Source organism: Lysinibacillus sp. NPDC048646 (assembly GCF_050272295.1).
Classification (GTDB): domain Bacteria; phylum Bacillota; class Bacilli; order Bacillales_A; family Planococcaceae; genus Lysinibacillus.
The window spans coordinates 374,097-431,767 of record NZ_JBNNLZ010000002.1 but is presented as its reverse complement, the minus strand read 5'-3'; the positions used below and the strand labels follow the sequence as shown (position 1 = coordinate 431,767).

Below are 57,671 nucleotides of genomic sequence, written 5' to 3'. Positions count from 1 at the left end.
CCTTTTTTGTTTAGTTCAGTTGCTACCTTCTTCATGTCTCTAGTATGGCTAGTAAACGAATGCAAAAGTAATACAGCATGATTATCACCTTTTAAGTAAATCTCTGTAGCAGGAAGTATCTTTATCACAAAACCAAAACCTTTCTTCATTAATACTGATTCTTAGTATAAAGATACTTTACCAAAGTAGCCAATTATCTACATTACTTAGTCTATTATTAAAAGATTCCTGCATACTATTACACACATTCTTCTTTATTTTTTTGAAAAGATACTTGAAATAATGTGCAGTACTGCAGCAATCAGTATAGCAATAACGTGAATTGTCATGAACATATTAAAAAAAGGAAAGGAATAAGGGGTAATCCATTCAGTAAAGAGCTTCGAGTCCAAAATCCACCTTCCCATCCGGGCAAATAATTTATCACTATCGTTCATGTTTGGCTCCAGGAAAGTGCCATCAATGGCGATAAAGATCAATTGAACAATTAAAAATATACCAAGAGTGATTATCCAGCGTTTTGCTAGATTAATATTATGCGTTTTTTCCTTGCCAATCATTTGCACACTTCTCCTCTCATGCTTCATCATTTTGGGTAATGACTAAATTCAATCCTTCTATAGCGTATAAGTGTAGTGGTGTTACCCTATCATTAGTTGTCATGAAGACCGATTTATATATAATTACCACAAACCTTATATAATGTATATATACTATAATTACATCATATACATTACTCAAAATATCGTGCAACCATTTTTATGTAAAATTCTCAATCTGTTGATGAAAACGAAATAAAAGAATATGCAAGAAATATCACCAGCGGAACATTTGTTAAAAATATCGTTTGTAAATCCTACTGGCTACGATGAACAAAAGATAAAAGATTTCATGACAAAGTTCGGTAAAATAGATAAAGTCACTCAGAATTTAACTTCAACTGAGTGACTTTTTCATTCAAATGCTTTGAAATGGCATTATTTACTTCTCACAAACAACAGTTTATACCACTGATTCACTAAAAACGGCATACAGGACAAGCTATAAATTAAGCCTAATTGCATGCCACTTAATGTTGCGACTTCGAACATACCCGTAAGCGCTGGAACAAATAACACGAAATGTATACATAAAAAACCTATTAAAAATGCGAGCCAAGTATATTTATTCGAAAATACGCCAATTGTGAAGAGCGATTCTTTAGATCGGGAGTTAAAGCCATGTACTAATCTTGATAAACATAAAGTTGTAAATGCCATTGTAGTTGCTGTTAACGTATCTCCGGTTGATAAGCCTATTCGAAAAGCAATAATCGTAGCGATAGCAATTAATAAACCTTCAAGTATCACTTGAGTAGTGAATGTTTTATTTAGTAATGGTGTGTGAATATTTCTAGGCTTGTCCTTCATTGTCTTTTTGTTATGCGGCTCTAAACCTATGGCAATCGCTGGCAAACTATCGGTCAGTAAGTTAATAAATAATAAATGTACGGGTGCAAATGGAACTGGTAAACCTAATACGGTTGCATATAAGACAACAAAAATTGCACCTGCATTGCCTGATAATAAGAATAGAATGGCATTTTTAATGTTCGTATAGAGGCTTCTGCCATTCGAAATAGCTTTGACAATTGTTGAAAAATTATCATCCGTTAAAATCATAGAGGATGCATCTTTCGCTACCTCGGTACCTGTAATCCCCATCGCCACACCGATATCAGCTTGTTTTAAGGCAGGGCCATCATTGACACCATCTCCGGTCATGGCAACCACATTTCCTTTTTCCTGCCAAGCCTTAACGATACGTATTTTCTGCTCTGGTGTTACGCGTGCGTAAACAGACAGATCTTGCACAACTTCTTGTAGTTGCTGATCCGTTAATCCTTCAATTTCATAACCTTCAATCGCTTCTGAAGGATCTTTTAAAATACCAATTTGTTTAGCGATAGCAGTTGCGGTTATTTTATGGTCGCCTGTAATCATAACTGGCTTAATACCAGCTTTTATACAGCTTTCGACCGCTGCTTTTGACTCTTTTCTCGGTGGATCCATCATCGCCATTAATCCGACGAAGATTAAATTTCTTTCAGCTTCTACATTGATTGTTTGATACGGCTTTACCTCTTTGTAAGCAATTGCTAGTACTCTTAAACCATTCATAGAAAAATCACGATTCACTTCTTCGATTTTTTTACGGTGCTCTTCCGTGATATCAAGTATCCCTTTAGCAGTTTCGATTTTTACAATTTTAGCTAGAAGAACATCTAATGCTCCCTTTGTAATCATGATATTTTTCTGATTAATATGATTTACTGTACTCATTAGCTTTCTGTTTGAATCAAAAGGAAGTTCTGTTACTCTTGGATAGTGCTCTCTTACCATTAATTCATCAAGACCGTACTGCTTCCCTAATTTTACGAGTGCAATTTCAGTCGCGTCACCTATTTCCTTTTGATCACTTTCCAAGGCATTATTACATAACAGCGCTTTTAACATCAGACTTTTTTCAATTGCATTTTCTGTATGTAGTTGATCATGCGGAATGACTTTTTGATCAACATATACTTGTTGAACAATCATTTTATTCTCAGTTAACGTTCCTGTTTTATCTGAACAAATCACAGATACACTGCCCAGACTTTCAACAGCATAAAGCTTGCGTATTATGGCATTTTCCTTCGCCATTTTTTGAGTTCCAAAAGCCAGCACAATGGTAACAATTGAACTTAATGCTTCTGGAATTGCTGCAACTGCAAGCGAAACCGCAAACATAAACGATTCTACTAACTCACGTCCTCGAATAAGGTCAATTGTAAAAATGACTACACAAATCATCGTAATACCTAACGCTAATTTTTCGCCAAATTGATCTAGACTTACTTGTAGAGGTGTTTTTTTGTCTTTCGCCGTATCCAGTAATTTTGCAATTTTCCCTATTTCTGTTTCCATACCAATAGCTGTAACAATGACAGTGCCACGTCCATTGGTCACAAAACATCCTGTGAATACCATATTTTTTTTATCTGCAATAGTTATGTCATGTTCTTCAATAGGCGCTGTGCTTTTTGCTACAGCCAATGATTCACCTGTCAATGAACTTTCATTTATATGCAAATTATGGCTATCTAATAATCTGCCATCCGCATTGATATAATCTCCAGCTTCCAAAAAGAGAATATCGCCAACCACTATGTCCTCAGAAGGAATCTCTACTATCTGATTATTACGCATTACTTTTGCAACCGAAGAGGTCAAAGCTTTTAGATTATCCAAAGATTGTTCTGCCTTGACATGCTGTACTGTGCCCAGGATTGCATTTAAAAAAACGACAATCATGATGACAATCGTACTTTCTACTTCACCTAATAATAATGAAATGGCAGCAGCAACTATTAAAATAATGACTAATAAATCTTTAAATTGTCCAAAGAAAACGGTGAATGTACTTGTTTTTTTCCCTTCCACCAATCGATTGTAACCATATACCTCTTGTCTTTTTTGAACGTCATCATCGCTCAATCCTTGATTTGTTACGTTCAACAGATCCATGACTTCATCTGATAATTGTTGATGATATTGTGCCATTCGATTCCCCTTCCAAAGTGTAATTACTACTTTTCATGCTAATTTAAAAGCAACTGTCACAATACAATCTACTTGCTTTCGAGACTCGCAATACTTCTATAAAAGAGTCTAATAAAGTGAAACTTCAATCAGTGGGGGTTTTTCTTGATCGCCCACCTAGTTGACTCGTTCTCTTCTCCACTTGAGGTGGGCGTCTTACTGACCGTTCATGCGGGATCAAAATAAAAGGAAGAAATCAGAAAGGGATCAATCATGTTCTAGTAGTTAACGGCTCTTTACCCTACATGTCCAATTTGATAGCTATAATTTCTATCGTCCTAGCCCTCAATATTGTTCTCTCTCTACTCCACCTCCGTAATACTTTAACTACCACAATAATATTCCTTGTTCTTATCCAGTATGATAATAATCGATATAGAAATTAAATAATTTGTTATATCGGTGAAAGGATAATATAGATTCGCTATAACAAAAGGTAGTATCAAGTTTTTTAAGTGTCCTTCGAGTGGGATTTTATCGATTAACAGTCTTTTTAAAGGTATGGTTTAACAACTAAAACGTCCAAATAAATATGCCTTTATGAAGTCGATAGATTCTTGTACAATCGTTGGGAGCTATTTTTGCTAAAAATTACAAATAGATAGCGAAGCAGATTCTTCCGTATAGAAAGAAAGCGTTAGTGTTTGAAGCTCTATTTAGACAGTCCTTTGTGAAATAGGCATTCGTTTATCGCTAAAACAGGGCTATACATATCCTGTACTAGTGATAAACATCTAAATTCATTCAGAAAGGATGTAATTATTAGTTCAAATATTGATTACACTTCCCCATCGACGCAGTTCACATTTGATGTCAATAAAAGTCTTCTTTTTAAAAAGGATAATCAAAACTTTATCAACATTCTAGGCGTTGCTCAGTTAAATACACTTGAAAACGTATCATTGCTAGATATTTTTCTTAGTACAAACAATGTAGTGGAGCCCCATTATCATCAAAATGCTGGGGAACTTGTCTATTGTGTTTCTGGGGCCGCAACAGTCTCCATACTTAACCCAATCACTAAACAAATTCAAAACTATCCCATTACACCTGGTCAAGTTGCGAATGTCCCACAAGGTTGGTGGCATTATGAAATTGCTACAGCCGATCACACACATTTACTTGCCATTTTTGATGCGCCAACACCTGAAGTAATTTTAGGTTCAGATATTTTGAAATTTACGCCAGCTAATATTATGGCGCATACGTATTGTTTAGATGAAAATCAATGGAAGAAAACAATAGCCCCAGTTATACCTTCAACCTATATTGGTCCTGCTAATAATTGTAAGCGCGGCGATCAAAATCAGACTTCTACTAGCCAAACCAATTCTTATGTAAATGCCTATCAACATCCGATAAATCCTTATCATTATCAATATCCAACTAGTTATCCATATGGATCGTATGAATGAATTTTGCTGTGGCACCTACCATTGCTACAGCTTTTTTGCTAGCCACTACATATCAACTGATAATATGTGGAAACCGCACAGATTGATTGTCATTTATAAAGGCAAGTCTAGCTATTTCACACATACTTATTAACAAAAATAATCCTTTTTTACAAAAAAATGAATAAAATATATTTTTATAGCACATCCTATTCTCATATTAAAAAACTATAATACGAATTAGGAAGTGTAACTATGTCAAATTTCAATAAAAATTTTCAAACTCAATCATTACGTTTTAACGAACTATTTACGATTTGGACACATCTCGGTTTAAATAATGGCTATATTGCTGCAAATCACTCATTTTTCAAGCATGCTTCGGATAAAGATTTGAGAGCGATCATTGTGGAATTTATTGAAGTCTTGAAAGATGAAAACAAGCAACTAGAAGAGCTATTAAAAGAAAATAACAGTACTATTCCTCCTATGCCTCGTGAAAATCTATCGATGCAACTCGGTGACATTCGGGGCGTTAAAAAAATTAACGATACAGAAATTAGTGCAGTTTTATCTATGAGTATCGCTTCTGCATTAATTTCATCTACCCAAGCGATGGAACGATCTATCAAGGGAAATCTAACGACAATGTTCGGTCAATTTCATATGAAGAATGCCATACTGGGTGCAAAATTATTACAACTTAGTAAAGATAAAGGTTGGTTACTTGTCCCTTCTACTACTTCTTAATCGTAAGTATTTGTATTAGCACACGGTCAAAGAATTTACAGTCGTCTTACGATTTCGAGACGACTTTTTAATATTCCGCCAAAAAAAAGACTACCTTAAGGCAGCCCAATTACATTTACTGGTTATATTGTTTTTCATTATTTATCTCTGTTTGTTACTAATAAATAATCGAGCGCGCTCATTCTAGTAAGCTTGTGCGTAAATTTGACGGCATCTGCTTGTGAGTTAAATGTAAAGTTTTGGAGTTCGTCAGTTGGTATATATTGATCAGCGATTTTTCGTTTCAGTTTTCGTACAGATAAAATGTGTGAGTCCTCCTCGTATAAGATAATAGCACCAACATTTCGATAAAGCGTTTGGTCAATCGTCGCAACAATTTTCACATTTAATCCTTCAAATTCTGTTAAATCTACCTGCATTTATTTACCAGCCTCCCTCTAAACTTACATTCGATCCCCATCTAAGATAATCCTTCTTTTCTATTTGAAAACGTCAATAATTCACATCCGTAACTATCGAATGTTGAGATAAAGATACTTTAACTCTATTCGAGTTAATGGCTTTCTTGGTTCATCTCCAAGAGTCTTTGAACTACAGTTAGTCCATATTGATGAACCGAAAATTTATCTTTAATTAGAGAGGGTACTGAAAAAGTCCACAAAATGAATTTTAGCCATGGCGGAAACGATTAATCATTTCTGCCATGGCTTTTTCTTCGATGCCGTTGATTTTCGTTTCGGCGGACGCTTTCCTGGGGGCGAACCTTGAGCCTCCTCGTCGCTAACGCTCCTGCGGGGTCTCAAGCTGTTCGCTAGTCCCCCAAGGAGTCACCGCCTGCACGCCAATCAACTAAGTTTCTCGTTTTTCTGAGTTTTTCATTCTTTCCGATTCACAGCGAACCTTTTATAGCTCGTTATAATCAAAAGTCACCAAAAGAATTTTTACAAGAAAAATCAAAGAATGTCCGAAAAGCCGTCTATCTATTCGATGAAATGATGAAAGAAAAATTTCCATTAAAACCAACTTCAAATGAAGCCACAGTGAAAAACAAGGGGGATATCAAAAGAAAACCGGCACTTTCTATTCAAAATCGAACAAAAAGTGCCTGTTTTTACGATTGAAGAACATTACATTTTAAAAACGTAAGTTTTTCAGTGCTCTTTTAATTAGAAGATGGATCTTCTTGTGACAGTGGCGCCCTTTTCAAAGAAAAAGCAGCACTTCCTAATGCACATAAAACTAATACAGCACCGAAACTGGCTAAATCCATGACAGAACCAGTCATCGCAAACAACGCTCCACCTACTGCTGATCCTATGGATATACCGATTTGTAAAGCCGCAGTATTTAAGCTTTGTTGAATATCAGATGTTTTAGGGTCAGTTTGTATGAGATAGTTTTGTAAAGGCGGCGTTAGGGCCCAACTAAGTGCTCCCCATAATACTGTGACAATTAGAAAGAGCGGGAAAGCTACGATTGTATAAGGAATTGAAAAAAGTACGATTGAGAATGTCGAAATGACAATTAAAATAGCTTTACCAGAACCTAATTTGTCACTTAACCAACCACCAAGGGCATTCCCACTTACAGATGCTATTCCAAATATAAGGTAACAAATACTAATCCATGATGAATTCAAATCAAATGCTTCTACTAAAAATGGCGTGAAGTAGGCATAGAGCATGTAATGACCCGCCAGCATAAATAGTGTAGTTAAATGGGCACTAGATATTTTTAAGTTTGCTAATGATTTTATTTGAACTTTTAATGGCGTAACCTCTACCACTGGCATTTTCTCTAGCAGTAAATAAATCAGTACCATCGAAACAGTTGAAAGTAATCCTATCCCTAAGAAAACAGCACGCCAACCAAAGGCTTCTGTTACAAATATCCCCATGGGAACACCTATGACAAGTGAAGAACTTACACCAATAAAGATAAGCCCTAATGCTTTGGCGCGATGTCTTGGTTCTACAATTTTTGCTGTAATTGTGAGTGATAGAACAATCACCAATGCTGTACTCATCGCTGTTATTATTCTAGCAATCATTACTGTTAAGAATGTAGCACTGAAAAAAGTCATAATGTTACCTAAAGTAAATATGAATAAGGCAATCAAATACAAGCGTTTCCTTTCCACTTTTGCAGTTAAAGACAAAAGCACAGGCGCAGAAATGGCATACACTAACGCAAAAATAGTAATCAGTTGCCCTGCTGTTGCTAGTGATACGTTTAAATCATCTGCAATATAAGGTAGTATCCCACCTACAATTAACTCCACTAATCCGACTGCAAAAGTTGTAGCAGCCAGAATAAAAACTCTCCAATTCATGAAATCAACCCTTCTATTGCTTCCATTTTGTACGGGTTAATTTATAAAAAAATCCTGACTACAAAAATGAAAGCCTAATTTTTGTAGTCAGGATTTTTATGGTTCCTGGTAGAGACCCTCAATCCATATTATTGAGGTTATACATATCAAATTATTTTACTTTAGCTATATTAGCATATTGTATTTTTTCTTACAACATTTTTATAACGATATTCCCACTTTGATTTTATCTCTTCTTTGTCCCTGATTTTTCTTTACACCGAGTTCTTTTTTCGAATATCACTTATAATTCTGTGCATTTGACCATAAATAGTAATATAAAAGTTTTAATATGGAGGTGATTGTTTGCGTATAGTAGGTTTAGTATGCTATTTTTTAGGACTATTTTACGGCGTAGAACCAGTAATAGAGGAATTTACGGCAGATGAACCATCTATTGACATTCCCATTGTGGACAAACAGCAAACCCCGATAAAAGAAACTGTTGAAAATTCCGAAGTCTGCGTTCATTATCCTTCTTATAAAGTTTGTACAGCTTTACCTGAAAAATAAAGTGAAACTTCAAACAGTGGAGGTTTTTACGGTCAGTCGTTCGCCCACCTCGTGCACTCGTTCTATCTCTCATCTTGAGGCGGCCATCCTATGACCGTTAATGCGAGGTAAATAGGCTAGCTAAAAAGAGGTCTACTCAAGATAAAATCTGAATAGACCTCTTTTTTAGTAAATGTGTGGCTATTATAAAATAGCGTATATTGATAGAATGGCTATTTAAAAGTAATGGGGTTACCTTTAGAACTGTTACTCCCCAAATTATTCACGACCAATATGAAAATGCTTGAATGGGTAAACCGTTAATTTTGATTCGCCATATACTGCATCATTAGCAATTAAACCATAATGACGGCTATCATAACTTTTTAAGCGATTGTCACCGAGCACAAAGTACATACCTTCTGGCACTTTTTTTTCACTGACAAGTTCCTCTAATGTGAAATTTTCCGTAATACGTAATTGATTCGGATCATCTGTTTGACGATTGACATAATCTTCTTTATAAGCTTTACCATTTACATACAAAATGTCGTCTTTCATTTCAACGGTATCCCCAGGTAATCCAATTACACGTTTAATGTATAATTCATCCTCTGTTGGTGATTGGAAGACAATTTGGTCAAAACGTTCAATTTTACTTATTTTACTGACAATAATAATATCCTTATCCTCGTATGTCGGGTACATTGAAGCACCTTGTACTTTAATGGGTGCAAATAAAAACTGTTTACAACCCAGTACGACAAGAACTGTAATGACAATAATTTTAATGTAGGATAGTATTTCTTTTTTAAAATTCGTTTTTTCTTCTTGCATACTCATTCCCCGATACTGTTTTCTTATAGTATAGCATTTTCTATAGAATAATGACGCTTATTAGCCCAAAATGTTTCTCTTTCATGAAAAATAGACAAAGCCTTTACATGCTTTGTCTTCTTAGAATTCCATTATATTATTCTGGCTATTATAAATGTTTACTTTGCGTAGCAGAGTGATGCTGTTCATTAAACAAATCTACTGCTAATACAATACCGATAGGCAATGCGATTGCCAATAAAATAGTACCTATCATCACTACTATCACTCCCTCAACCACCTGATAAAAATAGTATACACTAAATTTTCTGATATTTCAAACGAAACAAAAAAATCATTCAACTAGGCATGCATCCTACCTGAATGATTTTTTATTTTACATGAAAATTTTTAAACAAAGTAGATGTAAGTTTCGCATAGCTGATGTGATCGGACTTTTTCGTACCTTGCGTTTAGGTGTATAGCTTTGCATGCAATTATTTAGAGCTGTATACCTAAGCACCTGGGTCCTCCCATTCATGAATCTCCCTCCCTCCATTGACAAAAATTTTTACATCTAGAATATCCTGAGTATCTAATAATATTTTTACAATATTTACTAAATATTATTTTAAATGTGTTTTTAATTCCGTTTGGATTTGTTGCAATTCCGTTTCATTTGGAATATAATACCATATATGATCAATTTTCGTACCTTCTCCCTCTTCGAATGATAATTGATCAATATCACTATTCATTTTTTTATAAATACTTTGCAGTTGAATAAGGTCCTTTACGCTAAAATTCATGCGGACATTCTCTCCTACAACATCAAGCATATCTGTTGCCTTTAAAAGCACAGAGGGAGTCGACGCTTTTCTCATAACGGCTTCGATAATTTGTCGTTGACGAATTTGACGTCCAAAATCACCACGTGGGTCCTCGTAACGTATACGTGAAAAAATAAGTGCCTCATCACCATTCAAATTTACTTCACCTTTTGGATAATGATAGGAGTCATAGGTCAAATCCATATCATTTTGGATGGTTACCCCCCCCAATGTATCGATAATTTGTAGGAAGCCCTCCATATTGATGAATACATAATAATCGAGTGGTATATCTAAAAAATTCTCAACTGTATCCATGGCCATTGGTACACCACCAAATGCATAGGCATGATTAATCTTATCGACTGAGTCATGACCGATAATCTCTGTACGTGTATCACGTGGAATACTTAGCATTTTCATTGTTTGCTTTTCTGGGTTTACTGTGATAACAATCATCGTATCTGAACGGCCACTATCATTTTCTCGTTCATCCACGCCAAGCATAAGCACAGAAAATGGTTCTTTCTTCGTAATTGTTTTTTCTACAGTATTTGTTTCAAGAAGTGGTGTATTAATTTTATTCATTGTTTTCTGGACAGTATAATAAGCAGTACCTAGAAAAACTAAAAAAATTACCAGTAAACTACCTAAAATCCATAATAAGATTTTTTTCTTGCCTTTCTTTACTTTTGAACGTTGCATTTTTTTTTCCATACTTAAGTCCTCTCTTGCTTTTTACAAATTCCCTCTTCTTTTTGACGTATTAGGTTGGAAAAAAGTTCATTTAGTCTATTTATATGCATATTAGACGAAAAAAAGACGTACACTAGTATTTACTAAATATACGACAATATATTCATTAATATTCGAAATTCCCAATACTGTTTATCAGTTCCAACGTTTTTTTATGAAAGGTTTCATAGATGAGATAACTTTTGTTTTTAAGAGCTTAACAATTTATTTTACGATTTACTGTACTATTTCCTCAGTACCCATATTACGAACAAAGTCACACAACTTTCCATACGTTTAAAGCATTCACTTTACTATTACACAGTAAAAAGCCATCTCAAAAAAAATTTGAAACGGCATCCTTATACATACTATCTTTGTTTGTCTTGAATTCCTTGCACTAACTTTTCTTGAATCAGCAAATATTGTGCAATCTCTTCCTCATTCAATACTTCAAAAAGCTGAATAAAGACTTCCTTGCCAATCGATTGAGCTGTTACTAAAGCCTTTTCCCCTTCATTGGTAATCATTAAACGTATCGTCCGACGATCGGCTTGATCATACAGTCTTTCAGCTAAACCAAGTTTTACTAATTTCTCAGCAATGCTCGTCATAGCGCCTTTCGTATAACCGATTGTTTCCGCTAATTCTGCTTGCTTTTGCGGTCCATTTGAATGTAGTTCGTTTAGTACTAAAATCGGCGAAATACCTAACGGATACGGAAAAGCTTTCGTAAATCGTATAATATTTGCATTATTCATCTGTTCAATCATATGAATGAGTTTAAAAATACTTGTCTGTTCCAAAAAAATCCTCCTCGAACATCCGAGAATATTAATGAAGCATAATAGAACCACCATCGACCATAATTGTTTGGCCAGTGATATATTGAGCGTCTTCTGATGCTAAAAATACGGCTACACGTCCGATATCTTGTTCAACATCGCCAAAGCGTCCCATTGGTATTTTATTTTTTACAGCTTCATAGTATTCCGGTTGTGCTTCTGCCCATGCTTGTACTCCTGGTGAGTTTGCAATAGGACTGATTAAGTTAACATTAATACACGAAGCGTCCCATTCATTTGCCGCTACACGTGAAAGACCGCGGATAGCTTCTTTAGCAGCAGCGTATGCGCCTTGTGCTTCATGACCAGCAAGGCCAGCACCAGATGCAAAATTAAATATTCCCTTTCGATTCTTTCAAATGAGGTAATGCAGCTTGCATCAAATAAAATGTTGGATAAAAACCTGTATTATAATAATAAATCTCAATCAGCCTGTGTTGTTTCTTCGATTGTTACTTGTTTCGATGCATGTGCATTATTAACCAATACATCTAGTTTACCGTATTTTGCTACAACTGCATCAATAATTTTTGGTAAATACTCACGATCCATTAAATTTGCTTGAAAAAAAACATTGATTTAGGAGAAAACTGTAGTAATTCTTTTTCCACCTTGAATACCTTTACATTTCGTTTGCTATTTGTTTCACAATTTCGTCGATGGTTGCAATAGCTGATGTTTTATTGGCTTGTGTCAAAATACTAAATATATACCATTTGCCACTCTTCCCCTGAACATATCCACTTAAAGCATAGGTACCTGATATATAACCCGTTTTGGCTGATACACTATAGCCTTTTAAACGGTTTTCTAATGTAGCGCCAACAAGCTGACCTTTTCTACCTGCGTGAGGCAATCCATCTAAATATGAAAAGTACCATGATTTACTACGCACTTTATATAATAATAAGCTTTCTTGCATACTACTTACACGGTTTTGACTATTTAAACCCGAGCCATCCTCGAAATACCATTGATCCATATTGAGACCGCTGTCAAAACCATATGCTCTAATGGCCTGTATTCCAGCTGCCCAGCTTCCTTCACTCAGTACTTCTCTTCCGATTTGCTTCGTTAACATTTCACCCATACCGTTAATACTAAGTTTTAAAAACCGAAAGTTAATGTCTTTTAATGGCGTTGAATAGGAAACACCAACACGTTGCGCATTTTCTGGCACCTGGCCAACTTCGAGTGGCATCTTTTGTATATCCTTTGCCATTAACTTTTCCCGAAATATATCGAGTGTATATAAAGTAGGATTATAAACCGTTACATATGTACTTTTCTCTGTCCCCGCTGGTAAATTCCCCGTTACCACTATGCGATCTGTTCCATATTCTCGTGTGATATTCACGGTGTTTTTAGAGCCAATCTTAACAATTTTTGTTTGGTTAACAATTGGAATCGTACTTGCATACGGAGCAAGCTGAACACTTGCCGCCACACCAACCTTTGAACCAGTGACTTTTACTTGCACAGTTGCAATATCATATTGATTATTTGGCGAAATTGTTAATGCTGAAATACGTGATGCGTAGGACAAAGGTTCATCTTGTGGCACGATTCCTTTAGATAAACGATCATCATCAAACCAAGTATCATCCGCAATTAACGATCCCGTTATCTTCCTGATACCCATTTTTTTTAGCCCGTTGGCAAAGGAGTCTAGGTGGACAGGCAATAGTGTAGGGTCCCCTCCGCCCTGCAAATAAACATTCCCATGCAATACGTCACCTTCAATGGGACCATCTATATAGGCCTTTGTTACAAAGCGGTAGTCTGGGCCAAGTAAATCTAATGCCGCCGCACTCACTAATAATTTATGAGTAGATGCTGGACGAATCATTTTCTCACCATTTTTATTGTATAGTACATTCCCACTACCCATTTCTCGTACCGTAATACTGTATTCATTCGTTTTCCAATTATTCGCGATGATATGATTAACCTTTGTTGCCATCGTTTGCTCACTTGCCCATGCTTTTTCTACAACCGTCATCTGCAAGCAACAGAGCATAAAAAGAATCATAAAAACTATTTTTTTCTTTTTCATAGAACCTCCTAAATTAAGATTTCAAACCATATTGTCCTATGCTATTTTACCTACCTCTTTACTACCGTCTTTATAAACTAACTCAAGATAATCGACCCTTTCTACTTTTTACGCTTTTATTCTACGGAAAAAATTAGTATTTTACAATGTTTTTCCAAATAACTTTTTGCATTGCTCCTTAGAATCGAAGGTCATTTTTTCATTCGACAAGAATAGACTATATTAGCAAGCTAAAATTCTTTCGGTAAAGGAGTTGGTTTCATTGGGTGCAAGATGGATAAAAATTTCGGTCCTGTATTTCGCGATTGCTTTGGCTTTTGGACTGTTTATGCATTATACAGTTCAACTTCAATGGAAGGCGACACATGCCCATATCGGTGTCCTAGGTTGGCTGTCAACGGGATTCATTGGCTTAATCTATTCATTTTATAAAGAAGCAGCTGAGACAGCACTCGCTAAAGCACAGTTTTGGTTTTATAATATTGGTTTGCCTTTCCTATTAGTTGGCATGATGATGGTTTATTTAGATGTACCTCACTGGTTATTTGAATTTTGCGTATCTGGCGGTGGTATTGCCGTTGCATTTTCCGCAGTGTTATTTGTGGTGAACATCTTTAAACATGTAAAATGCTCTACTAATTAATAATGAAGAAGCCCCACATTTCAACAATGTGGGGCCTTTTTCTATGAATTCAATGAGTTTGCTTGCATTTGATACATTTTTTCATAAATACCACCATGGGCTAACAGCTCATCATGCGTGCCTCGCTCCACAATTTCTCCGCGCTTTAACACAAGAATGCGGTCTGCATTTTTAATCGTTGAAAGACGATGTGCAATAATGAACGTTGTACGCCCTTTTTTTAATACTTCCATGGCATGCTGAATGATCTCTTCTGTTTCCGTATCAATATTAGAAGTAGCTTCATCTAATATTAATATGGCTGGATCAAAGGCTAATGCACGTGCAAAGGAAATTAACTGACGCTGCCCCGAAGATAAGGTACTTCCCTTTTCAATCACTGGTTCTTCATAGCCTTTTGGCAAGTTCGCTAATACGCGTTCCCCACCAACAGCATTTAAGGAAGCTTCAATTTTTTCATGGGAGATCTTTGGATTATTTAGGCTCACGTTGGAGGCAATTGTTCCAGTGAATAAATAAGGATCCTGTAACACGATACCCATATGCTCACGCATCGATTGACGAGGTACTGATGTTATATCAACACCATCAATCGTTATCTTACCTATAGATGGATCGTAGAATCGGAATAATAAGTTCATGATTGAACTTTTACCAGATCCCGTATGACCAACTAAAGCGATTGTTTCCCCTTGATGTGCCTCAAACGTTAAATTTTTCAAAACATACTCATCATTTTTATAAGCAAAGGAAACATCTTCAAAAACAACATTCCCTTTATATCTTGGTAAACTTTCTTCAGAAACTGGCTCACCGTTTATATCCAACACCTCAAACACGCGCTTCCCTGCAACAAGCGAGCGTTCAAGCTGTGAAAATTGATTGACGATATTCGTAATCGGATTAAATAATTTTGTTAAATAATCTACAAAGGCATACAATGTACCCGCAGAAATGACTTCCATTGTCGTAATGGATTGTGTCCCAAAGTAGAAGATGAAAATAGTGAACATGATAAGTCGTAAAGTATTAACAAGATTAAAGGACGTAGCCGAATCGAGGAATAAGAGTTTACGCTCATTGGCGTAATGCTCATTATTCATGTCATCAAATTCCTTTGTCATTTGCTGTTCACGACGGAATGCCTGAATAATAGTCATCCCTTGAATCGATTCATTTATCATTGCATTAATGTCGGCAATTTTCGTTCGAATAACATCATTATACTTGGAAGCAAATTTTCGATATAAAATCATCCATACATAAATAATTGGCACCATAATTAATGCGATTAATGCCATTTTCCAATTTAAAATAATCAGTGCGATATACACGCCAATAATTGATATGAAGCTTGTCACAAAATTTGAAAGCACCTGTACATATAAATTACGCACAGCCTCCGTATCATTCGTCACACGAGCAACAATTTTCCCTGCCGGCAAATTATCAAAATATTGAATCGGTAATGTTTGAATATGTTCAAATACGTCTTTACGTAATTTTTGCACGACACGGTTGGCACCCATCTGCAAATAGATATACATAAAATAGCGCAAAATAGCTGTTGCTACTGCCAATATAAAATAAAGTGTTAACAGCCAAGTAATGGGTTTGATGTCAAGTTGGCCGATTGTCATATAATTATCAATGATATGTTTTGCAATAAATGGCCCAACAAGCTCAGTAAAAACGGCAATCGTTAAGAAAAACAGCCCAAGAAATATTGGCTTTTTAAAATACATGGCATAGTTTATTAAACGTTTACTTGTACTCATGAGGCACCTCCTTCAAGCTGCTGACGGTCGAATTGCTCTTTATACCAGCCTTGTTGAGAAAGGAGTTGATCGTGTGTACCTTGCTCTACAACTTGCCCTTCATCGAGCACAATAATAAGATCCGCGTGCTGGATTCCTGACAAACGATGTGTTGTAATAATTGTCGTTTTATTTTGTCGTTCACGTTGAATGTTTTCAATAATTTTCGCCTCTGTTTTGGCGTCTACAGCTGAAAGCGAATCATCCAACATTAAAATTTCAGGGTCTTTGATAAGTGCACGAGCAATTGACACCCGTTGCTTTTGACCACCAGAAAGCGACACACCCTTTTCACCAACAAGCGTCTCAAGACCCATCGATAAGTTTGCTAAATCCTTTTCAAAATAAGCCGCATGTATTGCTTTTTGTATTTCTGCCTCTGTTGCATCTTCTTTACCAAACAAAATATTTTCACGAATCGTTCGTGAGAATAAAACATGATCCTGTGGTACATAGCCGATCCAACCGAGTAATTGTTCCTTTGTTTGAGCAGTAATATCTATACCGTCAATGGACAATTGTCCCGCACCAATTGGATACTCTCTCAACAATTGACGTAAGAAGGTCGTCTTCCCCGCCCCTGTTTTACCAACAATTCCAAGAGTTTCGCCCTTTTTCAGTGATAGCGAAATTTGTTGAAGATTTTTCACCTGACTCATCGGATATTGGAATGATAAATCAGCAAAACCAATTGAATGGGGTGTCCTAACAGCTTGTGGATGCATTGTATTTTGAACATCCGCTTCATAGCTTAATGTTTCCTGCACTCGGTCAAGTGAAGCATTTCCTTGTTGCATTACGTTAATAAGTTCGCCAATAGCAAAAATTGGCCAAACTGCTAGCCCAAGATAAACATTAAACGTCACTAGCTGCCCAACTGTCATAGCCTCAGTCGCCACTAAGTGCGCACCATAGCCAAGTGCTACAACATAACTAATCCCGGTTCCAACCTTTGTAATTGGACCAAATAAAGCGTTTATTTTTGCGGTATGCATATTTTTTTCATAAACGGTTTCACTCATGGCATCAAAATCCGCTTCGTCCTTTTTTTCTTGCACATATGCACGTACCACTCGAACGCCTGCCACCGATTCCAATACACTATCGTTTAACTCTCCAAAAGCATCCTGGGCCTTCATATAACGTTCATGGACAATTTTCCCTAAATATTGAATAAGAATCGCCATAATTGGTACAGGCAACATGGCAAAAAACGTTAATTTCCACGAAATTATATAGCCCATTGCAAAAATAATACAGCCCATATAAATCGTTGAGTCAATCAGCGTCATAATACCAAAGCCCGCCGTAAGCGATACTGCATTTAAATCATTCGTTGCACGTGCCATTAAATCACCCGTGCGATTTTTTTCATAAAAGGTTGGCGTCATCCGCAAAAAATGCTGCATCAGATTGCGGCGCAAAATTTTCTCTAAGTTAATGGCACCTTCAAATAGTCGGAATTGCCACACAAAATTCAACACATAGCCCCCGACAATGATACCGCAGAAAATCAATATATACTTCGTTAAAATAGCTGTCGTCATTTCACCAGCTGTTAAAATATCAATAATGGATCCCAATAAATATGGAGGAATAACTTCTAACCCACTGGCAACTATCAATAGCACAATAGCTACAGAGTATTGTTTCCAGTATTGCTTAAAAAACCAACTTAATTTACTTAAAACATCGAACATACGTTACAACCTTCTTTCTTCCGTTGCTGTTGAGCCTTGCTACCCACTATCTAGCAATTCCTTTTTGAAAATCATTTTCCGGTTTGAGTTTCTCATACTACATACACTCCTTTTGTTATTTTCACTACAACCTTTTTTTGCAATAAAAAAGACACATACCCCTAAAAAGAGCATGTGTCTCTAGTAAAAGGTAAGGTGTGACCCATACCTTTTATTGCAATATAAATTTACAATGTTAGACATGGACAATGTATGCAGCTGTGCTTTGGTATTGTACTGGTAAAATCATCATTGTCATGTCCTCCTTCGTTCGTTTTGTTATAGTGTTCTTGAAGATTATCATATAATTGAAATAATTGTCAACAATCTGATTGTTATTTTTTGTGTTTTCCAGGAAATAATTAACGCTTTAAAGTGGTAAATTACTAAATCTATGATTAGTTTGTCACTTCAAATGCTAACCGAATAGCTGGCATAGCTGAACCCGGATGGTCTGTCGAATATGTTAACTGTGGAATTAACGTCATATCAGTGTCCTTTTCCTGCTGTTTATAAATGCCAGGGTATAAGTCGATTAAATGGTGCCCAACTTCCCCCGTTGCGATGACATCAAACGTTAAATTACCCTGACTGTTAAAAGCACATAAATAGCCTGTATAAGCATTGTCGTATGTTAAGTAGTAAGCGTTATCAAACTCAGTCCAACCGCCACCTTTTATTGTAATGGCGATTTTTGTGCCTACTGGACCTGATTTCGGTGTGAAATCGACGATAGACGGTAGAATACGTAGATAGGTTTGCCCATACACTTCCCCATCATCTACTAAATCAATTCGATGGGGAATGCCTCCTAAATCATCTGGTACTTTGAAGGTATAATTTATATTACCCTCTTTGTCTGTTTTGACTTTAGCAAGCGTGGATACTTCCTCTCCAAAGCCTTTACCGCTAACACGACTGCCTTTCATCGTGTTCCACACAAGCTCAATGTCTGTATCTTTTGGCAGCCCAGATGAAGTTAATGTAACCGGTGCATCTACGATTCCCTCTTTTACACTTAGTTCAACTTTTACGCCCTGCTTTTGCTTTAGCTCTGGCATCACAACACCTCCAGAGGCTGCTACTGGCGTCTTCTCCACATGATTGGCAATTGTGGGCGCGAAACCTTCTGTTATCGTAAACATAAAGTCTGGTGCCGGCTTATCTGGATAAGGTGATTGTAGATAGTTAATATATTGCATCCCCAAGTAGCCTGTACGTAAACGAATCGCATGATCACCGACAGTGCCTGCAGCCCGAATTTTTGCCTCAGCTGTTCCATTCGTAGCTATACCCGTGACAAGTCCAGTATATTTATTGTCATACGTTAATTGCCAATTCCGCATATATGTACTCCAACCGAGTCCTTCCATTTTAATGGTAATTTCCGTACCGACCGGACCAGATTTTGGCTCCATGTTAAATGATGAATCTACAGTATAGCCGACCTGTCCAATTTTTTTACCGCCTTGTTTTACCCATAATGTAAAATCACCGCCAAAGCCCTCTGGTACATTGAACTTTCCGGACCATTGTCCATCTGCACCAGCTTTCCCCTCTAGTAAAGTCATCTCTTTTTCTGTAAATTCCGGACCGATTACAGCATATAAATCTTCGATAATATATTCCCCATCAATAGCATTCCACACTAATTTAACGGGTTCATTTTCTTTTAAATCCGTCACATTAAATGTTACTTCATCGCGTACAAAACCACGTTGCGCTGATAATGTGATATTGTTTAGTAGTTTTTCTTCTACAGTCTCTTTTTTCTCACTAGCCGCTTCAGACGTAGCATGCTGTTTCTCCGCTGCAGCTTGTTCTTCTTGCTCAGAACAAGCTGCTAAACTAAGACTAGCAATTAAAGCGAGGATAGCAAGCCATGGCTTTTGAATCGCCCTTTTCATGAAAACATGCCCCCTTTTTTATTGAACAACAACCAATTTAGCTGTCATATCTCCATGACCAGCACCACAGAAAACACTACATACTATATTAAATTCTCCTGATTTTTCAGGTGTGAATTTTACTGAACCATCCTTGTCTAAATTTACGTTTAAGCCTTCCACATTTACCTCATGCACACCTTCTTCAGATTTTAAAGATAGTGTTACTTCCTCACTCGCTTTTACATAAAATGTTTTCTCCCCTTTAGGGCCATGAAAATCAAAATTATTACCAATAATTTCAACATACTGATTCGTTTCTACTGTCGATAAATCTACTTCTGCTGAAACAGGTTTTTCTTTTGGTGCTTGCGCCACTTCATCTGACACAATCGTTAAAAGTGACGGTGCAACATTAAATGGTTTAAATTCCCCTTTTTGATCGTTATATTCAGCTGTTACTGTATAGCCAAGCGTTCCTGTTGGTGTATCTTCTGTAACAGGATAAGCTACTACCCAGAAATTATCATCGCCGTGCTTGCCATATGTCATATCAAGCTTTTCGCCAGTAGATAAATGTACCTGAACTTTTGCATCTGTTACTTGCTCACTCGTAATGCCATCTAACACATTATTACGAAAAACAATTTTGTCACCAGGTGAAAATCTACTAGCTAATACACAACCGCCTTGCTCCGTTACTATATCGCCTGTTATAACGAGTGCACCTATTGTTTTCTCTTCTGATTCTTTTTTCTCACTAGCATCATTGTTACAAGCATTAAGTATCATCATTGCTGCAAATAATGATATTATTATTGACTTTGTTCTTTTCATACTAAAATCCCTCCTTTAATTTTTGTCATTAGTATATTTATATCTTACTCCTTCCTATTTATAATAATCAATATAATTAATAGAAAAATCTGAAAATTTAGTCTTTAATGTATCATTTTAATAGTTATTCGTATTTTTACTATAATTATGTTGTTATTGGAATATAATTAATAATTGGAGTAACAGATACATTACTTCATACAAGAAAAAATAACCTCTAGAACAATGTTCATAAATTTCGTACCATGATACACTCTTTTATATATCTTGTAAGGAGACTTTGACTTTGAAAACAATTTTAGCAATTGGCATTGGTGGGTTTTTCGGAGCTGTTTCTCGTTATAGTATTAGTCTTTTAATCACGAATACAGGGAGCTTTCCAATAGCAACACTTAGTATAAATCTAGTTGGGTGTTTTTGTTTAGCCTGGCTTTTTACTACTTTTGCGAATCGCACGCCACTCGTATTGGGCATAGGTACTGGCTTTTTAGGGGCATTTACAACCTTTTCTACATTTTCTGTCGAAACGCTTTTACTCTTAGAAAATAATGAATGGGTGAAAGCCATCAGTTATAGTTTAATGAGTGTTATGGGTGGCTTATTTTGTGCCATGCTTGGGACCTGGCTAGCTAGGGGGCGAATGAAATGATTCTTGTAGGAATTGGTGGATTTTTCGGTGCCCTCACGCGATTTTATATAGGAAAATGGATCGTCAGTAAATATCCCTGGGCAACTTTTTTCATTAATATATCGGGTGCTTTTGCCCTCGGTCTTTTATTTGCTCTACATATAAGTAATTGGCTTTGGCAACTATGTGGTATCGGTTTTTTAGGCGCTTACACAACTTTTTCAACATTTGGCTTTGAAGCCCTACAGCTCATAGAAAAGAAAAAAAGTTGGCAAGCAATTGGCTACATTTGTAGTACCGTCTTATTTGGACTGCTCTTCGCAACACTTGGATTTTTAGTTGCGTAAGAGCATCCCAACTATACAGATATTAAATTATGAGGTGATTTTTTGACACAACCAACGATCGAACAACTGCAAGCACTAGAAGCCGAAATTGAACATACTTTATACATGTTAATTGAACTAGAATTAGAAGAAGCTTATTCCGAAATGAGTTCACGCTTTGCACTGCTCTTAGCACAAGTACAAGCCGCTCACTTAATTGATTATAAGCTCGATGTTCTTGTTAATCCTGAGTTATTTGCCACAGAAACTCGTATTCTCCTTGAAAGTTTAATGGAAGCAAAGGCCAGACCACATAAAAGGCAACGACTATTAACGCATCGCATGATATTGAAGATTTGGTTGCGTAAAAATCAGCGTTTTATGAATGAATTTTTACCACAAATGTTTTAGGCTTCGCTCTAGGGACGCCTAAAATCTTGTTACTCCTATTTTGTTAATTGATATTGCTATGTATACAGCTTTAAAATTTCAATAAATAAAAACGGAGTTGCACAAACAGTAAACGAAAACCATTTGTCCAATAATTGCAACCAACTTCATTACTATCATTATCATAATGATAGTAATTATCATAACCTAGTGCATCAGACAATAAGTTGCAAAATTTCACCGCCTCTATCCATGAAACGTTTAATTTTGGTTTTCGAGCATCATTCGTTATTGCCAATTTCTTTCCCATAATAATCTCATAAAATTCTTTCGTCACCGTATATTTGGCAAGATAAAATGGCGTTATCTTAACATCCCGGATGGCTTCCTTTAAATTTTTTCTCCTAACAGGTATTCCTTGTTTAGAATTAATGTTTTTATAGACTTCTTTCATCGCCAAACCACTTTAATATTTGATTTCTCTCATATTCCCCCTTTCTTCTCCAAACTGACCTTATAAAATCATCACATTCTGACTATTTCAAAACAACCAGAAATATTATTAAAATAGTAAAATATTCAATTTAATCAGGAGGTATATTTTGCAATCTACATATAATACTTCGACAGTTAGTCAGCTTTTCCTGTGGTTTGGTGCTTCCATTTCATTAGCAGAAATCGTAACTGGTTCGCTGATCGCGCCGCTTGGCATGACGAAAGGCTTGCAGGCCATTTTAATTGGGCATGTCATTGGGGCAATTATTTTATTACTTGCTGCATGGATTAGTGCAAATAGTCGTTTAACAGCACTTGAAGCAACAAGAATTTCCTTTGGCGCTTATGGCTCTTATGTCTTAACCATTTTAAATATGCTACAGCTTGTGGGTTGGGCATCTGTGATGATTGCAACTGGCTCCCTTGCCTTAAACGGTATGTCAAAAATTATATTTGGTTTTGATTTTTTACCAATTTGGGCGCTAGCAATCGGGGGGATTTTATTAATTTGGATTTTTGTCGGTCTAAAAAATGTCTCTAAGCTCAATATTGTGGCCGTATCGGTTTTATTTTTATTTACTTTATTATTAGCTTATGTGATTTTTGGTGGAAATGGACAGGGCATCGGCTCAGTAGATACTTTAGAAGCAATTTCTTTTAGCTCAGCCGTTGAATTAAGTGCTGTTATGTCACTGTCTTGGCTACCCCTTATTGGTGATTATACACGCCATGTAAAAAATAAACGTTCGGGTACGCTCATGAGTATTATCGGCTATGCAATCGGGAGTACATTTATGTTTATTATTGGGCTTGGTGGAAGTCTATATGTTGGTTCATCAGACATTAGCGAAATTATGATGGCAAGTGGGCTAGGTATTATCGCACTAGGACTTGTATTGCTATCAACTGTTGTCACAACATACTTAGATTCTTACTCGGTAGGCGTGAATTTTAAAAATATCGTACCTTCCATTAATGAACGTTATGTATCTATACTTTTTACTATTCTTGCTGTCGTCATTGCAATACTAGCAAGCGTCGCAGCTTATGAGTCCTTTTTATACTTTATTGGCTCTGTCTTTGCGCCTCTTTATGGAATTTTATTTGCAGACTATTATTTATTAAATCGTCGAAACATTGAAGCAAATAATAAGTGGAGCACAGGTGCGATGGGACTTTGGCTTGCAGGAGTCATCATATATCATGTTTCACTATCGTTTACGGTGCCACTCGGGCATACTTTATGGGTGTTAGTCGGTTCATTTATCATTCGTTATGTAGCGGTTGTCACTAAGCGTGCATTTACAACTCAAAAAGAAGGGAAGTACATTTAACATGAAGAAAGCATGTACGATCGCTGGTTCTGCTGCTCGTGGTGGCGCTGGTATTCAAGCAGATTTAAAAACATTTCAGGAGCTGGGTGTTTACGGTACATCGACTATTACCGCTTTTGTGGCGACACATCCTGAAACAAAACAAGGCGTGTATACACAACCATTGGAGATTATTGAAGCACAGCTGCATACAATCCACTCTCAAATTGGCATCGATGCCTTAAAAACAGGGATGCTATTCACAAGAGACATAATAGAGCTGATGGCAGATTGGCTACCAACAGCAAATGTCAAAAATATCGTTATTGATCCTGTGATGTTTGGCAAGGTTGGAACTGCACTCATGGAAGAAGGCGCAATGGCTTCCTTAAAAGATTATCTATTACCACAAGCGACAATTATTACACCCAATATGCCAGAGGCAGAATATTTACTTGGGGGTAGCCAGCTGACTACTGTGGCAGATTTACAGGATGCTGTTCGTGACTTACACAAACTTGGTTCTCAACATGTACTGGTTAAAGGTGGACGTTTAGATGGGCCCGCAATAGATGTACTGTACAATGGTACAAAAATGCTTACACTTGAAGCACCAAGGGTTGATACTATTCATACAAACGGTGCTGGATGCTCGTACTCCGCTGCAATTACAGCTGGTTTAGCTCAAGAACTATCTGTTGAAGATGCTGTAATCCAAGCAAAAAAATTCGTCACTGCTGGCATTCGCCGCGCTATTCCATTTGAAACAGTTGCTGGCGCGATTGACCACCGTGCGTTTAAAGAAGTGGGTGAAAATGGCGTCATCATCGAAAGAATTGAATGATACGAAAAGAACAGCTGTGTTATACAGCTGTTCTTTTTTAAACTATTTAATTTATACATCACTAGTTAACCGATAATCTTAACAACATTTCCATCGTTATCCGTAATATGGGTCTTAATAATTTGAATGGTAATCCCTTTTATAGTAGGGATTTCAAAAATATCTTCCTTAGGAAGTAACCTAGTGCTGAACGCTGAAGCAGTCACATTATCTAGAACAAAACGTATTTCATCATCTCCAGGAATACATTCTGGTTTATCTCCCGGTTCAAATACAACTCGGACATCAGATCCTACAAGGCTCAGTGTTTTACCTTTCATGATACGACCACGGAGCATTTTGCCAATAATTTCTGCTTGCTTTGCCCCCAACTGGAGTGTGGCTGGTTTCTTGTTCAGCCAACTTTTTTTACCAGGAGCCCAGGCTAACTGACTAACAAATAAAAAGCCAGTATTTGAACCTTCTTGTGCCATTCCCTTGTGCACCGCTTCGGAAACTACTGGCATCCGCAGAAATGTATCGCGCTCTATATCTGTAATGTAAGACGGCATATACTGTAAACATGTAGTAAGAACGCCTATAGTATTCCATGTCTGCATAGCTTCAAGTTCATCACCAGTGATTCCAACCATTTGTAAAAATTGTACTCGCCCATTCGGTGTATTTATTGGAGCCACATCAGCATCATTGACAAAGGCAAGTGCGGTCAGCTCGGTATCAGATTCAAGACAAATAGGACCGTTCGCATCCAAATAATCGCCCTCTCTAAAAACATTACCGCTGTTAAAAACATATCTAGCCATATTTTGCAACAAATTTAGTGCCCAGGCTGGTGGTTCTTGCTCTTCTATGTTTCGGACCAAGCGAAACGTCAATTCAAATCCATATCCACTGTCCTCAGCATTATCAGATTCCTTATCATAGAGTTCCGAAAAGCCATACGTTACAAAATGCCAATGCGGATTTGGTGTATCGACCTTGTAGGCACTAATCCCATTTAATGGATCTTGCCCACCAAGTGCATAAGGAATGAGCGTTCCATAATGCTTCGGCTCCTGCTCCCCGTAAATTGTCTCCATTATCTTATCAATAGCATCCCAGCCAGTTGTATTATCTATTTCGTTCAACAACAATTTCCTCCCTCTTGTCCCGCATTAACGGTCAGTAACATGCCCACCTCTTAGGCTAATTCCAAACGTCCATCGATAAATAAACAGACGTTGCAGGATACCAAAATATGTTTATTAAAAAGAATAAAGCTTTCTGATACAATTTTCAATTATGATTGTGCGTTAGTGCTTTAAAAACTTCTTTGGACCTAATACATTCGTTTATTATCCTAAACTTCTGTAGCGTTCTACAGTTCAAATGATAGCTTATTAAGCAAACATAGTATTCTCTTAGTAAGACCTAGTCGTCAAATATGAGTAATATTCATTATTTATCGACTCTCTACATTCTCTGATGATTGTAAACAATAAATACTTCCACTATAATCGAAATATGGAATGCAGAAAGGGCTGGTACACATGAGTATTAATCCAAATATGGCAGAAGTCGCTTCTCTTCTTGGTGAAGCTTCAAGAGCCACCATTTTAACTAGTTTAATGGATGCGCGTTTTCATACAGCGAGCGAACTGGCCTTTTTGGCAGGCATTAAACCACAAACAGCTAGTTTTCATCTCGCAAAGTTAGTAGAAGGTAATCTCGTTAAAGTTGAAAAACAAGGTCGTCATCGCTATTTCCAACTAGCCAATGAAGAGATTGCGCAGTTTTTAGAAACCTTTCTAACGATTTCCCCTCCCCCTGAAGTACGATCTTTAAAACAATCGAGTCAGGTAAAGTTACTGCAAAATGCTAGAACTTGCTACGATCATTTAGCTGGAAAATTAGGCGTACAGTTGACTGACTCAATGGTCCACTTAGGTTATTTAGAAAAAAACGAAAAAGAATTTGTCGTAACTTTCGAAGGCGAAAAATTCTTTACGGATTTTGGTATTGATTTAAAAGAGTTAACAAGAAAACGTCGCTCATTTTCTCATGCATGTCTAGATTGGAGCGAACGTCGTCATCATTTAGCTGGTGCACTTGGCTATGGACTACTTACACGTCTTTTAGATTTGGAATGGATTATTCGTGTACCGTCAATCCGAGCGATTAAAGTGACTGAAAAAGGAAAAATTGGCTTTAAACAATTTTTTCAAATAGAGCTATAATTGATTAACCTTGAATAGAATCCTCGTGACTATTTGGGGTTATTCATTTAGTTTTTAGTAGTAATTTTCCGGTTGTAAAATTACGGTTGACGAGATAGATCCCAACAATAATAAACAGACCACCAACTAATAATGACGTTTTTAATGGCTCGTCTAATAATAGCCAGCCTGTTAAAACACCGAAAAAAGGCGCTAAAAACAAAAAAGCACTTGTTTTGCCCGGATCACTTTTTTGTAAAAGATAATACCAGCCAGCAAATTGAACGATTGATGACAAGATGGTCAACCATAATAAAATTATTATTGAATGACTATTGACTATAAAAAATGGCTCTTCAAGTAGAAAACTACCAAGCAAAAGCAGCAACCCACCAAAAAGCATTTGATAGGCAGATAACACCCATGTATCGAACAACACCCCCCATTTTTTAGCTAATAATGTGGCGATCGCCCAAAAAACAGCGGAAAGAATACCAAAAATAATGCCAATTTTAAATTCAATTTGAGCACCCATAGTAATAATTACACCTACTAAACCTACTACCACACCTCCCCATTGATAGAAGCGATAGTGAGCTTGTGAAAACACTGTTGCCAATACAACTACCAGCAATGGATTAGTGAACGTCAGTATAGATGATTCACTTGCAGTAATTGTTCGTAAACTCAAGAAAATACAGCCCATTACCCCAGCCGTTTGAAATGTACCAATTGTTAGGATTTTCAACCAATTTTCTTTCGTCGTAGGGTGTGGTCTTTTTAAAATAATAACGATGGTAGACATGATAACCCCAGCCAGTATAAAGCGTATGGCAGCTAATAACAATGGGGACGAATAAGGTAAACCCAATTTTACGATGGCAAAAGATGAACCCATTAAAAATGTTGTTAACAGTAATAACGCTATAAACTTAAAAATATTCATATTTTTCCCCCTATCTATGCTATTGACAATCTGTGACAATTATAAATGATGAATAATACAGCTACTATCGAAGTATGGAATACAACTAGAATAGATGACTGTTCAACCTTCGAATTGATATTGGATGCGATTGTTTTAAACTTTAACTGGTCCTTAGAAATCTTGTATCATATAATTTCTACAAATGAAAACACTTTTTCAGTTTCATATCATTTTTAAAACGTATAGTATGCTGAACACTTTTAAAGGGGGAAAATGCTTTGAAAATATTACTCGCCGAAGATGATGCACGCTTAAGAAAAAATATCGTTCACATTTTAAAAAAGGAATATCACCATGTGTATGATGTGGGCAATGGACAAGATGCACTCGACAGCACTTTTTCTGAAAGTTATGATCTACTCATTTTAGATTGGATGATGCCCAAACTTAGTGGTCTTGAGGTTTGTCAACAATTACGACAGACTAGCTTTAACGGTAGCATTTTAATGCTGACAGCAAGAGACGATACAGCTGATATTATCAAAGGACTAGACAGTGGAGCAGATGATTATATTGTTAAACCATTTAAAATGGAAGAGCTTTTGGCGAGAGTTCGAGCTTTATTAAGAAGAAAGGATAGAGTAATTGAACAAGTTATCCAAGTAGATAATTTGCAATTACATGTAGATTCTCGTGTTTTCCTGCACAACAATACGGAAATCGATTTAACAAAAAACGAATTTTTATTACTAGAATATTTATTTCTAAATAAAGGTAGGATATTAACAAGAGAACAAATATGTATTTACATATGGGGTTATGATTATGAGGTGCCCAATAATTCATTAGATGCACTCGTCAAGCTTGTTCGAAGAAAAATAGACGGTAGCCAAGCAAAATCGCGTATTCAAAATATAAGAGGCATTGGCTATAAACTGAGGGAAAATAATGTTTCATAAAACAAGAAAAAAATTATCATACCTGTATGCAACATTCTATTTTTTGTTATTTTCACTTTTTATAATTGTCCTATATTTCTCGCTTGTTAAGTTAATGGAAAACCAACAAATAAAAGAACTAGAGTCCTTCTATTTAAAGCAAGAACATGATTTTTTTGAGTATGTGGATGACAATAAAAAGATTTTAAGCTATGATCCAAATCGTAATTATTTCTATTATATCTATACGAAAAATAATAGCTTTGTCCATGGTGACGAATCCTATAAAGGGCTTAAAACGCTACTTGAAGACCGTTTTATCAATGACAATCCCGCTGAAGATGTAGTACATCATGTCGAATGGGAAGAACAGCATTTTCTTCTTCTAAAAAAGCCTATTTCCTATAACGATGAGGTTGTGGGATTTATATTCGTTGGAAAATCTACAACGTCACAGCAACATTTTTTTCAAAAGGTGAGTCAATTGCTTGTGCTGTTAACTTGTATATCCACAATATTAATTTGGTTACTTAGCTACTATATGGCAGGCAGAGCAATGATTCCCATCCAATGGTCATTTGATAAGCAGAAAAAATTTGTCTCGGATGCCTCTCATGAATTGCGTACGCCTCTTAGTATTTTCTATAGTTCACTGGATATATTAGAGCTTGAAGAATCTCACAACTTAAGCTCTTTGGGAAAAGAGTTGATTGTTGATTTGAAAGACGAGGCCACGTTAATGAAAGAACTAATGGATAACTTACTATTTTTAGCACGTCACGACCAACTACAAAGTCCGATGCATAAAGAAGTCATACAGCTATCCACCTTGCTTAAAAAAACAAGTACTAAATTTCAAAAAATCATGCCTTCTGAAATTCAATTTTGCACGCAAATCGAAGACAATATTGAACTACTTGGAGATACGACAAAAATACAAGAATTACTATATATTTTGTTGGACAATGCGATTTCTTACTCAAGTGATGGAAAAATATCACTCACACTTTCAACAGATCACCACATAGTCAAAATAGCTGTAGCAGATAACGGTATCGGTATTCCTGAAAATGATTTATCGTTAGTATTTGAACGTTTCTACCGCAGCGATACGGCCCGCCAACGAAATGGAACGGGTTTAGGTCTAGCTATAGCAAAAGCGATTGTTGAACAGCATAGTGGTAAAATTTACGTTTCAAGTAAAATAGGAAAAGGCTCAACATTTACGATTGAATTCCCTGCTCGTACAAGATAAAAGCATCAGCTAATCTCTTTTGAGATATGCTGATGCTTTCCTTATAAATTATGATTCGGTGCAGTCCCCTTCTTCTTTCGATGCCCTATCGTTCTTGCAAGTAAAATGGCTAAAGTAAAACCTGCTGAGACCATATAAAAAATAATGATCAAACCATTTGCTGTATCACTCCCAATTAGGACACCATGAATAAGGGAGAGTAACCAAGCTGGCAATACAAGAAAGTGAATATTTTTCCATATTGACCGACGCATTGTTCGTATCCATACATCTGAGGTCATTAGCACAATCAAAAATAAATAAAAAGCGATTGTACCAAGGCCAGATGCTATAGTTTGATAATCGGCTAAAAAAGGTATTAAAATTTCTATTAAAGTATAGGGTTCATAGTTATCTAGTACAAGCACAAGCATATGCGCTATTACAGTAAGTAATCCTAGCCATCCAGCGTTTATATGAATATGGTAGATTAAATTTTTATGTGATTTTACAAATAAAGATTTTCGCAAGCAGCCAAATATTATAGAAATCGTAAAATAAAAATACGCTAAAAACCCTAATAGTCGAATCCATTCCCATGTAGTTGTTAGCATTTTCTCACCTCAGTCATTGTCCAAAAGCCTTCGTCCCCTTCTTTTACAATAAAACGCGCACTCCGCTGATGATTTTCTAAAAACCATCGCTGCTGCTCCACTTCATCTAATAGAAAACAAAGCTTCGCCCCCACTTCAGCATCGCATAAAGAGGACGTTACAACAGTTGCTTGTATTACATCTGTATTTGCCACGCTTCCTGTACGTCCATTTAACAAATGGTGTTTCATTATTGTTCCCTGTTGCCAACTTCTATAAATACGATTTGATGTTGCTACGGCCCCTGTTTTTATTTTAATAGTGCTAATTTCCCGTTCAACATCCCTTGCATCTGCGACACCAATCGTCCAATTTTTTTCACTATTAGACCACATTTTCATATCCCCACCACCATCAATTAACCCGTAATCAGGAGCAATCTCATCTTCCAGCCAATCGGCCAACCTTTCAATACTATAGCCCTTGGCAAAGCCACCCAAATCAATTTCCTGATGTGCTACTTTCATTACTTGCTGATTGCCAAGGAACTGAAGTGGTTTACCTGAAATAAGATTCACTTGGAGATTCGTATTAGCCACCTTAAATGGAAACGATTGATTGTAGCCATGCTGTTCAAGCTGGAGCTTTAAATAAGGTGAGAATACACCATTGGTACGAAGATGATAATCATTTGCCCGTTGTAAACAATCATATAATGACGCATTTAGTCGTAATGTTTCCCCAATTTTTAAATCATTTAATTTTGATAGTTCATTGTTAGGTTGAAACCTAGACCACTCTTTTGCAACGTATTGAAGCCATTTTTCAGCTTGGTCTTTCCAAGTAGTATGGATGCCCTTCGGAACGGCTATATAAAAATCGGTATTCATCAACTGTAGTGTCAGAGTATCCAACCTTATCCTCTCCTTTAGGTTCTTTTTGTTTTGCGCTCGCTTTTTACTGAAGCTTGCCCCGTCATTTCAAAATTTGTCCAATCCAGTTGCGCTAATTCTTTTTCTTTCACCGTCATACTTTCCTTTTCTGCTTTTGTCAATTGCAAAAAGTTTGAATCTACTGACTCTGCCTCTGTTGGATTGTTTATTTGTGTTAACAATACTGCTGCTAACATCACACCTGACGCTCCTAATAGCCACTTTGCTTTTTTTGGATCTTTCATGATTCTCTCACTCCTATTTTGATAGTGGTTGACATAAAAACATTTGGCTGTTTTCTTGCCATTCAACAATATAGCCTAAGCCATTTGTAATAACACTGAACGGCAAATATAGGTCTTCATTTAAATAAAATGCAAGTGCAGGTAGCGGTGTTTTTACATTGTTGTCATAGACAACATTTGTTCCAGCCCGGAAAATTAATTCATTACCCTGAGATTGAATTGCTAATATTTTGCTCGTTTTATAGTAGGTTGCCTTAGCCCCTAAAAGTTGCGCCACTGCTTTTCCTGGTACGAAAATTTGTCCATCTTTTGGAACAGCCAAAAATGCTAATTTCTTATTTGTGCCTTCTACCTTTAAATTGACCATTTTTGACTCTACGAATGGTAGAATGCCTTTATCTGCAACTACTGTTCGAGTCCAAATATTCCAAATCCCTTCTGCGTATATCTCATCATTTAAGTAATAGGATTCGTAGTCTTCGTCATCATCATCATCGTCCATTTCATACTGATAGCTTTTATCATCATCATCGTCATAATCCTTGTACTTCTCTTGTTTTTTATACGAATGATCATGATCATGGTCATCATCTGCTTGTACGATGACACCATGCGTTAATAATCCAACTACTAACAGTGCCGTCACTAAACTCTTTTTCTTATTTTTCATGTACTCTACTCCCTTCTTCCATTTCATTTTAAAAAATCAAAATGATTTAAATCTGAAAATTCTTTGCTATTTCATTAATTTTTACAAAAAAAAAAGCTATTCCTAAATACAGATTTACCTGTATATAGAAATAACTTCTTGCATTGTATCCAGCAATAGACTTCCTACTTCACTGAAATTCAATAACACTAAGGCTTAATAGATTGTAAGCCTTGATTTTTCGCTTTAAATCGCGCCCATATGACTAATGGCACTAATAGTAATGCTAAATATGTACCAATTGTGCCTAAAAATGCATAACTGGAGTAAGCCACAATGACACCTGATAATAAGCTGCCCGCAGATCCTCCTAGCGCAACCCATACATCTATTGAGCCTTGTGTTTTGGCACGGTTGTGAATAGTCGTCGAGTCGATAATAATAGCAGTCCCACTAATCAATCCAAAATTCCAGCCTAGTCCTAATAACACAAGGGCAACCGTTAGCCATAGTAAGGAATCCCCCGGAGCAAAAGTCGCTACTAGACCTGCTGTAGCTAATATAATACCTGAGGCAATCACTACAAATGTTCGACCAATCTTATCTACTAATAAACCTGTACCTAAAGATGGTAAATACATCGCTGCAACATGTAAGCCGATGACCATTCCAATAGCACTTAAACTACTCCCATGTCCTTGCATATGGATGGGCGTCATGGTCATAATAGCCACCATAATCACATGTGACAGGACCAATACAAGGGCCCCTACCAAAATACCGATACGATTAATTTTATTATTCACCGCTGTAGTCGTTTCAGCTAATTTATGTTGCTGCTTTTGCTGTTCGATGGCAATGGCCTTCGCCACTAATAATGGATCTGGTCGCAAAAAAATGAATAATGTAAGACCTGCTAAAATATAAGCTACCGCCGCTAAGATGAAAGGACCCGCCAATGCTGGCATATTTAATGCTGTTGCAACCTTGCCCATTGGTGTCACTAAATTTGGTCCAGCCACTGCACCAAATGTTGTGGCTACCATCGCAATGCTTGTTGCTGTAGCTCGCTGTTTGTCATTTGCTAAATCTGTTCCCGCATAACGTGCCTGTAAATTTGTCGAAGTACCTGCTCCATACACAAAGAGCGCTAAGAATAATAACACAATACTATTTAAATTCGCAGCGATTATCACACCAATAGCACCAATACCACCTGCGATAAAACCAAAGGATAAACCGTAACGCCTACCAAAACGTTGTGAAAGTTGACCTACAATAAATGCTGCAAGCGCAGAACCAAGGGTAAACAATGCGGAAGGTAAACCTGCAATACTTTCTGCCCCTAACATGTCCTTGGCAAGCAGCGCCCCAACCGTAATACCTGCTGCAAGCCCAGCGCCCCCAAATATTTGAGACATTAAAACAATAAACAATGTGCGCTTATATAACTTTTGCTGTGCATCTGTTGAATGAAGGTAGTGCTCACTGGCTAACGCATTTTTATCTTTCATAAAAACCCCTCCTTTGTATCCTGTTCCAACAGGTGGTAAATGCCCTCTTCAAACACTAGCGATTACTATAATCGGCAGTGGATAAAGAAATCCTCCTCCATTTCAAATCCACGCATACCCAAAGAGGTATAAAATGATTATACTCGTTGATGATCAGCTCTCCATTTTTTTACCGCTTGTTTTATCTCAGTTGGCGATAAATTTTCTGCAAGCGTTCTTTCAACTAGTTTTACAAATTCTTCATCCGATGCAAAACGAAGGGCAATAAGTTGCTTAGTTGTGATACGTTCATCCAACTTATTGTTCGTAAACATATAGTAACGTAATTGTTCTTCTGAACGAATTAAACGATCCTGTAGTGTCAGTGCGTAGGTACGCGCTAACATTCCCGGAATAATTGCAAGAATCACTGCACCCAATAAAATAACTAACGCTACTGTAAATGTTCCGTTTATAATAGTGACAATTATGTATAGAATGGTAGACAATAGCATGATAAAACTAAGTGGCAGCCACACAAAATGCTGTAGCGGCTGATACCGTGTATGATGATTTGCTGATTGATTTTTCATTCCCTCACCTCCTTTTATACCTATATGGGTATTATACATAATGGAAGGTGAAGAAGCGATAAATCTGTTTGCATGTAAGGTGGAAGTTTCACCACTCTAACTCTTGAACCTCTCACGACTGAAGTCACAAGTGTTCTCGTCGAATCAATAAAAATGTCACTTACTGAACTTGCATAATCACATTCTTTTTCTTTGAAAATAGTAGAAAAGAAATTGTTAAACTTAAACTTGTTATCCCGAAAACAAGGCCCATTCCACTTAAGCCAATAAAATCGAGCATCATACCTGTTGATAATAAAACGATTTGAAAGACCACTGAATCGATCATATTGCGGAATGAAAAGAACCTTCCATGATACTCTTTCGGAACTTGATTTTGAAAAATCACCATTGTTGTTGGGAAAAAACACCCAACAGAAAAACCGAATACGGCGAATGTCAATAAAGCTAAGAAAGCTACATCTGCAAATAAAAACATGAGCTCCATTGCCCCAATAACAAATGCAAGTGCAAATAATAATGTCCCAATTTTTACTCGATCCGAAATAAATCTCAGTCCTGCCGCACCTAACATAAAGCCGATGCCTTCTACTGTGTACAATAATCCAGAAATAGTCGTTGACTCATGAATTTCCGATATTTTCATAATGACTAGATTAAAGGACCCTAAAAATAGAGTAGGTATTAACATTAATACAAGTGTCATTAAAACTACTGGGTACTCTTTTAGCATCGGTAACACTTCCTTAAAGCCTCCTTGTTCCTTATCCTTGATTGACTGATTTACTGTTTCATCTAATTGTAAGCCATTTGTAATGAAAAACATGATGATATACACAATCAGTGAAATGATATATAACCATTTCAATTCAAAATAACTTAACATTAATCCTGCTGCCGCCGTTCCAACAATTCTTGAAACTGTCCGAGCATTCATTTGCCAAGCATTCAATGTGAGTAAATCTTTGTTCTTCACAACCATTGGAATAATCGATTGTAAAGCAGGCATATAAAATGCCGCTGCTATTTGCAGTGTAATTAGAAAAATAATCATCCAGATGACCGAATTTGTATAAAGCGCCGCAAACATAAAAAGTACACTTACGATTCGTCCTATACTCGCCCACTGTATAACTCTTTTCTTCTTTTTTTGGTCAATAATACGTCCTGCAAGTGGACCTACTATAAAGCCTGCTAATACACCGATAGAAATAATTAATGACTTATGAAAGTCAGATGGCACAACTTCCTGCATAAAAGCAAGATTTCCTATAATCCCAGCCCATAAGCCAAGACCTACTACAAATTCACCCAATAAAATTATCCATACATTTCGATTACGCCACATGCTGTTTCTCCTTGTTGTCTACACTCAAATTTAATAACACTCATCGTATCAAAATTCTAATTATTCGTACATAGCGAACTTACAATACTTGTATATTTTCTCCTCAAATGCTTAGTAGAATACAAGAAGTCTTTCGATTTAACTAAGTATAGTTTATAAGCAAAAAACTACTATCAATACCAGCAAAATATATTTAGTTGTTATACCATTTATATAAGGACATCATCGTAAATTCTTCATCTACATCCAGTTTTAATGGCGTTATTAGTTCGATGGAATTACCATCAGGATCAGCAAAGTAAATCGCTGCGTGTGCATGTGGATGATTTGGCAAGGCAAGTGGCTGTTGTTCTGGTGAAAAGCTAGATGGCGAATCGACGGATGGTATGCTAAATGTACATTGTCACTTTCCCATAAACCTAGCCAACTTTCTCCTTTTACTATCCAAAAGAACGCTAATTTTTCTTGTCCATAAGCTAGCTCAAGTCCTAATTTTTTATAGAACTCTATAGACTTTTGCAAATCACTTACCGGTAAATGTGCTTTGTATAAACCTTTAATCATACGATTAACCTCTTTTTAATTTTTTAAAAAGTATACTATTCATTGTGGAAATATAAATCATGCAAAAGTTTGAATGATGCAGCATAATCTTAACTTTATGATTTTCACTCATTAAAAGGACATCGATTGAATAATTAATCAATCGATGTCTTTCCGTTTTTTTACATACCTTATAATTTACTTACGAGGGTCTTCTTTCTTCGTTCGAGGATTTTTTGACTCAGTAAAGTGAAAACAAATAGTATACCGACCGTTGCCGCCATCATTCCCGCAATGGATGTATCCCAATACTTTGCTAAATAATAGCCCACAATTGCAGTCCCAGCACCAAACAGCATACTAAAAATGAACATTTGTTTAATCGTTTTACTAAATAAATAGGCGGTTGCAGCAGGTCCAATTAACATCGCAACGACTAATATCGCACCAACGCTATCGAAGGCAGCAACAGTAGTAAACGAAATCGAAGTCATGAAGCCATAATGTAGGAACACGACTGGAATCCCTATAGTTGCAGCATACACCGGATCAAAAGTGGCGAGCTTCATTTCTTTAAAGAATAGTAGTAGGAACCCGATATTTATGATGAATACCAGCAACAACATCCACACGGCTTTTGGCATTGTTATAGAAAACAAGGTCCATCGATCCCAAGGAACAAATGCAATTTCGCCCATTAACACATGTTCCACATCTAAATGAACATTTCCTGCAAACAAGGTGATGAGTAGTACACCAGCAGCAAACAATGACGTGAAAACCACACCAATAGCTGCGTCTTCCTGGATACCGGATGAATGCAATAGTTGAACTAAATACGCCGTTAATATTCCTGCTATTGCAGCGCCAACAAGCATCCAAAATCCATTTAATGTCTGTGTAATGATATAAGCCATCACAATACCGAATAATACGGTATGACTAATAGCATCTGCTATCATCGACATTTTTCGTAATATCAGAAATACGCCTGCTATGCCACATGTAATACCTACTAATAGACCAGTTAATACAACCCAAAATTCAATCATCCTAAATCACCTTGCTTTCGGAACTGCATTTTCCTACGGTACTTATTGATTTGCCCAGAAGGACTAATTAAATAGGATAGAAAGAAAATGGTGGCTGCAACTAATACAATAATCGGACCTGTTGATAATCCCGTCCGAATGGAACTGATAAAGGTTCCAGTAACACCTGAAATACCACCAATAGCCGCACTAAGCATTAGCATTGAACTCAACTTATTGGTCCAAAGCTTAGCGCTAGCAGCTGGAATGATTAATAACGCTGACATTAAAATAACACCTACAGCCTGTATCCCTGTTACAATCGTCATAACAATTAGAACAGTTAATATTGCTTTTAGCGCTTCAATCGGCAGTCCGATTCCTTTTGCATAGACAGGATCAAAGATAAGAAGCTTCCATTCTTTATAGAGCAATAGGCTGACTAATATGATAATCGCGGCACTTATAAACAACCACAGTAAATCAGCTTTTGTCATTGTCGCCGCTTTCCCGAATATGAAATTATTTAGTCCGCTTTGATTTCCTATTGGGCTACGATTGACGATTGTTAAAAATACAACACCTATCCCGAAAAATACAGTTAATACTAAGCCAATGGCTGCATCTGCTTTCATTTTGGAAAATGACACAATCCACTGTATACAATAAACAGATAATGCAGATGTAATTGCTGCACCGATCATCAAAATCGGTAGCTCTTTTTGTCCTGTTAGTAAAAATGCCAGAGCTATACCAGGCAATGCAGCATGTGCTGCTGCATCGCCCACTAAACTTTGTTTTTGAAGGAAGGAGAAGGTTCCTGTAATCCCAGCTGCAATTCCAAGTAACATTGTACCGACTAGTACCCAAAGTAAGTTACCACTTAACATACTCTTCCCCCTCACATGCCTTGCATCATGAAAAGTTTACCACCATACGTTTTTTGTAGTTGTTGTGGTGTGAAAACTTCTTCTGTTGCACCTGATGCTAATATTGTTTTATTGAGTAGAATTGTAAAATCAAAATACTCTTTTACAGTTTGTAAGTCATGATGTACGACGAAAATGCTTTTTCCCTGTGCTTTTAAGTTTTTCAAAATATCTATAATTGTTTTCTCTGTTGCCGCATCCACACCTGCAAAAGGCTCATCTAAAAAATAGACATCCGCATTTTGAGCAAGTGCTCTTGCTAAGAAGACCCGCTGTTGCTGACCACCCGATAATTGACCGATGGAACGTTCAGCAAAGTCTTGCATCCCTACACTGGCAAGTGCTTGCTGTGCCAGTAACTTATCTTGTTTAGAAGGTCTTTTAAATAACCCCGTATGTCCGTAACGTCCCATTAACACAATATCTAGTGCATTGGTTGGGAAATCCCAATCGACTGCATTACGCTGAGGAACGTACCCTACAACTAAATTTTTCGGCTCAAATAGTTTCCCAAGAATTTCTATTTTACCTACTTTATTTGGTAATTGATTTAATATAGCCTTTAAAAAAGTCGATTTGCCCGCACCATTTGGACCAATAATAGCAGACAGTCGACCGCTTGGTACCGAAACATTTGCGTTATCTAATACTATTTTTTTATCATAAGCGACCGATAAATTTTCAACTGTTAATGCGTTCATTTTTTCACCTACTTCAGTGCATCGACAATTGTATCGATGTTATGTTGATACATGCCAATGTATGTGCCTTCTTTTGTTCCTTCAGCACCCATTGCATCAGAGAATAACTCTCCTCCAATCACAATGTCGTGACCTTGTTGTTTTGCACCTTCAATAACAGCATTCATTGCTTTGTCAGATACACTTGATTCTACAAAAATAGCCTTTATATTATTTTCCACTAAAAAGTTCACCATTTCCTGCACATCTTTCACACCATATTCAGAATCTGTACTTAGTCCTTGCAAGCCACGCACGTCAAATCCTTGACTCTCTCCGAAATAATTGAATGCATCGTGGGCCGTCACCAAAATACGTTGATCTTCTGAAATTTCACGTACACGTTCTTTTGCGTACGTTTGTAACTCCTCTAATTTTTTTAAGTAGGCAGCTTCGTTTGTTTTGAAGTCAGCTTTGTATGCCGGATATTCTTCTACAAGTGTATCGCCTATTGCAACGACAACCTGCTTCCATAACTCAATGTTAAACCATATATGTGGATCATGTAGCATGGCATCATTATCACTAGCGAGTAAAAGTTTTTCATCCAATTTCTCGCCAACTGCAAGCACCGTTTTGTCTTTTGCCATTTGTTCAAAAATATCGAGCATTTGCCCCTCTAAGTGAATGCCGTTATAAAAAATGACTTCTGCTTTATCTAATTTTGTTAAATCACTTTGCGTTGCCTTGTATAAATGTGGATCTACTCCTGGCCCCATCAAAGCTGAAACTGATAAATGGTCGCCGCTTATCTCTTTTATTGCATCGGCAATTTGCCCCGTTGTCGCAACAACGACTCCTTCCTTTTCCTCTTCAGTAGCATTACTTTGTGCGCTGCATCCGAAAAGGAATAATGTTAAACCAAGTACACCTAAAAAACGTTTCATGCTGTTACCTCTTCCTATCTCTATTTATTTAATAATGCATTTCTTCAGAAGCTGACGCCAGCTCATCCAAAAGACAATTATAGAAATCCCAGCCCCAACTGAATAAGTCGTTTTCCACAATATTGTTAAAATCACTAGTATCCCTAGTGGAAGGAACGTTAATTTGAAATCATCTAAGTCTTTCATTCACTCACTCTTCTTTCTCAAATGATATTTTGTTTCCCTTAGGAAAAATATATGCTTAGTCGAAAAAATAATCAACCTTTTTCTGAAAAATATTTTTTATTTTCATAATGACTGATATACAAACCCTATTTGTATGGCCGTATGTTGCATTTGCAAGTACGCATATTTATTCATCTATTGCACAGACAACTTTGAGCACAAACATAAGGGCTTGTACCATGTAATGGGCAGTACTATTGAGAACAAATACTATAGCTACAAACATAATGGAAAAATTGTGCTTGCGAGATAAGGGGAATAGCATTCAAGACTAATGGATCGACCTTGAGGAATTTTGGAGTAGTCACGGAAAACACTACATAAAAAGCCTAATTTCTCGTAAATTAACTGAGAAATTAGGCTTTGGCATTTTGTTTAAACACTAAGCGTAAATATACACTTATATCATTAAATATACGATTTATTTTTTTCAAAGATTTATTTAGTAAATGCTTTAACTCGGGAATTGCTTCTTCCCCGAAAGATGGGCTTCAAACATGTCGATAATTTCAAGAAAATGTTCCGCTTCACGGAAAACATGGTCTGCTAATAACGGATGAATAATACTTTTTATCTTGCACTCTTCAATCAGATCTCGCGCGGTTTTCTTAAAATTACGGAGAGACACTACAGAAACACGATTTTGATCTAGGAATTGGTCCAAAAGTGGCACTGTCTGCGATTGTGGTTTCATGCTTTCTAAATCTCTCGCTTGAAAAAGTAATTCATCAAAATCATTACTAAAATCTCTTGCCATATCAACAAGCTTTCTTTCTGAAGGATCAAGAAGGTGCCCTATAAATTTTGCATGATCAGCCATAATTCTTAAATAGAAAACATTCTCTTTGATGATTTCATCAGCAAGGGGTTTCAGTTTCCCCTCATTTAACTCAATTAAACGTTTTCTAAAATAATTGGCCTCACGACTAGTATGATCCACTAATAAAGGGAAATTATTCGCTCCCGGCAACTGACAAGTAAGGATTAGCCCTAACACTTTTCGCTTAAAAGCAAATATATTTGTCGCAGCTATTTGAACTTCTGTATTAAACCTTCTCATTTGTTCTGGATCTGTCTGGTTAGTCAATTGATGAGATTGTTGTTCAATCTTCTCAAACAAATAATAATATTGATTGGCTTCATTTATTAATTGTGTATCTTCGCATCTAAACCCTAATCGAAGGAATAGTGAGTGTTCCTTCATAATCCTTGACCAAAACCGGATTTCTTCTAAAGAACGAGTAACAAACAAGAATGGTGTAGTACCACTATTAGCCTCTGGTAATTCTTCATTCCATTGCATCAGTTATTCTCCCCCTAAAATAAGCTTTTACTCCAACATATTCTAAGTTACGCTGTCTTTATGTCTTCACAATAAAGCGTAAAAAGTTATTTAGAACTGACACATTAACGTCTATACCCCTGATTGTTCTTTAAGTGCTAGACCCGCAGAGCATCCACGATAGTGAGGCTATAATGTAAAAAATCGATGCGTTAACTTTTCTGCTGATTTTATGTTTTTATGTCCGTTAACTCACAAAACATATTCCGCTAATACACTTTGGACTTTGTAAATATTGAGCGTTTTATTAAACTTTTTTTCCACTAAACCACCAGCTGACAGCCAAATTTTCAACTCTGCATCTAAATCAAAATTCCCTGCTGTCTCTATTGAGAAATGCACAATATTCTTGTAAGGTATTGAATGGTATTCCACTTTCTTGCCAGTCACGCCCTGTTTATCAATTAAAATTAGCCGTTTATTGGTGAAAACAAATAAATCACGAATTAACTTATACGCATGTTCGACATGTTCAGAATTCGTCAACAATTCTTTAATTTCACTTTCAACCTCACCTACATTTGTTTCAGAAGCATTCCCCATCAACCCATCTAAAAAACCCATTATACCCACCATCCTTTTTATGGTCATATGGCTATATTCTATTCACTATTAGTGCCTGCCATTCTAGGGCTTCCCTATGTATTCAAATGCATAAATATGTGTCTTTGTCAGTTCAATAATATCTTTGATCAGATCTTCTTCTGCCTTTTCGTAGTTACTCGCAATCCATTGCATCATTAGCCCAGAAAAACCAAAGGACGTATAACGCTTGAACATGTCCATATTGACAGGCTGATTGTTAATCGTTTCAAATTTAAATTGCTCCATATAAATTTTCGTGATAGTCAAAGGCATTCGTGTATGAAAGCCTGGAACTGTATCCTCATAGTTTAACAGCTCAAAAAACAACCGATTGTCATAAATATAATGAATAATATTAAATGATGGTGGATTGAGCTTTGTCGTATAGACCTTTTCGCCATATAGATATGGTTCACCGACCGCAGATTCCAACCCATTTAGCATTTTCTCAAGCAATGTATTTGCTAGCTCCATTTTATCTTGAAAATGAACATAAAACGTACTTCGATTGTAGCCAGCACGCTCTACAATATCTTTTACGGTCATCGATTGATAACCTTGCTTTTTTACTAATTCAATAAATGCTTCGTAAAAATGTCTACGCGTTCTTTCTTGTCTTTGTGTCCATTTTGTCAAAATTTCTCCCCCTTTTTAGGCACATACTATTGAAGTGTCTACTAGTTCGACGCCAACTGCTACATTAATGATTGTTTCCTTATTGTATCGTCTTACAATAGAAGTACACAGTGATTCGCATATTGTGTAAGAGAAATTTAATGCTAAGGAGGTAATTTTCGTGGGAAAATTACAAAATAAAGTCGCTATTATTACAGGTGGGGCATCTGGTATTGGTGCTGCAACAGCTAAATTATTCGTCGAAGAAGGTGCTAAAGTTGTGCTTGTCGACTTAAACGAAGAAAAAGGAAGCGCTTTCGAAGCTGAACTAAAAGCAACTGGTGCTGAAGCATTATTCATCCAAGCAAATATTACGAGCGAAGAAGAAGTCGCAAATATTTATAAAACAACATTGGAAACATTCGGTAAAGTGGATGTTCTATTTAATAATGCTGGTATCGGCCGTGTAACACCAACAGAAGAACTTGCTTATGCAGAATGGCGTAATACAGTAAACGTCGATTTAGACGGTGTATTCTTAATGGCGCAAGCTGCTATTAAAGAAATGTTAAAAGCTAACGGTGGGACAATCGTCAATACAGCTTCTATGTATGGCTGGGTTGGTTCTCCAGGTTCAGCAGCATATAATGCGGCAAAAGGCGGCGTTATTAATTTAACACGTTCACTAGCACTTGAATATGCAACACGTGATATCCGTGTCAATGCACTGTGCCCAGGCTTTATCGATACACCGATTATTCCTGAAGAAAGTAAAGAACCATTACGTCAAATTACACCCATGCAACGTTTAGGTCAAGCCGAAGAAATGGCCAAAGCCGTGCTGTTCATGGCTAGTGACGACTCAACTTTCATGACTGGTAATACGTTAACCGTTGATGGTGGATACACAGCACAATAAGGTTACGCTTATAAAACTTCCTAATATGGTAAAAATCCGCTACACTTTCCGCGCGCAAGGCACGAGCACGCGGGAGTTTATGCGGATTTTTACCTTTCTATCAAAAAAGGCGGTTCATCACCAAAAGATGTGGTTGACATTTTAAAATGTAATATAAGTTGGCTGGAGCGGCGCCAGTGTGACTCCTAGGGGATTAAGCGCCCAAGATGAGACCCTGGAGCGAGCAACATAGAGGAACGAAGGCTAAAAGCATCACGTCCTGTGATAACGCCTTCGTGACCAACATCCTATTGCCCCAAGTGGCCATCGGGCGCCCCCAGGAAAGCACACTGGCAGAGCGGAAGTCAACTACAAGTTATGGTGAAGAGCCAAAAAGGCTTACTATTGTCACTCTTGGAACAGCTCTATTTCATATTTTCTTTAACTAGCCATGGCTAAGATAAATATTAATTTACCTTTAAACTAGAAACTACTTCATATTTTAACCGATATTTTTCCATGACACGCGCAAAGAAAGACGCTAATACTTGTTGAAACAACATACCGAATACGACCGGCATAACGGTCTTTGGTGGAAAATAAGTTGTGGCAATGACGACTCCAACAGCAATATTGCGCATTCCCCCAGTAAATAAGAACGTCGTAATAATACGAGTATCTTTCCACAGTAAATGTCCCAGTACTAAACATAGCGCATAACCAGAAACAGCAAGTACAAAAACGACAAGAATCACACTCACAAGCTCCCAATTAATATTTTTTATATACGGAGCAATGACACTACTATTAATCATCACAATACCAAACAAACTTAGTTTTGAAAAAGGCGCCAATTTCCTTCCAAATGTCACTTCAATTTTCCCTTTGGTAAACTCATTCATTAATACACCTGCAAGTGATGGCAAGACAATCATCCACAGTAAATCTAGAATGAGTGAAAGCGTATCAACTTCGATAGACTGCCCGACAACTATATGCAATAAAGCTGGAATGACAAATGGTGATAATAACGTATCAATTAAAATAATGGCCAGACATAGTGCAAGATGCCCCCTACAGATACTTACCCAAATAAAGCTCGTTACCCCTGTTGGGATAGCTACAGCCAAGACAAAACCAATTGTCAGCAAATGATCATGAAAAATAGCTGTCGATACGAAATATGCCACAATTGGCATCAATATATGTAGAAATACAATGATGATAAAAATAGCCCATGGATACCTCTTAAGACTTTTGAAACCTTCAAAACTCATACTTAAACTTCCCGCAAACGTCATAAAGGCAAAAAGCCATGGCACCAAGAATAGTAGCTGACCACCAATATCCTCGAACAATACACCAACCACTAAACTAAGTGGCGTTAAAATTGGCATCCATTTTTGGAGGTGTGTATTTAAACTACTCAACAAGGTTCATTCCTTCTTTCTATAGTCAATAGCCTAATTTTAACTATATACCTTTTTTATCAACCTTTTAACACAAATTTTTTTAATAGACGATAGTATATTTATTTGCAGTTTCTACCTACATCCTGCAAACTAAGGATATTAATAGCTAGAAAGGAAGTATGCTAATGAAACACTTAGTATGCCTGTTATTGCTGTCAGTACTTGTTTTAGGGGGCAGCTATACAGTTAATGCAGCTGGTTTTAAAGATGTGCCAGAAGAGCATTTTGCTTATGAAGCAGTTATGTGGGCAGAGGAATATGATATTATCGATGGTTATGCAGATGGAACATTCAAGCCAAATGTAACAATTACCGAGCAACAATTTGCAAAACTACTGGCTAATTATTATGAGCTGGAAACACCCTATGATGAGCTAAAAAAACAGACGTCTTCTGCAAACTGGTCAGATGAATATTACAATCGCCTTGCCAGTTATGGTGTGCCACTCAACGGTTATTTTGATAATACTATTCGCGCAGCCGCTATAAAACGAGGAGTTGTGGCACAAGCAATCACTCATTTAGCAGATGGTAAACGTGGATTAGATGCATCCATTCAATTTTTACTCGATACCTACATTTCGACTGGACAAAATCCTCAGTACGAAAATCGTAACTTGCAGAAATTTTTCGGAGTAACCAACCATATGACACGCGCACAAGTTGTTACACTGCTACACCGTATGGATTCAAGAAATTTTTATGAAATCTCTGAGGATGCACAAGAAATTAATCAGAATGCAAGCAATGCTTCTTTAAATACACATGCGCATAATGGGCAACAACAGCTTGATAAAACAATGCAGCAGACAACACCTGCTAAAAGTGCATGGGAAGGCACGTATACCTATTACTATAAATGGGGCAAGGGAGCCACTGATTATAACCGCCGCGATGCCATCATCTCAAATGCAACAAGTAAAAGCTTTTACATCTCACTGACGGCCAATGATGGACAAGAATCAGGGAGTGTAGATGGAACAGCGACAATTACCTCTAGTTCAAAAGCGGTTATGAACAAATCCGCAAACGGCAACCGCTGCGTGCTGGAATTCGAGCGACTCAATAATGCCCTTAAAATTACAGAGGTAGATTGTATGGCTGAGCATGACGAAGGCACAAACTTTTCAGGGACATTGAAAAAACAATGAGTGCTGTGTTTGGCTCTGCCTACTGTTGAGAAATTTTTAAAATTGCAGGGCCTGAGAAAAGAAAAAAATTTAAAAGTGTGCAATGGCGTAAGTTTGCCATTCGCACTTTTTTATTGCTAACGACTACTATTATGCTTTACTGACTTTATGCAGTTTTTCTGTGTAAATCAGCCCCATCTTTCATCTCAAAATTCACAACATGGGTACAATTTCAATTTAAATCCACCGTTAAGAATCAATTATTTCTCCCCTATTCCAAGGTCAATAATATTTTTTATTAAAATAAATCTTGTAAAGTTATAAAATTTACTATATTTTAGTATTATCACTTCTAATTGAAAATGATAATCAATGAGAATAACTATTTAGGAGATATGCTATGAAAAACATTTATGACGTAACAATAATTGGTGGCGGCCCTAGTGGACTATATAGTGCTTTTTATGCTGGACTTCGTGATTTAAAAACTAAAATAATCGAATATAAGTCCGTACTTGGCGGAAAAATTCATGTCTACCCTGAAAAGTTGATTTGGGATATTGGCGCATTACCAGCAACACCTGCCCAAAAAGTTATTGAGAATTTAGTAGAACAAGGTTTGACATTTAACCCTACTGTTTGTTTAAATACAAAGGTTGATATCGTTACGAAGGAAAATGATGTTTTCATCATTACTACTAGTACAGGTGAACAACATTATTCAAAAAATGTCATAGTCGCTGTTGGTGGAGGAATTATTAGTCCTATCAAGCTGGACTTAGAAGGTGCAGAAAAATTCGAAGTTTCAAATCTTCATTACACAATTCGTGGTATCGAGCGCTTCAAAGATAAATCTTTATTAATTTCTGGTGGTGGTAACTCTGCTATTGACTGGGCATGTGATTTACTAGATATTGCAAAAGACATTACGATAATTTATCGCGGAGAAGACATTTCTGCTCATGAAGCTCAAGTGAAAAAGTTACAAGCGTATGGCATACCTATCATTACGCAAACGTCTATTAAAACATTGGTAGCGAACGAAGAAAAAACAAAAATTAAAAGAGTCATTATCGAAAACAAGGCAACAAACGAAACAGCGACCCTTGTTATAGATGAAGTCTTGATTAATCATGGTTATGATCGAGATCAATCCTTCTCCTTCGATAACGCAATTGAGCCTAAACGTGATGCAATACGCAATTATTTTTTACAAACAAATACTGACTGTCAAACAACGATTGAGGGCTTATATGCTGTAGGAGATATCGCACAGTATGATGGAAAAATCCATTTAATTGCTGGAGCATTCCAAGATGCTGTTAATGCAGTCAATAGCATTAAACTTACGATTGAGCCTGAAGCTGATAAAATGGCGACCGTTTCTTCGCACAACGATGTGTTTGCATCTAGAAACCGTGCGATTATTAATGATACATTACTGAAAGTTTAACTACCGAACTAAAAAATGGAGCTGTCTAAAAAGCCCTTCAAACAATAACGGCTATCTTCCTATATGGTAAAAATCCGCTACGCTTTCCGCGGGCAAGGCTCGAGCTGCATCAGGGCAACAAGTGTTTTCATGTGCGAAAGCGTAGCGTCAGCAACAAGTGTTTTTATGTGCGAAAGCGTAGCGTCAGCAAACAGGATGTTGGTCACGAAGGCGTTGTCACAGAACGTGACGACTTTAAGTCTTCGTTCCACTTAACGCCCCCTGCTGGTCTCGTGCTCTTGCTTTCCCGCAGGAGTCTACGCGGATTTTTACCTTTGGGACAGCCCCCTTCTCATTGTATACCTACAAATATCTAAACGTACTTAAATTCCCTTATACCTGTTAATGGCAATCTCTATAAAATCAGCGAGATAAGGAGATATATGTTTATCCTTATGCCAAGCAATATCGGTAAAAATCGCACTAAATCCATCGCAGTGGGCAATTCCTTTAAGCGCGTGTTCGCTAACTCCTTCTCCACCACCATTCTCGGTAAGAATGTAATGCCCAAGCCTGCCATCACACATTGCTTGATGGCTTCAATACTGGCAAATTCAATCATTTGTGCTGGATAGACGCCTTCTTGTTGTAAGTAAGCTTCTAATTGATTACGGTATGAGCAGCCATTTTCCGTTAACAATATCGTTTCATTGGCACATTGTTGTGCGGATAATACATCTTTTTGCAAAACTGCCGAAGAGGCACTAACAAACACTAATTGCTCTTGCGTGAGGCGTTCGCGGTGTAGCATAGGTGTTTCCCTTATGCGTATCGGTAATAAAGGCGACATCAAGATTCCCTGACTGCAATAAATGTTTGGCAATTTCTGTCGTGTGCACAGGTTTAAAAATAATCTTCACTTGCGGATGGCGTTGCTGAAATAGTTGTAGAATGCCTGGCAGGCGATAAACGCATTGGCTTTCTTGTGCACCAATCGTTAATACTGTATGGGCCTGTTCGCTGGACACAGCTCTTTTCATTTCTGTATCTAGCGCCAACATTTTTTGGGCATACTGTTGTAGTCTGCTCCCCTCTTCCGTGAGTGTAATTCGTTTACCAAGACGCTCAAATAACACTGTTCCCAGCTCTTCTTCTAGCGATTTAATTTGAGCAGTGATACTTGACTGCGCGTAACCTAATTGCTGAGCCGTTTGTGTAAAGCTTAATGTTTTGGAAGCGGTTAGGAACGTTTGTAACTGTTTAATATCCATCGCTTTCACCTCTAAATCGTTTTTTTCGATACATTCTATCGAAACATTCAGCTTTCTCGATAACACAAGGAAGTATACACTATTTATAATGTGAAATATAGAGGAGGAAAAAATATGAACATCACTGCTTTTATCGGCAGCTCAAGACCACACAGCAATAGTGAAGCACTTGCCAACTATGTATTAGAGGGGGTTCCTCATCAAAAGTTATGGATAAAGGATTTAAACATTCAGCCAATAGACGATTTACGTCATGATGCACAAGGCTTTCAATTTGTAGATGATGATTACGATCAAATTATCCATGCGCTTTTGACAAGTGACATCGTGGTCTTTGCGACGCCAATATATTGGTACAGCATGTCTGGTATTTTAAAAAATATGGTGGACCGCCTGAGTCACGCAATCCGAGATGAGCGCTTTCCACAACTAAAGGAAAAGTTACTGACTACAGAAGCCATCGTACTCGCTGTTGGTGGGGATGATCCAAAGATCAAGGGATTACCCATGATTCAACAATTCCAATATATTTTTAGCTTCTTAAATATGCCCTTCTCGTCCTATATTCTTGGCGAGGCCAACAAACCTGGTGACATTGCCAATGACGAACAGGCACTTGCACAAGCAGTACTTTTAAATAAGCAACTAAAAACAATCATAAGTGCACTTTGAAAAATGTAGCTAGTTAATCAGTCCTTCTACAATCAACGTTTAACATGATAAACAACAAGTATTTACTGACTTTCCCGTACCAATGCCATCAAGTTTACAAACAATAACAATTTGTTTTCTATAAAACCATATCCATCCATATACGAAGGGATATCAAACAATCGCACTGTGGTTTCCAAAAGTATTTGTTTATATGTGATTCATCACGAGTGTAGTTTATTAGCTTGATGGGGCACCGACTAGTTGTTACAGATGAGGAGAGGATTTATTCTTCCTGTTCAAATATGTGAAACATTTTATGCTTAGTTTTATATCCATGTACATGCAGAGAGTGACAATTCACATGATTACCGTCAACACTGATTACTCCATCTCAATCCACACTCCCCATGTAGGGAGTGACGTCTTTCACCATATTGTTTGGTTCGTCAACTTCTGATTTCAATCCACACTCCCCATGTAGGGAGTGACGAGAACCTACCTCATCAATTACATGTGCAAGCAATATTTCAATCCACACTCCCCATGTAGGGAGTGACGCATTTGGATATTCGGTGCGTTTGGCGTTATTAATTTCAATCCACACTCCCCATGTAGGGAGTGACCGACGGGGCGTACCTATATTATCCCCAGTATTTATTTCAATCCACACTCCCCATGTAGGGAGTGACGCTCAAACTATTGGACCTGCAGAGCTTACAGGTATTTCAATCCACACTCCCCATGTAGGGAGTGACAAACTTTAGTTGTTAGTAACAACGATACTTCATTATTTCAATCCACACTCCCCATGTAGGGAGTGACAAACACTTTAAATTCACTATGTGTTCCACTCGTTATTTCAATCCACACTCCCCATGTAGGGAGTGACACTTAGACTGACCATAGTCACCTTCTACCGCATTAATTTCAATCCACACTCCCCATGTAGGGAGTGACTGCAAAAATCAATAAAATAATAATAATTTTTAATGATTATTACTATTAATTAATTCTAGGTATTTCTATTGAACCAAATCCATCATGATAAATTATATATTTCAGAACAAAATTTGGTGCGAATCTCTTGGGGTTTTTATGTACACTTGTCATTCGCACTAGCTGTCTACTATAAAATTAATGTATCTTCCACATTAAAAGTTTCTTTTGCTCCTACATGGATTACTTTTGATTTGTAATTATTGCCAAGTTGATAAAAGCGAAGGCTATCTTTCTCTTCATCAATAATGGCTTGTAGTGCTAGCTGCAATTGTTTAAATTGTGTAGCATCCACAATACATTCGAATACAGAATTTTGCACGCGCAGTCCATAGTTTTCGCATGTTGTCGCAACTTTGCGTAATCTTTTTTGACCACCAGCCGTTTTTGTTACAACATCGTAAGTGACCAATACTAACATGTAACACCCTCATTTCCATAAAAATGGTGGATATTCTTCTAAATCGCCTCTTAAATAGCGAGCCAATAGCATTGCTTGCGCATGAGGGACAAGGCCCCAATTGATTTTTTCATTTAAGTATGGATGTGTTAAGCTTTCTTGTTTACGCTCTTGCCATGCTTTAATGAATTTTTTTCTACCATCTTCCGTCAAAAGCACTGCACCATTCTCTTTTTGAACGAAATCGGCAGGCTGCATAATTTTTTTATTAATCATCTTTAGAACAAATCGATCAGCCATGACACCTCGAAGTTCTTCCATAACATCTAGTGCTAATGAGGCACGACCAGGTCGATCTCGGTGTAGAAAGCCAACATAAGCATCAAGACCGACTGCTTCTAATGACGCAGCAACATCCGCGGCGAGAAGTGTATAGGCAAATGACAACAAAGCATTAACATTATCAGTTGGTGGCCGACGATTACGATTTTTGAAAAAGAATGTTTCCTTTTGTTGCAGAATCATTTGATCGAACAGCTTAAAGTATGCAGTAGCAGCTTGACCTTCAAGTCCACGCAATCTTTCCAAATTTTCCGTTACTAAAATGTCCTTCAATGTTGTCGTTAATTCATTAGAAACTTGCTTAAAAATAGGTACATCTACTCGGAGTGGATAATCTCGTGTCATACGCTCTAAAATCCATTTTTGATTGGCAATTTTAGCAAAAATAAAATTCCGGGCAATTCTGGCACTTTCGACTTCAATCTCAGATAAACGATATTGTGTCTTACGTAGCACAACATTGCCTTTACTTTCGCCAATCACTCTTGCTAAAAATTTACCAGATTGCGATAAAAAAGTCAGATTAATATTTTTCTCTGCGCAGGCGTGCATTAATTTCGGACTTGCTCCTGCACAACCAAATGTACAAATTGCTTCTAAGTTGTGTAGAGGAATCCTCCCTAACTGTTGCTCGTCATGGGTCACAACGACATTTTCACCTTTTAATGATAAGTAAATATCTGGGGTTGTAATAAATAATGTATTTAATAATTTTCTCATAATAAATACCTCTCCATGTAGCGACGAACTGTTGTAGTTGACATAAGTTCTGGCATACACAAATTTTGTAAGGAACAGCTTACACAATGTTTTCCTGTCTTCACTTTTGGCGTATGCCGCTTGTCAAAATAATGGTGCATTTGTTTGAAAATCGCTCGTACCTCATCGCGCATTTCATTGGTAATTTCTACTTCTACACGACGTTTAATTTCATCGTAAAATAAATAAGCTGTCGGAATGTCGCATAGTAGCATTTCCTCTAGACACATGACCTGCGCCACAAGCTGTACAACATCCTCCTGGCCCTTCTTCGGCTTACCCCGCTTATATTCTACAGGGACTGGCAAATAAGTACCAGTCTCACCGTATAATGGAACACCGTCTTTATGCTCGTGAAATTCCACGACATCACAAATACCAATTGTCTTTAAACTGTGCGAGCGAACCGGCATCGCGCGCACAATCAATTTCTTTCCACGCTTTTCACGTAAAAATGGCTGGTCTGCCTTTTCGTGTACGTGTTGACCTTCAATGGTGAGAACATTTTCTGCCCACTGTTGCTCAATATGAATCAGCGCCCATTGCCGTGGACAAAAACGGAAATGCTGAATACCCGATAACATTAAATAATTTGCCTCTTCATTGACCGTCCAGTTCATACACTTGTAGCCCCTCTAATGGCTCTACTTTAATGTTTAATGTATCAATCGTGTCCCCCGTTACTTTCAGGGCACGATGCACTTTTGCAGAAGAATACTGTCCAAGTTTTGAATTATGCTCCCACCAAATCACCTTATGTACTTCAAGTGAGCCTTCTGGACGAGCAGACGACGCATCATTTTCAAATAATGTAATCAATGCTTCTTTAAACTTAGCTGAATCTTCATTCGTAAAGCCTGTTTTCTCTGCTAATTGCGTGTTAATACTGCCAACGAATTTATAAATACCAAAGTCAACACGGTGCTTCATGCCCATTGTGTCAGAACCTTTTTTATCGCCAGTAACCGAGTTCACACTTTTTGTAATTTGAATACTAGTGATTTCAATTGGTGCTAGACTAATCGCTGGATGGATTGATACAGGACCACGTACACCAACTGAAAGTGAGTCACCTTTAAAGGCAAAGACTTGTCCAAATGCACGCACATCAAACCATGTATTGCTTGCAATCGTGGCATACACATCGGCATTCCCTTTTTTATCTGCTTTAATCTGCTTTAATTCAGGTACAGATTCTGCACGATCATTCAAACTTTTAAAGCCATCATTATTGCGGTCATCGGATTGCACGAAAATCGCCTCGCCCATATCTTGCAGACGATTACGTAATTTGCGTTTAATACATACATCGGATACTTCGCCGTAACCATCGTAATTTTGACGCGGGCGATTTCCATTTAGTGGGTCGCCGTTTGGATTAGCATTTTGCACAGAAAATACAACGGCAAAATCAATTTTATGATCTAATGTTGTCATCGCTTAACTCTCCTCTACATTCTTTTCTTTTTTTGTGTATAATGCATGACGCTGGCTATAGTAGCCAAGTAAATACTTGCCTGTGAGCGGAACATCATTAAATTCATTAAACTTAAATTGCGAGCCAATTTCATCTATTAACATTGAATAATAGATACCGCTTTCACCAAGTTTCATTTGATAAGGTTGTAAATTTTTTTGGATTGTTAGCCAAGTTCTTTCTGGATGTTGAGAAAATGCATTCAAATATCGTAAAGCATTCGTTGTTCGGATATCACTTTTCTCTTTTTTAGTACTTTGCTCTTTTTTTAGTGCGGTACGTTCAAGAACATCCGCAATTGCAAGTAAACGACCAAATAAATAATCACGTTCTGTATTTTCTGTATCAAGTGCCACAGAGTAATCCTCCCTTTTATCTTTGTCAACATAATGTTTTCTCACAAGTGAACATGCCACACCAAGCACCTGCTCCCATTCCCACGATTGGTCGTAAAACTGTGGATTCGAGGCACGCACAATCGCACTACGCACAATGTCAATTGGAATTTTTCGTCCATCGAGTACACATGGTAGCATACGTTCCATCACGCCTTTGACTACCTTATCATTCGGTCTTGGTCCATATGCCGTATGAGCAATCGTATAAAAGGATGGTGAACCGAAGTATTGCACCCATTCATTTTCTTTTTTTCTTGTATGACGCCAGCTGCAATTCTCATGCCAAGTTAATAGCTTGTCAAAATAATCTTTAATACCTAAATCTCGGTAATAAAGCACTGCTAGTCGCCCAGGTGTGGCTGCATCAACCGTTAAAATATACACTTTCTCGTCATCATGCTCTTCGATGTTCATGTTCTTTTTAATGCCACTAATAATTTGACTGTGCTGTTCTGCCAAAACTTTCTTTGTATCAGCCTTTTGCGCTAACATTGCATCTCGCTGCGCCAACATTTTGTTAAAATCTGTAAACACTTCGTTTGACAAATCATCTGCAACATAAGGCATACTTGGATTTTTCGAACCCCATACGAGGAAGATGCGCCCATCCACTTGCTTCCCTTGGCGTTCAATTAGCCACTTCAGTGCATTATGTGCCTTTTGTGAGACATCATAGCTAATATTCGCCGCTTCAAAGCTATCCTTAAAACGGCCACGATATGTAAAACCTGTGCTGTCATTTGCTGAAATGAGCTTTGCTTTATCACCTGAATTGCGTAGTTTGTTTGGATGACGCACCGTTACTGGTAATTGCTCACCTGAAACATAGCAAATATCCCTTTCCATTAGCTTTGTTTCATAATAATGACTATACGATTCATAGATATCCTTATTTTTCCACACATCATCTATTACTTCACCTGGCACATGGACATTAAATCGCACAAAAGCACTTTCTTGTGCACCTGCAAGTATTTGGAAAATAGGTGGCTTGTCCCCATCCTGCTTCGTATCCCACTTAGAACGTAGTAAATCCGCTTCTGTTACATGTAATATGGAGCGCTCCACTAAGTCCTGAATAAGTGTCCCCTTTTTCACATAGTTATAAATAGTCTGCACATGCGGATGGCTATACGGCGAATTACACCATTCACTGAGCTGCTCTAAATAATAAAGATACGCATCTCTTTTATCCTCTTCTCCCGTATATGCAACATAATCACCTGCCACATACATTAACTTGTCATGTAACACATGAGGTACATAGTTTTTCCCCGCCCGACTTCCAGACTTCTCGGTAAATGGTAAAATCGTATTAATCTTTTCAATAACATCTGCATCATAAAGCGTACCATCTTGGTTGATTATCATTTCAATATGGGCCGTTTGCGTTGTATGAGAAATCGGCAGTAGTGTGTATTCAATCACTTTTTTATCCTTTGTTTCTTTGGTGAAAACTTCACCTACTTCCGCTTCATTTTCCTCATACGTTTTATACAAAGCACGTAAATAACTCATTTACTCACCTCCTAACTCTGCGTATACTACGTCCACGCCCGTCATCGTTTCACCTAAGCTAAACGACTTTGCATGCATTTCCTTAATCGGACGAACGAGTGAACAATCCTCTGGTCGAATAAAGGGAATATAGCCGTATTTCATAATTGGTTGCCATAGTCTTGTTTCAAGCATATTACGACCTGTTTCATCTGGATAATTTAAACCATGCACCATCGTACCAAAATGTACCTCGTCATAGTTGTCATAAAAGCCTGTACCAGTACCAAAATCACATTCCTCCACATATGCTTGACATTCACGCGTACCTAAAAAGACATCACGGCGACCGCCTTTTTCAACACAACGTTTAGCAATATTATGGTGCTTATTTTCATTGAAGTCCTGCTCTAAATCCATACGATTTGTGTTGAATTCAAAATGGGCGCACACTTGGTAACTCACATCACGCAAATAGCTGTAATTAGCAAGCGTATTGCCACCCGACATTTCGATTGGTCGTACCCCCTTCGACTCCATCCGAATCGGATTCATGACACGAATTTCATCGATATACCAAATGATCGATGGCTTCCAATAGACTGATTCCACTATACCTTTTAATGCTTGATAGCTAGGGATTTGTGTCGTCATCTTTTCCCCTCCAAGCTTCATAAGAGGGTCGGTAAACAGCGCATACGGGCCATGCACAACAAACTCGATTTGATTTCGTATTTTTTCCATCTTGTCACCTCCTTTAAATCATTTGGTCCAAAATATTTTGAGCCTATTGGAAACTGAAAAAAACATATTTATATATATGACTACCAACCGTTCTTTCAGATTCCATTTCATTTACAATTAACTAGGCTTATTTGAAATAATAATATATTTTAGTTAAATATACCAGTTATAATTAGAAATTATAAGAACTATAATATCCCTAAAGGAAGTTATGAAATACCTATTAGATATATAATCACTATTGTTTTTCTCACAAAAATGATACTATGGTGAGGTCGCTAAGTAAGCGTGGATTGAAATTTATATTTTCTTATTAATTTTTGGAAATGACGCATCTATTTTACGAATAGATGCGTCATTTTCTTACAAATTCAATAAATCTAAACTTGCTTCACCCTGCACACTAATGCCAAATTGATCATCGTAGGCTGATTCTTTTGCAGCATAAATATTAAACGAGCCAAACTGCACAATAATTAGCTGATTGTTTTGCTTCAACTTTTCAAAATCATGGTTAAACACGTTGACACTGTATTGCTGTGCTTTTTTCAAAAATACTTTATAATCATCAATTGCTTCACGCCCAGTGAGCTGACTAATAAGATCCTTCCCCTCACCATATGGCACGAGTATCCCCTGTGTCTTGACATCAATTACCTCAAAATGTGAAAAGGCTGTTTTATAGCTAGCCAATGTTGCTAATGGGTGCTGTCTGCCAATCCCCTTGATATAAGCTTTATTCCAATCTGTATCCACACCAAATAACAGCTCATATATAGATGTATTGTGCTTCACTAGCGGATAATTTAATGTAGTATCAAATGCCTTAAAAAAACTATTAAAATAATGCATCATCGCCTCTGTTGACAACAAATAGCCACCAAATAATGCCGAATCATCCTGTAAATCCTCCATAATATAACGGGAGCACTCGCCTCCTTTTTCAATGGTCTTTAGCTTACTTAGTGACTCTTCTGCATGATTAATAACATACACATCCTGCAAATCGACTTCTCCATTGCGATTACAACGCCCTGCCGCTTGAGCGATTGAATCAAGTCCTGCTAAGGAACGAATAACACATTCAAAGCTAATATCCACGCCAGCCTCAATTAACTGCGTACTTAGACAAACGAACTTTTCTTTATTTTTTAGTTTCTCCTTCAATTCTTCGAGCTTCTTATTACGATGCGCTGGGCACATCCCTGTACTTAAATGCACAACATCAAAATCAGCATATTTAAACTGGTCATATAAATCCCGAACTGCCTTCTTTGTGTTTAAAATAATCAAGACATTATTACGTGTCGTTAACGTTTCCTCTAT

57 protein-coding genes, 3 pseudogenes, 1 CRISPR repeat array and 1 riboswitch (2 of these 62 cut by a window edge) are annotated in these 57,671 nt (G+C 37.2%); of the genes and pseudogenes, 16 read left to right on the top strand and 44 right to left on the bottom strand.

All coding sequences use genetic code 11. The features are described 5' to 3' along the window. From ACQKII_RS04415 to ACQKII_RS04405, 3 genes are all read right to left on the bottom strand, one after another. Positions 1–149 carry the start of an alpha/beta hydrolase gene (locus ACQKII_RS04415; protein ID WP_427456696.1) on the bottom strand. It extends 604 nt beyond the left edge of the window, so 149 of the gene's 753 nt are visible here — the first part of the coding sequence; it begins with the start codon at positions 147–149; its stop codon lies off the left edge, out of view. A 105-nt stretch (positions 150–254) separates the two neighbouring features. Beyond that, positions 255–560: a YfzA family protein gene (locus tag ACQKII_RS04410; protein WP_427456694.1), complete on the bottom strand. Its 306-nt coding sequence runs from the start codon at positions 558–560 to the stop codon at positions 255–257. A gap of 417 nt (positions 561–977) precedes the next feature. Then, on the bottom strand, positions 978–3,584 hold the full coding sequence (locus ACQKII_RS04405) for a cation-translocating P-type ATPase (RefSeq protein ID WP_427456692.1): 2,607 nt from the start codon (positions 3,582–3,584) through the stop codon (positions 978–980). A gap of 800 nt (positions 3,585–4,384) precedes the next feature. Between ACQKII_RS04405 and ACQKII_RS04400 the strand changes: the two genes are divergently transcribed. Both ACQKII_RS04400 and ACQKII_RS04395 read left to right on the top strand, forming a co-directional pair. Continuing rightward, on the top strand, positions 4,385–5,038 hold the full coding sequence (locus tag ACQKII_RS04400; protein WP_427456767.1) for a cupin domain-containing protein: 654 nt from the start codon (positions 4,385–4,387) through the stop codon (positions 5,036–5,038). Positions 5,039–5,272: 234 nt separating this feature from the next. Beyond that, positions 5,273–5,767, top strand: a complete 495-nt coding sequence (locus ACQKII_RS04395) for a DUF3231 family protein (RefSeq protein ID WP_427456690.1) — start codon at positions 5,273–5,275, stop codon at positions 5,765–5,767. A 137-nt stretch (positions 5,768–5,904) separates the two neighbouring features. Here ACQKII_RS04395 and ACQKII_RS04390 read toward each other — a convergent pair whose 3' ends face one another. Both ACQKII_RS04390 and ACQKII_RS04385 read right to left on the bottom strand, forming a co-directional pair. Continuing rightward, positions 5,905–6,186 carry a hypothetical protein gene (locus tag ACQKII_RS04390; protein ID WP_143998675.1) on the bottom strand — a complete coding sequence of 94 codons (282 nt, stop codon included), beginning with the start codon at positions 6,184–6,186 and terminating at the stop codon, positions 5,905–5,907. Positions 6,187–6,929: 743 nt separating this feature from the next. Further along, positions 6,930–8,099, bottom strand: a complete 1,170-nt coding sequence (locus ACQKII_RS04385) for an MFS transporter (protein WP_427456688.1) — start codon at positions 8,097–8,099, stop codon at positions 6,930–6,932. A 64-nt stretch (positions 8,100–8,163) separates the two neighbouring features. Next, positions 8,164–8,264, bottom strand: a riboswitch (purine riboswitch). A gap of 180 nt (positions 8,265–8,444) precedes the next feature. On the opposite strand from ACQKII_RS04385, the gene ACQKII_RS04380 reads away from it, so the two are divergent. Further along, positions 8,445–8,651, top strand: a complete 207-nt coding sequence (locus tag ACQKII_RS04380; protein ID WP_427456686.1) for a hypothetical protein — start codon at positions 8,445–8,447, stop codon at positions 8,649–8,651. A 258-nt stretch (positions 8,652–8,909) separates the two neighbouring features. Here the strand turns inward: ACQKII_RS04380 and lepB are convergent, their stop codons facing one another. The 6 genes and pseudogenes from lepB to dacB all read right to left on the bottom strand — a co-directional run bounded on the left by lepB (position 8,910) and on the right by dacB (position 13,912). Further along, on the bottom strand, positions 8,910–9,467 hold the full coding sequence (gene lepB, locus ACQKII_RS04375) for a signal peptidase I (RefSeq protein WP_427456684.1): 558 nt from the start codon (positions 9,465–9,467) through the stop codon (positions 8,910–8,912). 148 nt (positions 9,468–9,615) lie between these two features. Beyond that, positions 9,616–9,735, bottom strand: coding sequence for a transcriptional regulator (locus ACQKII_RS04370; protein WP_427456682.1), 120 nt, complete (start codon positions 9,733–9,735; stop codon positions 9,616–9,618). A gap of 337 nt (positions 9,736–10,072) precedes the next feature. Further along, positions 10,073–10,993 (bottom strand): LCP family protein, encoded by a 921-nt coding sequence (locus ACQKII_RS04365; RefSeq protein WP_427456680.1) that lies wholly within the window; start codon positions 10,991–10,993, stop codon positions 10,073–10,075. Between the two features lie 389 nt (positions 10,994–11,382). Further along, positions 11,383–11,817: a MarR family winged helix-turn-helix transcriptional regulator gene (locus ACQKII_RS04360; RefSeq protein WP_427456678.1), complete on the bottom strand. Its 435-nt coding sequence runs from the start codon at positions 11,815–11,817 to the stop codon at positions 11,383–11,385. Between the two features lie 28 nt (positions 11,818–11,845). Then, positions 11,846–12,467: pseudogene (locus ACQKII_RS04355) on the bottom strand (SDR family NAD(P)-dependent oxidoreductase); the annotation flags it as partial. A gap of 11 nt (positions 12,468–12,478) precedes the next feature. Continuing rightward, on the bottom strand, positions 12,479–13,912 hold the full coding sequence (gene dacB / locus ACQKII_RS04350) for a D-alanyl-D-alanine carboxypeptidase/D-alanyl-D-alanine endopeptidase (protein ID WP_427456676.1): 1,434 nt from the start codon (positions 13,910–13,912) through the stop codon (positions 12,479–12,481). 262 nt (positions 13,913–14,174) lie between these two features. On the opposite strand from dacB, the gene ACQKII_RS04345 reads away from it, so the two are divergent. Beyond that, positions 14,175–14,555, top strand: a complete 381-nt coding sequence (locus ACQKII_RS04345; RefSeq protein ID WP_427456674.1) for a hypothetical protein — start codon at positions 14,175–14,177, stop codon at positions 14,553–14,555. 41 nt (positions 14,556–14,596) lie between these two features. Here the strand turns inward: ACQKII_RS04345 and ACQKII_RS04340 are convergent, their stop codons facing one another. The 4 genes from ACQKII_RS04340 to ACQKII_RS04325 form a co-directional block, all read right to left on the bottom strand. Beyond that, the gene (locus ACQKII_RS04340) at positions 14,597–16,333 is read right to left on the bottom strand and encodes an ABC transporter ATP-binding protein (RefSeq protein ID WP_427456672.1); all 1,737 of its coding nucleotides are present in this window, start codon (positions 16,331–16,333) and stop codon (positions 14,597–14,599) included. Continuing rightward, positions 16,330–18,072 carry an ABC transporter ATP-binding protein gene (locus tag ACQKII_RS04335; protein WP_427456670.1) on the bottom strand — a complete coding sequence of 581 codons (1,743 nt, stop codon included), beginning with the start codon at positions 18,070–18,072 and terminating at the stop codon, positions 16,330–16,332. The genes ACQKII_RS04340 and ACQKII_RS04335 overlap by 4 nt, the downstream gene beginning before the upstream one ends. Before the next feature lie 437 nt (positions 18,073–18,509). Beyond that, positions 18,510–20,018: a hypothetical protein gene (locus ACQKII_RS04330; RefSeq protein WP_427456668.1), complete on the bottom strand. Its 1,509-nt coding sequence runs from the start codon at positions 20,016–20,018 to the stop codon at positions 18,510–18,512. An 18-nt stretch (positions 20,019–20,036) separates the two neighbouring features. Further along, on the bottom strand, positions 20,037–20,834 hold the full coding sequence (locus tag ACQKII_RS04325; protein WP_427456666.1) for a hypothetical protein: 798 nt from the start codon (positions 20,832–20,834) through the stop codon (positions 20,037–20,039). A gap of 286 nt (positions 20,835–21,120) precedes the next feature. Here ACQKII_RS04325 and crcB point away from each other — a divergent pair, with 286 nt between their 5' ends. The 3 genes from crcB to ACQKII_RS04310 are packed head-to-tail and all read left to right on the top strand — an operon-like array spanning position 21,121 to position 22,199. Continuing rightward, the gene (gene crcB, locus ACQKII_RS04320; protein WP_427456664.1) at positions 21,121–21,483 is read left to right on the top strand and encodes a fluoride efflux transporter CrcB; all 363 of its coding nucleotides are present in this window, start codon (positions 21,121–21,123) and stop codon (positions 21,481–21,483) included. Beyond that, a complete protein-coding gene (locus ACQKII_RS04315) occupies positions 21,480–21,809 on the top strand; it encodes a fluoride efflux transporter FluC (RefSeq protein ID WP_427456662.1) in 330 nt (109 codons plus the stop codon). Before crcB ends, ACQKII_RS04315 begins: the two co-directional genes overlap by 4 nt. Positions 21,810–21,851: 42 nt before the next feature. Continuing rightward, positions 21,852–22,199 carry a hypothetical protein gene (locus tag ACQKII_RS04310; RefSeq protein ID WP_427456661.1) on the top strand — a complete coding sequence of 116 codons (348 nt, stop codon included), beginning with the start codon at positions 21,852–21,854 and terminating at the stop codon, positions 22,197–22,199. Positions 22,200–22,269: 70 nt separating this feature from the next. Here the strand turns inward: ACQKII_RS04310 and ACQKII_RS04305 are convergent, their stop codons facing one another. Then, positions 22,270–22,632 carry a hypothetical protein gene (locus ACQKII_RS04305; protein ID WP_427456659.1) on the bottom strand — a complete coding sequence of 121 codons (363 nt, stop codon included), beginning with the start codon at positions 22,630–22,632 and terminating at the stop codon, positions 22,270–22,272. 148 nt (positions 22,633–22,780) lie between these two features. Here ACQKII_RS04305 and cytX point away from each other — a divergent pair, with 148 nt between their 5' ends. After that, positions 22,781–24,007 carry a putative hydroxymethylpyrimidine transporter CytX gene (gene cytX, locus ACQKII_RS04300; protein WP_427456657.1) on the top strand — a complete coding sequence of 409 codons (1,227 nt, stop codon included), beginning with the start codon at positions 22,781–22,783 and terminating at the stop codon, positions 24,005–24,007. 1 nt (position 24,008) lies between these two features. Further along, positions 24,009–24,830 carry a bifunctional hydroxymethylpyrimidine kinase/phosphomethylpyrimidine kinase gene (thiD, locus tag ACQKII_RS04295; RefSeq protein WP_427456655.1) on the top strand — a complete coding sequence of 274 codons (822 nt, stop codon included), beginning with the start codon at positions 24,009–24,011 and terminating at the stop codon, positions 24,828–24,830. Between the two features lie 65 nt (positions 24,831–24,895). On the opposite strand, the gene ACQKII_RS04290 is transcribed toward thiD, so the two are convergent. After that, positions 24,896–25,957, bottom strand: coding sequence for a suppressor of fused domain protein (locus ACQKII_RS04290; RefSeq protein WP_427456653.1), 1,062 nt, complete (start codon positions 25,955–25,957; stop codon positions 24,896–24,898). Positions 25,958–26,359: 402 nt separating this feature from the next. On the opposite strand from ACQKII_RS04290, the gene ACQKII_RS04285 reads away from it, so the two are divergent. Then, complete coding sequence (locus ACQKII_RS04285; RefSeq protein WP_427456651.1) at positions 26,360–27,046, top strand: ArsR/SmtB family transcription factor; 687 nt, start codon at positions 26,360–26,362, stop codon at positions 27,044–27,046. A 43-nt stretch (positions 27,047–27,089) separates the two neighbouring features. On the opposite strand, the gene ACQKII_RS04280 is transcribed toward ACQKII_RS04285, so the two are convergent. Further along, positions 27,090–27,971 (bottom strand): DMT family transporter, encoded by an 882-nt coding sequence (locus tag ACQKII_RS04280; protein WP_427456649.1) that lies wholly within the window; start codon positions 27,969–27,971, stop codon positions 27,090–27,092. A gap of 260 nt (positions 27,972–28,231) precedes the next feature. Here ACQKII_RS04280 and ACQKII_RS04275 point away from each other — a divergent pair, with 260 nt between their 5' ends. Both ACQKII_RS04275 and ACQKII_RS04270 read left to right on the top strand, forming a co-directional pair. After that, positions 28,232–28,912 (top strand): response regulator transcription factor, encoded by a 681-nt coding sequence (locus ACQKII_RS04275; protein WP_427456647.1) that lies wholly within the window; start codon positions 28,232–28,234, stop codon positions 28,910–28,912. Next, positions 28,902–30,146, top strand: coding sequence for a sensor histidine kinase (locus ACQKII_RS04270; RefSeq protein ID WP_427456645.1), 1,245 nt, complete (start codon positions 28,902–28,904; stop codon positions 30,144–30,146). Before ACQKII_RS04275 ends, ACQKII_RS04270 begins: the two co-directional genes overlap by 11 nt. Before the next feature lie 41 nt (positions 30,147–30,187). Here ACQKII_RS04270 and ACQKII_RS04265 read toward each other — a convergent pair whose 3' ends face one another. The 16 genes and pseudogenes from ACQKII_RS04265 to ACQKII_RS04190 all read right to left on the bottom strand — a co-directional run bounded on the left by ACQKII_RS04265 (position 30,188) and on the right by ACQKII_RS04190 (position 42,896). Beyond that, positions 30,188–30,739 (bottom strand): ferric reductase-like transmembrane domain-containing protein, encoded by a 552-nt coding sequence (locus ACQKII_RS04265; protein ID WP_427456643.1) that lies wholly within the window; start codon positions 30,737–30,739, stop codon positions 30,188–30,190. After that, positions 30,733–31,632, bottom strand: a complete 900-nt coding sequence (locus tag ACQKII_RS04260; RefSeq protein WP_427456641.1) for an FAD:protein FMN transferase — start codon at positions 31,630–31,632, stop codon at positions 30,733–30,735. Before ACQKII_RS04260 ends, ACQKII_RS04265 begins: the two co-directional genes overlap by 7 nt. A gap of 14 nt (positions 31,633–31,646) precedes the next feature. Beyond that, on the bottom strand, positions 31,647–31,895 hold the full coding sequence (locus tag ACQKII_RS04255) for a hypothetical protein (protein WP_427456639.1): 249 nt from the start codon (positions 31,893–31,895) through the stop codon (positions 31,647–31,649). A gap of 13 nt (positions 31,896–31,908) precedes the next feature. Next, positions 31,909–32,565, bottom strand: coding sequence for a copper amine oxidase N-terminal domain-containing protein (locus tag ACQKII_RS04250; protein WP_427456637.1), 657 nt, complete (start codon positions 32,563–32,565; stop codon positions 31,909–31,911). A gap of 188 nt (positions 32,566–32,753) precedes the next feature. Continuing rightward, complete coding sequence (locus ACQKII_RS04245) at positions 32,754–34,058, bottom strand: MFS transporter (protein ID WP_427456635.1); 1,305 nt, start codon at positions 34,056–34,058, stop codon at positions 32,754–32,756. A gap of 137 nt (positions 34,059–34,195) precedes the next feature. After that, positions 34,196–34,630 (bottom strand): DUF6526 family protein, encoded by a 435-nt coding sequence (locus ACQKII_RS04240; protein ID WP_427456633.1) that lies wholly within the window; start codon positions 34,628–34,630, stop codon positions 34,196–34,198. 160 nt (positions 34,631–34,790) lie between these two features. Further along, complete coding sequence (locus ACQKII_RS04235; RefSeq protein WP_427456631.1) at positions 34,791–35,978, bottom strand: MFS transporter; 1,188 nt, start codon at positions 35,976–35,978, stop codon at positions 34,791–34,793. A 193-nt stretch (positions 35,979–36,171) separates the two neighbouring features. Further along, positions 36,172–36,542 (bottom strand): annotated as a pseudogene (locus tag ACQKII_RS04230) (VOC family protein). A gap of 170 nt (positions 36,543–36,712) precedes the next feature. After that, positions 36,713–37,573 (bottom strand): metal ABC transporter permease, encoded by an 861-nt coding sequence (locus tag ACQKII_RS04225; RefSeq protein WP_427456629.1) that lies wholly within the window; start codon positions 37,571–37,573, stop codon positions 36,713–36,715. Then, complete coding sequence (locus ACQKII_RS04220; RefSeq protein ID WP_427456627.1) at positions 37,570–38,442, bottom strand: metal ABC transporter permease; 873 nt, start codon at positions 38,440–38,442, stop codon at positions 37,570–37,572. Before ACQKII_RS04220 ends, ACQKII_RS04225 begins: the two co-directional genes overlap by 4 nt. An 11-nt stretch (positions 38,443–38,453) precedes the next feature. Beyond that, positions 38,454–39,182 carry a metal ABC transporter ATP-binding protein gene (locus ACQKII_RS04215; protein WP_427456625.1) on the bottom strand — a complete coding sequence of 243 codons (729 nt, stop codon included), beginning with the start codon at positions 39,180–39,182 and terminating at the stop codon, positions 38,454–38,456. An 8-nt stretch (positions 39,183–39,190) separates the two neighbouring features. Further along, positions 39,191–40,108, bottom strand: coding sequence for a metal ABC transporter solute-binding protein, Zn/Mn family (locus ACQKII_RS04210; RefSeq protein WP_427456623.1), 918 nt, complete (start codon positions 40,106–40,108; stop codon positions 39,191–39,193). Positions 40,109–40,132: 24 nt separating this feature from the next. Next, complete coding sequence (locus ACQKII_RS04205; protein ID WP_427456621.1) at positions 40,133–40,294, bottom strand: hypothetical protein; 162 nt, start codon at positions 40,292–40,294, stop codon at positions 40,133–40,135. Between the two features lie 493 nt (positions 40,295–40,787). Next, positions 40,788–41,636: a DUF2935 domain-containing protein gene (locus tag ACQKII_RS04200; protein WP_427456619.1), complete on the bottom strand. Its 849-nt coding sequence runs from the start codon at positions 41,634–41,636 to the stop codon at positions 40,788–40,790. A gap of 231 nt (positions 41,637–41,867) precedes the next feature. Then, a complete protein-coding gene (locus ACQKII_RS04195; protein WP_427456617.1) occupies positions 41,868–42,239 on the bottom strand; it encodes a PH domain-containing protein in 372 nt (123 codons plus the stop codon). A 63-nt stretch (positions 42,240–42,302) separates the two neighbouring features. Beyond that, positions 42,303–42,896 carry a TetR/AcrR family transcriptional regulator gene (locus ACQKII_RS04190; protein WP_427456615.1) on the bottom strand — a complete coding sequence of 198 codons (594 nt, stop codon included), beginning with the start codon at positions 42,894–42,896 and terminating at the stop codon, positions 42,303–42,305. Positions 42,897–43,056: 160 nt separating this feature from the next. On the opposite strand from ACQKII_RS04190, the gene ACQKII_RS04185 reads away from it, so the two are divergent. Then, positions 43,057–43,794 carry an SDR family NAD(P)-dependent oxidoreductase gene (locus tag ACQKII_RS04185; RefSeq protein ID WP_427456613.1) on the top strand — a complete coding sequence of 246 codons (738 nt, stop codon included), beginning with the start codon at positions 43,057–43,059 and terminating at the stop codon, positions 43,792–43,794. Between the two features lie 446 nt (positions 43,795–44,240). On the opposite strand, the gene ACQKII_RS04180 is transcribed toward ACQKII_RS04185, so the two are convergent. Then, the gene (locus ACQKII_RS04180) at positions 44,241–45,203 is read right to left on the bottom strand and encodes a bile acid:sodium symporter family protein (protein ID WP_427456611.1); all 963 of its coding nucleotides are present in this window, start codon (positions 45,201–45,203) and stop codon (positions 44,241–44,243) included. 167 nt (positions 45,204–45,370) lie between these two features. On the opposite strand from ACQKII_RS04180, the gene ACQKII_RS04175 reads away from it, so the two are divergent. Then, positions 45,371–46,396 (top strand): S-layer homology domain-containing protein, encoded by a 1,026-nt coding sequence (locus tag ACQKII_RS04175; RefSeq protein ID WP_427456609.1) that lies wholly within the window; start codon positions 45,371–45,373, stop codon positions 46,394–46,396. Positions 46,397–46,775: 379 nt separating this feature from the next. Continuing rightward, the gene (locus ACQKII_RS04170) at positions 46,776–47,828 is read left to right on the top strand and encodes an NAD(P)/FAD-dependent oxidoreductase (protein WP_427456607.1); all 1,053 of its coding nucleotides are present in this window, start codon (positions 46,776–46,778) and stop codon (positions 47,826–47,828) included. Positions 47,829–47,905: 77 nt separating this feature from the next. On the opposite strand, the gene ACQKII_RS04165 is transcribed toward ACQKII_RS04170, so the two are convergent. Next, positions 47,906–48,079, bottom strand: coding sequence for a hypothetical protein (locus ACQKII_RS04165; RefSeq protein ID WP_427456605.1), 174 nt, complete (start codon positions 48,077–48,079; stop codon positions 47,906–47,908). A 111-nt stretch (positions 48,080–48,190) separates the two neighbouring features. Next, positions 48,191–49,078 (bottom strand): annotated as a pseudogene (locus ACQKII_RS04160) (LysR family transcriptional regulator). Positions 49,079–49,192: 114 nt separating this feature from the next. Here ACQKII_RS04160 and ACQKII_RS04155 point away from each other — a divergent pair. Continuing rightward, positions 49,193–49,750: a flavodoxin family protein gene (locus ACQKII_RS04155; protein WP_427456603.1), complete on the top strand. Its 558-nt coding sequence runs from the start codon at positions 49,193–49,195 to the stop codon at positions 49,748–49,750. Positions 49,751–50,120: 370 nt separating this feature from the next. Further along, positions 50,121–50,689: direct repeats of the CRISPR family, unit length 33 nt; unit sequence ATTTCAATCCACACTCCCCATGTAGGGAGTGAC. A 169-nt stretch (positions 50,690–50,858) separates the two neighbouring features. Here ACQKII_RS04155 and cas2 read toward each other — a convergent pair. The 7 genes from cas2 to cas3 all read right to left on the bottom strand — a co-directional run. Further along, positions 50,859–51,149 (bottom strand): CRISPR-associated endonuclease Cas2, encoded by a 291-nt coding sequence (gene cas2, locus ACQKII_RS04150; RefSeq protein ID WP_427456601.1) that lies wholly within the window; start codon positions 51,147–51,149, stop codon positions 50,859–50,861. A 9-nt stretch (positions 51,150–51,158) separates the two neighbouring features. Next, complete coding sequence (gene cas1c, locus ACQKII_RS04145) at positions 51,159–52,190, bottom strand: type I-C CRISPR-associated endonuclease Cas1c (RefSeq protein WP_427456599.1); 1,032 nt, start codon at positions 52,188–52,190, stop codon at positions 51,159–51,161. After that, the gene (gene cas4, locus ACQKII_RS04140; protein ID WP_427456597.1) at positions 52,187–52,849 is read right to left on the bottom strand and encodes a CRISPR-associated protein Cas4; all 663 of its coding nucleotides are present in this window, start codon (positions 52,847–52,849) and stop codon (positions 52,187–52,189) included. The genes cas1c and cas4 overlap by 4 nt, the downstream gene beginning before the upstream one ends. Further along, positions 52,830–53,666: a type I-C CRISPR-associated protein Cas7/Csd2 gene (gene cas7c / locus ACQKII_RS04135; RefSeq protein WP_427456595.1), complete on the bottom strand. Its 837-nt coding sequence runs from the start codon at positions 53,664–53,666 to the stop codon at positions 52,830–52,832. The genes cas4 and cas7c overlap by 20 nt, the downstream gene beginning before the upstream one ends. A gap of 3 nt (positions 53,667–53,669) precedes the next feature. Further along, a complete protein-coding gene (gene cas8c, locus ACQKII_RS04130; protein ID WP_427456593.1) occupies positions 53,670–55,622 on the bottom strand; it encodes a type I-C CRISPR-associated protein Cas8c/Csd1 in 1,953 nt (650 codons plus the stop codon). Beyond that, positions 55,623–56,336 (bottom strand): type I-C CRISPR-associated protein Cas5c, encoded by a 714-nt coding sequence (gene cas5c / locus ACQKII_RS04125; protein WP_427456765.1) that lies wholly within the window; start codon positions 56,334–56,336, stop codon positions 55,623–55,625. A 372-nt stretch (positions 56,337–56,708) separates the two neighbouring features. Next, on the bottom strand, positions 56,709–57,671 hold the end of the coding sequence (gene cas3 / locus ACQKII_RS04120) for a CRISPR-associated helicase Cas3' (protein WP_427456591.1). 1,473 nt of this gene lie beyond the right edge of the window; 963 of the gene's 2,436 nt are visible here — the last part of the coding sequence; its start codon lies off the right edge, out of view; its stop codon occupies positions 56,709–56,711.

Bases quoted from the DNA above. Each gene is read 5' to 3' on its own strand.
- ACQKII_RS04395 (WP_427456690.1), top strand. From the start codon at position 5,273: ATGTCAAATTTCAATAAAAATTTTCAAACTCAATCATTACGTTTTAAC.
- thiD (WP_427456655.1), top strand. From the start codon at position 24,009: ATGAAGAAAGCATGTACGATCGCTGGTTCTGCTGCTCGTGGTGGCGCT.
- cas2 (WP_427456601.1), bottom strand. From the start codon at position 51,149: ATGTTAGTATTGGTCACTTACGATGTTGTAACAAAAACGGCTGGTGGT.
- ACQKII_RS04175 (WP_427456609.1), top strand. From the start codon at position 45,371: ATGAAACACTTAGTATGCCTGTTATTGCTGTCAGTACTTGTTTTAGGG.
- ACQKII_RS04220 (WP_427456627.1), bottom strand. From the start codon at position 38,442: ATGTTAAGTGGTAACTTACTTTGGGTACTAGTCGGTACAATGTTACTT.
- ACQKII_RS04315 (WP_427456662.1), top strand. From the start codon at position 21,480: ATGATTCTTGTAGGAATTGGTGGATTTTTCGGTGCCCTCACGCGATTT.
- ACQKII_RS04405 (WP_427456692.1), bottom strand. From the start codon at position 3,584: ATGGCACAATATCATCAACAATTATCAGATGAAGTCATGGATCTGTTG.
- ACQKII_RS04225 (WP_427456629.1), bottom strand. From the start codon at position 37,573: ATGATTGAATTTTGGGTTGTATTAACTGGTCTATTAGTAGGTATTACA.
- ACQKII_RS04235 (WP_427456631.1), bottom strand. From the start codon at position 35,978: ATGTGGCGTAATCGAAATGTATGGATAATTTTATTGGGTGAATTTGTA.
- ACQKII_RS04170 (WP_427456607.1), top strand. From the start codon at position 46,776: ATGAAAAACATTTATGACGTAACAATAATTGGTGGCGGCCCTAGTGGA.
- ACQKII_RS04205 (WP_427456621.1), bottom strand. From the start codon at position 40,294: ATGAAAGACTTAGATGATTTCAAATTAACGTTCCTTCCACTAGGGATA.
- ACQKII_RS04155 (WP_427456603.1), top strand. From the start codon at position 49,193: ATGAACATCACTGCTTTTATCGGCAGCTCAAGACCACACAGCAATAGT.
- ACQKII_RS04240 (WP_427456633.1), bottom strand. From the start codon at position 34,630: ATGAAAAATCAATCAGCAAATCATCATACACGGTATCAGCCGCTACAG.
- ACQKII_RS04330 (WP_427456668.1), bottom strand. From the start codon at position 20,018: ATGAAAAGGGCGATTCAAAAGCCATGGCTTGCTATCCTCGCTTTAATT.
- ACQKII_RS04250 (WP_427456637.1), bottom strand. From the start codon at position 32,565: ATGAAAAATAAGAAAAAGAGTTTAGTGACGGCACTGTTAGTAGTTGGA.
- ACQKII_RS04365 (WP_427456680.1), bottom strand. From the start codon at position 10,993: ATGGAAAAAAAAATGCAACGTTCAAAAGTAAAGAAAGGCAAGAAAAAA.
- dacB (WP_427456676.1), bottom strand. From the start codon at position 13,912: ATGAAAAAGAAAAAAATAGTTTTTATGATTCTTTTTATGCTCTGTTGC.
- ACQKII_RS04270 (WP_427456645.1), top strand. From the start codon at position 28,902: ATGTTTCATAAAACAAGAAAAAAATTATCATACCTGTATGCAACATTC.
- ACQKII_RS04265 (WP_427456643.1), bottom strand. From the start codon at position 30,739: ATGCTAACAACTACATGGGAATGGATTCGACTATTAGGGTTTTTAGCG.
- ACQKII_RS04325 (WP_427456666.1), bottom strand. From the start codon at position 20,834: ATGAAAAGAACAAAGTCAATAATAATATCATTATTTGCAGCAATGATG.
- ACQKII_RS04195 (WP_427456617.1), bottom strand. From the start codon at position 42,239: ATGGGTTTTTTAGATGGGTTGATGGGGAATGCTTCTGAAACAAATGTA.
- ACQKII_RS04200 (WP_427456619.1), bottom strand. From the start codon at position 41,636: ATGCAATGGAATGAAGAATTACCAGAGGCTAATAGTGGTACTACACCA.
- ACQKII_RS04335 (WP_427456670.1), bottom strand. From the start codon at position 18,072: ATGTTCGATGTTTTAAGTAAATTAAGTTGGTTTTTTAAGCAATACTGG.
- ACQKII_RS04340 (WP_427456672.1), bottom strand. From the start codon at position 16,333: ATGAGTACAAGTAAACGTTTAATAAACTATGCCATGTATTTTAAAAAG.
- ACQKII_RS04280 (WP_427456649.1), bottom strand. From the start codon at position 27,971: ATGAATATTTTTAAGTTTATAGCGTTATTACTGTTAACAACATTTTTA.
- ACQKII_RS04245 (WP_427456635.1), bottom strand. From the start codon at position 34,058: ATGAAAGATAAAAATGCGTTAGCCAGTGAGCACTACCTTCATTCAACA.
- lepB (WP_427456684.1), bottom strand. From the start codon at position 9,467: ATGCAAGAAGAAAAAACGAATTTTAAAAAAGAAATACTATCCTACATT.
- ACQKII_RS04215 (WP_427456625.1), bottom strand. From the start codon at position 39,182: ATGAACGCATTAACAGTTGAAAATTTATCGGTCGCTTATGATAAAAAA.
- cas7c (WP_427456595.1), bottom strand. From the start codon at position 53,666: ATGACAACATTAGATCATAAAATTGATTTTGCCGTTGTATTTTCTGTG.
- ACQKII_RS04410 (WP_427456694.1), bottom strand. From the start codon at position 560: ATGATTGGCAAGGAAAAAACGCATAATATTAATCTAGCAAAACGCTGG.
- cas8c (WP_427456593.1), bottom strand. From the start codon at position 55,622: ATGAGTTATTTACGTGCTTTGTATAAAACGTATGAGGAAAATGAAGCG.
- ACQKII_RS04285 (WP_427456651.1), top strand. From the start codon at position 26,360: ATGAGTATTAATCCAAATATGGCAGAAGTCGCTTCTCTTCTTGGTGAA.
- ACQKII_RS04305 (WP_427456659.1), bottom strand. From the start codon at position 22,632: ATGAAAGAAGTCTATAAAAACATTAATTCTAAACAAGGAATACCTGTT.
- cas1c (WP_427456599.1), bottom strand. From the start codon at position 52,190: ATGAGAAAATTATTAAATACATTATTTATTACAACCCCAGATATTTAC.
- ACQKII_RS04390 (WP_143998675.1), bottom strand. From the start codon at position 6,186: ATGCAGGTAGATTTAACAGAATTTGAAGGATTAAATGTGAAAATTGTT.
- ACQKII_RS04210 (WP_427456623.1), bottom strand. From the start codon at position 40,108: ATGAAACGTTTTTTAGGTGTACTTGGTTTAACATTATTCCTTTTCGGA.
- cas4 (WP_427456597.1), bottom strand. From the start codon at position 52,849: ATGAACTGGACGGTCAATGAAGAGGCAAATTATTTAATGTTATCGGGT.
- ACQKII_RS04255 (WP_427456639.1), bottom strand. From the start codon at position 31,895: ATGAAAGATCCAAAAAAAGCAAAGTGGCTATTAGGAGCGTCAGGTGTG.
- ACQKII_RS04385 (WP_427456688.1), bottom strand. From the start codon at position 8,099: ATGAATTGGAGAGTTTTTATTCTGGCTGCTACAACTTTTGCAGTCGGA.